37 protein-coding genes are annotated in these 43,960 nt (G+C 69.6%); 21 read left to right on the top strand and 16 right to left on the bottom strand.

From position 1 onward, the window contains the following. The 3 genes from mmpL3 to trmB form a co-directional block, all read right to left on the bottom strand. Nucleotides 1–2,414: trehalose monomycolate exporter MmpL3 (gene mmpL3, locus H7I57_RS22700; protein WP_264026219.1), on the bottom strand; the 2,414-nt coding region annotated here is incomplete at its 3' end. Between the two features lie 62 nt (nt 2,415–2,476). Continuing rightward, nucleotides 2,477–3,217 carry an NYN domain-containing protein gene (locus H7I57_RS22695; RefSeq protein WP_264026225.1) on the bottom strand — a complete coding sequence of 247 codons (741 nt, stop codon included), beginning with the start codon at nt 3,215–3,217 and terminating at the stop codon, nt 2,477–2,479. Nucleotides 3,218–3,265: 48 nt separating this feature from the next. Then, a complete protein-coding gene (gene trmB / locus H7I57_RS22690; RefSeq protein ID WP_264026217.1) occupies nt 3,266–4,078 on the bottom strand; it encodes a tRNA (guanosine(46)-N7)-methyltransferase TrmB in 813 nt (270 codons plus the stop codon). Between the two features lie 228 nt (nt 4,079–4,306). Here trmB and H7I57_RS22685 point away from each other — a divergent pair, with 228 nt between their 5' ends. From H7I57_RS22685 to H7I57_RS22665, 5 genes are all read left to right on the top strand, one after another. Beyond that, nucleotides 4,307–5,227, top strand: a complete 921-nt coding sequence (locus H7I57_RS22685; RefSeq protein WP_264026216.1) for a hypothetical protein — start codon at nt 4,307–4,309, stop codon at nt 5,225–5,227. After that, the gene (locus H7I57_RS22680) at nt 5,224–6,606 is read left to right on the top strand and encodes a hypothetical protein (protein ID WP_264026214.1); all 1,383 of its coding nucleotides are present in this window, start codon (nt 5,224–5,226) and stop codon (nt 6,604–6,606) included. Before H7I57_RS22685 ends, H7I57_RS22680 begins: the two co-directional genes overlap by 4 nt. A 165-nt stretch (nt 6,607–6,771) precedes the next feature. Then, nucleotides 6,772–8,601, top strand: a complete 1,830-nt coding sequence (locus H7I57_RS22675; protein WP_264026212.1) for a phosphoenolpyruvate carboxykinase (GTP) — start codon at nt 6,772–6,774, stop codon at nt 8,599–8,601. A 111-nt stretch (nt 8,602–8,712) separates the two neighbouring features. Beyond that, nucleotides 8,713–10,233, top strand: coding sequence for a fatty-acid--CoA ligase FadD4 (gene fadD4 / locus H7I57_RS22670; protein WP_264026211.1), 1,521 nt, complete (start codon nt 8,713–8,715; stop codon nt 10,231–10,233). Further along, entirely contained in the window at nt 10,230–11,126 is an 897-nt protein-coding gene (locus H7I57_RS22665; protein ID WP_264026210.1) for an enoyl-CoA hydratase/isomerase family protein, read from the top strand. Before fadD4 ends, H7I57_RS22665 begins: the two co-directional genes overlap by 4 nt. Here H7I57_RS22665 and H7I57_RS22660 read toward each other — a convergent pair. Continuing rightward, a complete protein-coding gene (locus H7I57_RS22660; RefSeq protein ID WP_264026209.1) occupies nt 11,104–11,832 on the bottom strand; it encodes a GntR family transcriptional regulator in 729 nt (242 codons plus the stop codon). The genes H7I57_RS22665 and H7I57_RS22660 overlap by 23 nt on opposite strands. 5 nt (nt 11,833–11,837) lie before the next feature. After that, nucleotides 11,838–12,998, bottom strand: a complete 1,161-nt coding sequence (locus H7I57_RS22655; RefSeq protein ID WP_264026208.1) for an acyl-CoA dehydrogenase family protein — start codon at nt 12,996–12,998, stop codon at nt 11,838–11,840. An 86-nt stretch (nt 12,999–13,084) separates the two neighbouring features. On the opposite strand from H7I57_RS22655, the gene H7I57_RS22650 reads away from it, so the two are divergent. The 3 genes from H7I57_RS22650 to H7I57_RS22640 are packed head-to-tail and all read left to right on the top strand — an operon-like array spanning nt 13,085 to nt 16,529. Then, a complete protein-coding gene (locus H7I57_RS22650; RefSeq protein WP_264026224.1) occupies nt 13,085–14,080 on the top strand; it encodes a MaoC family dehydratase in 996 nt (331 codons plus the stop codon). A 20-nt stretch (nt 14,081–14,100) separates the two neighbouring features. Then, nucleotides 14,101–15,237 carry a CoA transferase gene (locus tag H7I57_RS22645; protein WP_264026207.1) on the top strand — a complete coding sequence of 379 codons (1,137 nt, stop codon included), beginning with the start codon at nt 14,101–14,103 and terminating at the stop codon, nt 15,235–15,237. Then, the gene (locus tag H7I57_RS22640; RefSeq protein WP_264026205.1) at nt 15,231–16,529 is read left to right on the top strand and encodes an amidohydrolase family protein; all 1,299 of its coding nucleotides are present in this window, start codon (nt 15,231–15,233) and stop codon (nt 16,527–16,529) included. The genes H7I57_RS22645 and H7I57_RS22640 overlap by 7 nt, the downstream gene beginning before the upstream one ends. A gap of 6 nt (nt 16,530–16,535) precedes the next feature. On the opposite strand, the gene H7I57_RS22635 is transcribed toward H7I57_RS22640, so the two are convergent. After that, nucleotides 16,536–17,387 (bottom strand): alpha/beta hydrolase, encoded by an 852-nt coding sequence (locus H7I57_RS22635; RefSeq protein WP_264026223.1) that lies wholly within the window; start codon nt 17,385–17,387, stop codon nt 16,536–16,538. 111 nt (nt 17,388–17,498) lie between these two features. Further along, on the bottom strand, nt 17,499–19,673 hold the full coding sequence (locus H7I57_RS22630) for an acyl-CoA dehydrogenase family protein (protein WP_264026204.1): 2,175 nt from the start codon (nt 19,671–19,673) through the stop codon (nt 17,499–17,501). Nucleotides 19,674–19,842: 169 nt separating this feature from the next. Between H7I57_RS22630 and H7I57_RS22625 the strand changes: the two genes are divergently transcribed. Together H7I57_RS22625 and H7I57_RS22620 are read left to right on the top strand one after the other, a co-directional pair. After that, nucleotides 19,843–21,075, top strand: coding sequence for an alpha/beta hydrolase (locus H7I57_RS22625; protein WP_264026202.1), 1,233 nt, complete (start codon nt 19,843–19,845; stop codon nt 21,073–21,075). A gap of 23 nt (nt 21,076–21,098) precedes the next feature. Further along, the gene (locus tag H7I57_RS22620; protein ID WP_264026199.1) at nt 21,099–22,529 is read left to right on the top strand and encodes a WS/DGAT/MGAT family O-acyltransferase; all 1,431 of its coding nucleotides are present in this window, start codon (nt 21,099–21,101) and stop codon (nt 22,527–22,529) included. A gap of 23 nt (nt 22,530–22,552) precedes the next feature. Here the strand turns inward: H7I57_RS22620 and H7I57_RS22615 are convergent, their stop codons facing one another. Continuing rightward, the gene (locus tag H7I57_RS22615) at nt 22,553–22,951 is read right to left on the bottom strand and encodes a hypothetical protein (RefSeq protein ID WP_264026198.1); all 399 of its coding nucleotides are present in this window, start codon (nt 22,949–22,951) and stop codon (nt 22,553–22,555) included. 101 nt (nt 22,952–23,052) lie between these two features. On the opposite strand from H7I57_RS22615, the gene H7I57_RS22610 reads away from it, so the two are divergent. After that, nucleotides 23,053–23,592: a TetR/AcrR family transcriptional regulator gene (locus H7I57_RS22610; protein ID WP_264026197.1), complete on the top strand. Its 540-nt coding sequence runs from the start codon at nt 23,053–23,055 to the stop codon at nt 23,590–23,592. On the opposite strand, the gene H7I57_RS22605 is transcribed toward H7I57_RS22610, so the two are convergent. From H7I57_RS22605 to H7I57_RS22595, 3 genes are read right to left on the bottom strand one after another with little or no spacing between them, the layout of a single operon-like run. After that, nucleotides 23,589–24,827 (bottom strand): alpha/beta hydrolase, encoded by a 1,239-nt coding sequence (locus tag H7I57_RS22605; protein WP_264026196.1) that lies wholly within the window; start codon nt 24,825–24,827, stop codon nt 23,589–23,591. The genes H7I57_RS22610 and H7I57_RS22605 overlap by 4 nt on opposite strands. 9 nt (nt 24,828–24,836) lie before the next feature. After that, a complete protein-coding gene (fadD12, locus tag H7I57_RS22600; RefSeq protein ID WP_264026195.1) occupies nt 24,837–26,471 on the bottom strand; it encodes an acyl-CoA ligase FadD12 in 1,635 nt (544 codons plus the stop codon). A gap of 3 nt (nt 26,472–26,474) precedes the next feature. Continuing rightward, a complete protein-coding gene (locus H7I57_RS22595) occupies nt 26,475–27,218 on the bottom strand; it encodes a 1-acyl-sn-glycerol-3-phosphate acyltransferase (RefSeq protein WP_275081584.1) in 744 nt (247 codons plus the stop codon). A 280-nt stretch (nt 27,219–27,498) separates the two neighbouring features. Here H7I57_RS22595 and H7I57_RS22590 point away from each other — a divergent pair, with 280 nt between their 5' ends. The 5 genes from H7I57_RS22590 to H7I57_RS22570 all read left to right on the top strand — a co-directional run bounded on the left by H7I57_RS22590 (nt 27,499) and on the right by H7I57_RS22570 (nt 32,113). Further along, nucleotides 27,499–28,332: an arylamine N-acetyltransferase family protein gene (locus H7I57_RS22590; RefSeq protein WP_264026192.1), complete on the top strand. Its 834-nt coding sequence runs from the start codon at nt 27,499–27,501 to the stop codon at nt 28,330–28,332. A gap of 55 nt (nt 28,333–28,387) precedes the next feature. Then, nucleotides 28,388–29,356 carry a helix-turn-helix domain-containing protein gene (locus tag H7I57_RS22585; protein WP_264026191.1) on the top strand — a complete coding sequence of 323 codons (969 nt, stop codon included), beginning with the start codon at nt 28,388–28,390 and terminating at the stop codon, nt 29,354–29,356. 1 nt (nt 29,357) lies between these two features. Next, entirely contained in the window at nt 29,358–29,879 is a 522-nt protein-coding gene (locus tag H7I57_RS22580) for a dihydrofolate reductase family protein (RefSeq protein WP_264026189.1), read from the top strand. Between the two features lie 68 nt (nt 29,880–29,947). Then, entirely contained in the window at nt 29,948–31,783 is a 1,836-nt protein-coding gene (locus H7I57_RS22575; protein WP_264026187.1) for an acyl-CoA dehydrogenase, read from the top strand. 45 nt (nt 31,784–31,828) lie between these two features. Further along, nucleotides 31,829–32,113, top strand: a complete 285-nt coding sequence (locus H7I57_RS22570; RefSeq protein WP_264026186.1) for a YybH family protein — start codon at nt 31,829–31,831, stop codon at nt 32,111–32,113. Here H7I57_RS22570 and H7I57_RS22565 read toward each other — a convergent pair. Together H7I57_RS22565 and H7I57_RS22560 are read right to left on the bottom strand one after the other, a co-directional pair. Next, complete coding sequence (locus tag H7I57_RS22565) at nt 32,095–33,570, bottom strand: aldehyde dehydrogenase (protein WP_264026185.1); 1,476 nt, start codon at nt 33,568–33,570, stop codon at nt 32,095–32,097. The genes H7I57_RS22570 and H7I57_RS22565 overlap by 19 nt on opposite strands. A gap of 81 nt (nt 33,571–33,651) precedes the next feature. Then, nucleotides 33,652–34,419 carry a class I SAM-dependent methyltransferase gene (locus H7I57_RS22560; RefSeq protein ID WP_264026183.1) on the bottom strand — a complete coding sequence of 256 codons (768 nt, stop codon included), beginning with the start codon at nt 34,417–34,419 and terminating at the stop codon, nt 33,652–33,654. Between the two features lie 35 nt (nt 34,420–34,454). Between H7I57_RS22560 and H7I57_RS22555 the strand changes: the two genes are divergently transcribed. From H7I57_RS22555 to H7I57_RS22540, 4 genes are all read left to right on the top strand, one after another. After that, nucleotides 34,455–35,636, top strand: coding sequence for a glycosyltransferase family 4 protein (locus H7I57_RS22555; RefSeq protein ID WP_264026181.1), 1,182 nt, complete (start codon nt 34,455–34,457; stop codon nt 35,634–35,636). A gap of 98 nt (nt 35,637–35,734) precedes the next feature. Then, a complete protein-coding gene (locus H7I57_RS22550; RefSeq protein WP_264026179.1) occupies nt 35,735–35,959 on the top strand; it encodes a hypothetical protein in 225 nt (74 codons plus the stop codon). Further along, nucleotides 35,956–36,813, top strand: a complete 858-nt coding sequence (locus H7I57_RS22545; RefSeq protein WP_264026177.1) for an oxygenase MpaB family protein — start codon at nt 35,956–35,958, stop codon at nt 36,811–36,813. The genes H7I57_RS22550 and H7I57_RS22545 overlap by 4 nt, the downstream gene beginning before the upstream one ends. Before the next feature lie 9 nt (nt 36,814–36,822). Next, nucleotides 36,823–37,083: a hypothetical protein gene (locus H7I57_RS22540; RefSeq protein WP_264026175.1), complete on the top strand. Its 261-nt coding sequence runs from the start codon at nt 36,823–36,825 to the stop codon at nt 37,081–37,083. On the opposite strand, the gene H7I57_RS22535 is transcribed toward H7I57_RS22540, so the two are convergent. After that, nucleotides 37,050–38,804, bottom strand: coding sequence for an MmpA family trehalose lipid delivery protein (locus H7I57_RS22535; RefSeq protein WP_464489920.1), 1,755 nt, complete (start codon nt 38,802–38,804; stop codon nt 37,050–37,052). The genes H7I57_RS22540 and H7I57_RS22535 overlap by 34 nt on opposite strands. 41 nt (nt 38,805–38,845) lie before the next feature. Continuing rightward, nucleotides 38,846–40,051 (bottom strand): cell envelope lipid trafficking protein PgfA, encoded by a 1,206-nt coding sequence (gene pgfA, locus H7I57_RS22530; RefSeq protein ID WP_264026173.1) that lies wholly within the window; start codon nt 40,049–40,051, stop codon nt 38,846–38,848. Between the two features lie 321 nt (nt 40,052–40,372). Between pgfA and H7I57_RS22525 the strand changes: the two genes are divergently transcribed. Then, nucleotides 40,373–41,494, top strand: a complete 1,122-nt coding sequence (locus H7I57_RS22525; protein ID WP_264026221.1) for an acyltransferase family protein — start codon at nt 40,373–40,375, stop codon at nt 41,492–41,494. 72 nt (nt 41,495–41,566) lie between these two features. On the opposite strand, the gene H7I57_RS22520 is transcribed toward H7I57_RS22525, so the two are convergent. Next, on the bottom strand, nt 41,567–43,960 hold a 2,394-nt coding region (locus H7I57_RS22520; protein ID WP_264026172.1), incomplete at its 5' end, for a discoidin domain-containing protein.

The raw sequence follows: 43,960 nt of genomic DNA, 5'->3' as shown, positions 1-43,960 counted from the left end.
GGGGCCGGGTGGCTGGGATCGTGCGGCGGCAGCGGCCTCGCGGGCACCGCCACCGGCGGACCGCCGGCACCGACCAGGGCCTCGGGGTGGGCGGGCTCCTCGCGGGGCTCCCGCACCGCGGGGCGCCTACGTTCGTCGGGTAGCTCCGTCTCGCCGAGACCCAGGCGCTCCTGCAGGCGTTTCATCCAGCGCGGCGCCCACCAGCAGTCGTCGCCGAGCAGCTTCATGATCGCGGGCACCAGGAACATTCGGACGATCGTCGCGTCCAGCAACAGCGCGAGCAGCAGGCCGAACGCCAGATACTTCATCATCACCAGGTCGGAGAACACGAAGGCCCCCGCGACCACGGCAAGCACCAGGGCCGCACCGGTGATCAGGCGGCCGGTGGTCGCCGTACCGATCCTGATGGCCTCGGCGGTCGACATCCCGCGCTCGCGGGCTTCCACCATCCTGGACACCAGGAACACCTCGTAGTCCGTCGACAGACCCCAGATGACCGCGATGATCAGACCGATCATCGGTGCCATCAGCGGCTGAGGCGTGTAGTTCATCAGGCCGGACCCGTGTCCCTCGACGAACATCCACGTCAGGATGCCCATCGTGGAGCCGAGCGTGAGCGCGCTCATCAGCGCCGCCTTGATCGGCAGCACCACCGACCCGAACGCCAGGAACATCAGGACCGTCGTCGTGGTGATGAGCAGCAGCACCATCAGCGGCAGCTTGTCGAACAGACTGTGGATGCTGTCCTGCTCGAGTGCCGGGGTGCCGCCCACCGACACCGTGATGCCACGGGGTGGCGACAGCGCGCGCAACTCGTCGATCTTCTTGGCCGCGTCGCCGCGGTTCTCCAGACCGTTCTGGATGACCCGCACCGCCGGGTCCTTGGAGGCACCGTCGAGGTAGGGACGTTCCGCCCAGTTCTTTGCGGGATCGGGGCTGACGATGAAACCGGGAATCGCCATCGCCTCGTTGCGGATCTCGGCGATCTGCTGATCGGTGACGGGTTCTCCGTTGTCACTCTCGATGACCATCGTCAGTGGTTCGGTGCGGAAGCCGGGGAAGGTCCGGTCGAACTCCTCTTGCGCCACGCGCACGGAATTGTCCGGGGGAAGGTATTTCTCGCTGATGCCTGCGAGCGAGAGCTGGCCCAGCGGGATGATCAGCAGGATCATCCCGACCAGGATGGGGGCGGCGAAGGCGATCGGCCGCTTCATGACGACGTTGACGAGCCGGCCCCAGAAACCCTGCTCGACCTCGGCGCGGGTCTTGGTCTTCTGGGTCTTGTCGGCCAGCCAGGTGAGGTACACCCGCATCGGCTTCCAGTTGCGGAAGAACGGCACGCGCAGCAGGGTGCGCACACCGAGCGCGTCGACGTTGGGGCCGAGGACTGCGAGCGCGGCGGCCAGCACGGTGACGGACAGGATCGCCGCCAGCATCACCGAGGCGATGATCGCGTAGGTGATGGACTTGAGAAAGCCCTGCGGGAACAGGAGCAGCGGAACCGAGGACGCCACCAGGATGACGGCGGAGAACATCACGGTACGGCCGGAGGTCATCACCGTCCGCCGCACCGCGGTCTCGGTGTCGTAGCCCTCGGCCAGTTCCTCACGGAACCGGCTGACCATGAACAGGCCGTAGTCGACGGCGATGCCCAGGCCCATGAGCGTCACCACCGGCTGGGCGAAGAAGTGCACGGGGACGATCTCGGCGATCAGCCGCATGATTCCCAGTGCACCGGCGATGGTCAGCCCGCCGATGATGGCGGGAAGGGCTGCGGCGATGACGCCGCCGAAGACGAAGAACAGCACGACGGCGACCAGCGGGATGGCGGCGACCTCGGCGCGCCGCTGATCCTCGCCGATGGTGCCGGTCAGCTCGCTCGCCAGCGGCTGCAGGCCGGCCTGCTGGACCTCGATGCCGTCGATGTTGAGGGCGTCCTTGACGGTCTTGCCGTCTTCGCCGACGTTCTTGTTGTAGTTGTTCAGGATCGCGTCGTCGTTGTCGCCCTTGAGCTGGATCGACATGAAGGCGTGCAACTTGTCGTCGTCGGCCATGTTGCTGAGCACTTCGGGGCTCTTGAAGTAGCCGATGGATCGCAGTACCTGGTCGGGGTGGTTCTTCTCGAGCTCGGTGAGGTTGTCCAGAATCTTCTTCTGGAAGGCCGGATCGTCAACCGTCTTGCCGTCGGGCGCGGTGTAGAGCGCGACGATGTGGCCGGAGGTGTCACGGCCATAGGCCTCGTCGGAGACGAGCGAGGCATGGACCGACTGGCTGCCCTCGTCGTAGAACCCGCTCTGTGTGACGTGCTGTCCCAGGCTGATGCCGTAGACGCCGCCGCCCAGGCACAGTGCGACCATGACACCGATCACTATGTATCGGTACTGGTACACCGTTCGACCCCACCAGGCGAACACGTTAGCTCCTAACGATCTTTCACAATCTCTGTCTCCGGCCTGCGCACATCAGACTCTCGGCTTTAGTTTCCTACAACGCGCGAGGCCAGTAGCGAGGACAGCGGCCGGAATGGCTGCAGCCATGCACCCTGCACTGGTAGCGAATCAAGGCCGATTCGCGGTAGCGGTTCCCGGAAGACACCTTCGATGTCCTCCAGGTCGACGAACTCCAAGGTATCCGACGCTAACGCCCAACTGGCATGTTCGCGAAATCCGAGTACCTGGACGGCGATGCCGTCTCTGGCGATGTCCTCCAGAGGCAGTTTGAACGCCTGCCCGTCGGCCGAGGCGACGATCACGCCGGCCAGCCCCTCGCTGCGGCGCAGCGCGATGTGGGCGAGCATGTCGCTGTCGACGTCACTGTCGTCGTCGATCTTCGGCTTCGCGAAGACCGCGAACCCCACGTTTCGCAGCGCCTCCACCCAGGGGCGGACGACGTCCGCGCTGCCCGGCGCGATGTTGGTGAACACCGTGGCCTCGGGCTCCAGCGAGACCTCGCGGCCCGCCTGGTCGAACTCCGCCGACAGGTCTGCGGTGCGGGCCAGCAGCCACCGGCCCAGTGCGTCGAACCGCGGGCGGTGCGAGGCGGTGGGGCGGCCCCCGAGAATCGATCCCAGCCCCATGTCCAGGTTGGGGGCGTCCCAGACGAGCAGCACCCGCGCGGTGGCCGCGCTCTCGGCGGGCGCCGCCGGGGTGACGACGTCGGGGGCCGTGGGCACGTCGGGCAGGTGCGGGATGGCCGGGATGTTCTCGGTCACGCTCATCGCAACCGCCGCCGGCTCTTCGCGCAAGCGCTCATCGCAACCGCCGGCTCATCGCGTTCTCTCCCACAGCAGCTCGGCAACGTCAGTGCCTGCGAGAGCCTTTCGCTCGTACTTCGTCACCGGCCTGGCCACCGACATCGGCAGGTTCTCGGTGTCGAGACCGATCCGGCGCAGCCGCGGCTCCGCGTCACCGACCTCGGCGATCTGTTCGGCGTATCCCTGGTGGTCGGTGGCGGCGTGCAGCACCCCGCCCGGCCGGAGCCGGTCGGCGATCAGCGCCACCGTGTCGGGTTGCAGCAGGCGCCGCTTGTGGTGGCGGGCCTTGGGCCACGGGTCGGGGAAGAACACCCGGACACCGGTCAGCGATCCCGGCCCGAACATGTGGGTGAGCACGTCGACGCCGTCGCCGCGGATCAGCCGGATGTTGGTGACTGGGGCGGACGTCGACTCGGGGTCCGAGGTGCGATCGATGGCGCTCAACAGCTGGGCCAGACCGCGCCGGTAGACCTCGACGGCGACGACGTCGATGTCGGGTTCGGCCTGCGCCATGGCCAGGGTCGACGTGCCGGTTCCGCAGCCGATCTCCAGCACCACCGGCGCGCGGCGGCCGAACCACGATTCGGTGTCGAGCAGCCCGGCGGGGCCGTCGCCCTCGCGGACTTGTCTGCCCAGTTCAGGCCAGAGGCGGTCCCACGTCGCCTGCTGTTTGTCCGAGATGGTGGAGCGCCTGGCGCGGAAGCTGGTGATCCGGGGGAAGACGTGGGGATGCGCGGGCCCTTGGCCGGCTCCCTGCCCAGATCCTGATGCCACGGGGTCGGCGACGTCAGGGCCCGGCACATGCATCCGTCCATCGTCGCTCATCAACGCCCGACTCCCCGCATCGTGTTACAGATTGATACCCAACAGTTGCCTTCCGCCGGTACCTGCGGGTACCCCCTGCATCCACCGCCAAAAAGAGGTGTCCACAGCACCCCCGCGCAGGTGTCACGATTCTCCTAGTGGCTGGGTCTGACCTGGCCCGGGACCGGGGGGCAGCAGATCTTCGCAGACGCACTGGCCGAATTCGCCGCGCAGACCCGGCACCCGGGTGTGACGGCCGTCGCCGAGCGCCTGGGTGCACCACTTGACGTGGGTGTGCTGGGCCGGCCGGGGGTGGGCCGGGCCGCGGTCGCCGCCGGGCTCGCCGGGGCCGGGGTGACCATCGCCGACGACGCCGCGCGGACCGCCGCGCAGGTGCTCGTCATCGCCGAGGCGCTCAAGCCCGAGGAACGGGCCCTAGCGGAGGCGTCGAGCGGCGCCACCATGGTGGTGCTCAACAAGGCCGACCTGGCGGGCGTGGATCCGGGTGGACCGCTGAGCGTTGCCGAGCGGCGGGCAGCCGAATTCACCGCGACGGTCGGGCTGCCGGTCGTGCCGATGATCGCCCCCCTCGCCGCCGTCGAACTGGGCGACGACGAAGTCGCCGCGTTGCGCGCGCTGGTGGCCACCCCTGCCGACATGACGTCGGCGGACGCGTTCGTCGGGTCGGATCATCGGTTGCCTGCGCAGATGCGGGAGCGGCTCCTGGAGAAGCTGGACCGGTTCGGCCTCGCGCACGCGGTGCTCGCGGTCGCAGGCGGCGCGGCGGATGCGGCCGTCGTGCGGCAACTGCGCGCGCTCAGCCAGGTCGAGCGGGTGCTCGAGGTCCTTGCCGCCGTCACGGCACCCGTCCGCTACCGCCGTGTGTGTGCCGCACTGCGCGAGTTGCGCACGCTCGCTGCGCAATCCGGTGACGACCGGATCGACGCGTTCCTGGCTGCCGACGATGCCGTACTCGCGGTGATGACGGCGGCGGTCGACGTGGTGGAGGCTGCGGGCCTCACCGTGGACCGGGCCGACGACGCGGACGCGCACCTGCGCCGAGCCGTGCAGTGGGGACGCCGTGCCCGGGAGCCCGGCGACGTCACCCACCAACGGTGCGCGAAAGACATTGCCCGCGGATCGCTTCGACTGCTCGGGCGGTCCCGGTGAGCGACGTCGTGCTGGTGACCGGTCCGCGGTTGTCCGGCGTCACCGGATTGGTCGGGCAGCTACGGCGACGGATTCCCGGGTGCCGCTTCGTGGAGGCGGGTGAACTCGACGCCGGCGCGGCACCCGCCGTGGTGGTGTTCGTCGTGTCGGCCGTCGCCCCGATGGCGGAATCGGATTACGCGGTCGCGGTCCTCGCTGCGGCGCAGACCGACGCCGTGGTCGCGGTGGTGTCCAAGATCGACGACCACCGCTGCTGGCGCGAGGTACTCGCGGCGAACCGTGACCGACTCGCCGGGTCCGCGCAGAGGTTCCGGGACGTCGCGTGGGTCGGTGCCGCCGCCGCGCCGCTGCTGGGAGATCCGATCATGGACGAGCTGGTCGCGACCCTGGAACGGCTGCTGGCCGACCCGGATCTCACCCGGCGAAACAGATTGCGTGCGTGGGAATCCCGAGTGCAGGCCGACATCGTCCGCCTGGAATCCGAAGCGGCGGTGCATCGGCGGGCACGTGTCGACCTGCTTCGCGACCGGCGCGCGCAGCTGGAGTCGCACCGGTGGCGCTCCCGGCCCGAAGGCGCCGTCGCGCTGCGCGCCCGGATCCAGCAGGCCCGCGTGGCGCTGACGTATTCGGCGCGCAACCGATGTGCGGCGGCGCGAGCGGAGCTGTTGGAGGAGGTCGCGGCGACGACCGGGCGCGGGTTGGGTGACGTCGAGCAGCGGACCCGGCGACGGTGCCGCGACATCGTCGCCGAGATCGATGCGGAGATCACCGCACATGCCTCGGGGATCGCGGCCGAACTCGGGCTACCGCAGCCGCAGGTGTCACCCGCGCCGATGGCCGACCTCCCTGATCCGCCGGAGCGGTCGCGGCGGCTGGAGACGCAGCTCATGACGGTGCTCGGCGCCGGGTTCGGTCTCGGGGTGGCGCTGGTGGTGGCCAGGCTGTTGTCCGGCCTGGCGGCCGAACCCACGCTCGCGGGGCTGGCCGCGGGCGCTGTCGCCGGTGTGGCGGTCACGGTGTGGGTGGTGCGGGTCCGGGGGCTGCTCCACGACCGGGCGGTGCTGGACCGGTGGGTCGGCGAGGCCACCGCCGCGGTCCGCTCCATGGCCGAGGAGCAGGTCGTCACCCGGATGGTGGCCGCCGAGGCCGCGCTGATGTCCGCGCATGCCGCCGTCGACACACGCGGGCCGACGGCGGGTCAGCGCATCGCCGAGATCGACGCCGAACTCCGCGAACACGAGCGGGCCCTGGACCGCGCGGAAGCGGAACGCGACCGCGCGATGCCGTCGTTGCAGCGGGCTCTGGACGACGTTCGCGCGGCATTGCGGCGGGCGGAGACGACGGACTCCGTGGTTACCGGTCGGTATAACACGCGGTGACGGCCATCTGAATCGTTCCTGTGAGTGATTGGACATACTCCTGAATGACCGCGGGTATGTCCCTCACGTTAACCTCGATACACAAGGGACGGCCGCAGCGCTGCCTTACGTTGGGGGCCTGCGTCCTGGTAGACACCTCGCAGGAAGATGCAGGAGACACACAGCATGACCGCAGCGACCATTCCGGGACTCGATTCCGCACCGACCAAGCACGAGGGCCTGCTCGCCTGGGTTCGTGAGGTCGCCGAGCTGACGCAACCGGACCGCGTCGCGTTTGCTGACGGCTCCGAGGAGGAGTACGCCGCGCTGTGTGAGCAGTTGGTGGCGGCCGGCACGTTCCAGAGGCTCAACCCGGAGAAGCAGCCGAACTCGTTCCTGGCGCTCTCCGACCCGTCCGACGTCGCGCGCGTCGAGTCCCGCACCTACATCTGTTCCGAGCGCGAGATCGACGCCGGACCGACGAACAACTGGATGGATCCGGCCGAGATGCGCGGCATCATGACCGGGCTGTACCGCGGCTCGATGCGCGGCCGCACCATGTGGGTCGTCCCGTTCTGCATGGGTCCGCTCGATGCCGAGGACCCCAAGCTGGGTGTGGAGATCACCGACTCGGAGTACGTCGTCGTCTCGATGCGCACCATGACCCGGATGGGTAAGGCGGCGCTGGACAAGATGGGCGACGACGGGTTCTTCGTCAAGGCGCTGCACTCGATCGGCGCACCGCTGGAGCCGGGCCAGCAGGACGTGCCGTGGCCGTGCAACGACACCAAGTACATCACCCACTTCCCGGAGACCCGCGAGATCTGGAGCTACGGTTCCGGTTACGGGGGCAACGCCCTGCTGGGCAAGAAGTGCTACTCGCTGCGCATCGCCTCGGCGATGGCCCACGACGAGGGCTGGCTCGCCGAGCACATGCTGATCCTCAAGCTGATCTCCCCGGAGAACAAGGCCTACTTCATCGCCGCGGCGTTCCCGTCCGCGTGCGGCAAGACCAACCTGGCGATGCTGCAGCCCACCGTCCCCGGCTGGCGCGCCGAGACCGTCGGCGACGACATCGCGTGGATGCGTTTCGGCAAGGACGGCCGTCTCTACGCGACCAACCCCGAGTTCGGGTTCTTCGGTGTGGCGCCCGGCACCAACTGGGACTCCAACCCCAACGCGATGAAGACCATCGCGGGCGGCAACACCGTGTTCACCAACGTCGCCAAGACCGACGACGGCGACGTGTGGTGGGAGGGGCTCGAGGGCGAACCCGACCACCTGATCGACTGGAAGGGCAACGACTGGATCCTGCGGGAGACGGAAACCAAAGCGGCGCACCCGAATTCGCGTTACTGCACGCCGATCTCGCAGTGCCCGACGCTGGCACCGGAATGGGTTGACCCGCAGGGCGTGCCGATCTCGGCGATCCTGTTCGGTGGGCGTCGCAAGACCACCGTCCCGCTGATCACCCAGGCCCGCGACTGGCAGCACGGCGTGTTCATCGGCGCCACCCTCGGCTCCGAGCAGACCGCCGCCGCCGAGGGCAAGGTGGGTACCGTGCGCCGCGACCCGATGGCCATGCTGCCGTTCCTCGGCTACAACGTCGGTGACTACTTCCAGCACTGGATCGACCTCGGCAAGAACGCCGACGATTCCAAACTGCCCGCCATCTTCTTCGTGAACTGGTTCCGCCGCGGTGACGACGGCCGCTTCCTGTGGCCCGGCTTCGGCGAGAACAGCCGGGTCCTGAAGTGGGCGATCGAGCGGATCGAGCACCAGGCCGAGGGCAAGACCACACCGATCGGCATCGTGCCCACCGCCGCCGACATGGACCTGTCCGGCCTGGACGTGGACCCCGCCGACGTCGACGAGGCGCTGGCCGTCAATGTCGACGAGTGGCGCAAGGAACTCCCGCTGATCGAGGAGTGGTTCGAGTTCGTCGGCGAGAAACTGCCGACCGGCATCAAGGACGAGTTCGACGCACTGAAGCATCGGTTGGCCGAGGAGGAGTAGCCGCCTCTCGGCCCTGGTGCGCGGGGAGACCGCGCACGGGGCCCTAACCGCACCCGGCCGCACACCGGCCGCACTTGACACCTGTCAACTTCGGCGAAGTAGAGTCTGACCATGCAGATCCGCGACACCGCCGTTGCCACCCCCGACAAGCCCGCCATCATCATGTACCCGTCAGGGACGGTCGTGACGTTCGGCGAACTGGAAGCCAGGGCGAACCGCCTGGCGCACCTGTTCCGCGCCGCCGGCCTGGTCGAGGGCGACGCCGTCGCGATCCTGATGGAGAACAACGAGCACATCCACGCGGTGATGTGGGCCGCGCGCCGCGCCGGGCTGTACTACGTGCCCATCAACACGCACCTGACCTCCGCCGAAGCGGCCTACATCATCGACAACAGCGCCGCCAAGGCCATCGTGGGCTCGGGCAGGCTCAAGGACACGCTGGCCGGCCTCGGTGCCGAGCTCCCCAACGGCCTGCCCCCGGTCCTGATCATCGCCGACGGGCAGCTCGACGGCTGGCAGAGCTACCCCGAATGCGTTGCCGGCCAGCCCGACACGCCGATCGACGACGAGATCGAAGGCGATCTGCTGCAGTACTCCTCGGGCACCACCGGACGGCCGAAGGGCATCAAACGCGCACTGCCCCACGTGCCGCCGTCGGAGGCGCCGGGAATGATGGCGGCGCTGGTGTCCTTCTGGATGCGCCCCGACGCCGTCTATCTCAGCCCCGCGCCGCTGTACCACACGGCGCCGTCGGTGTGGTCCATGCAGACGCAGGCCGGAGGCATCACGACCGTGGTGATGGAGAAGTTCGACGCCGAGGGAGCGCTGGACGCCATCGCCAAACACCGTGTCACGCATGGCCAGTTCGTTCCGGTGATGTTCACCCGGATGCTGAAACTGCCCGCGGACAACCGCATGTCGTACGACGTGTCGAGCCTCGAGCGGGTGATGCACGCCGCCGCGCCGTGCCCGGTGGACATCAAGAAACAGATGATCGACTGGTGGGGCCCGATCGTCGACGAGTACTACGCATCCTCCGAAGCCCACGGCTCCACGCTGATCACCGCAGAGGAGTGGCTGACGCACCCGGGGTCGGTCGGGCGCCCGTTGGCGGGCGTGCTGCACATACTCGACGAGGACGGCAACGAGCTTCCTCCCGGCCAGGCAGGCGAGATCTACTTCGAGGGCGGCTTCGACTTCGAGTACCTCAACGACCCCGACAAGACGGCGTCGTCGCGCGACCCGCGCGGCTGGAAGACGGTGGGCGACATCGGTTATGTCGACGAGGAGGGGTACCTCTACCTCACCGACCGCAGGCATCACATGATCATCTCCGGCGGCGTGAACATCTATCCGCAGGAGGCCGAGAACATGCTCGTCACGCATCCGCTGGTGATGGACGCGGCGGTCTTCGGCGTTCCCGACGACGAGATGGGCCAGAGCGTCAAAGCCGTGGTGCAGACGGTCGACCCCGCCGACACCACCCCGGAGTTCGCCGGGGAACTGCTGGAGTGGCTTCGGGACCGGTTGGCGCACTACAAGTGTCCCCGGTCGATCTCGTTCGAGGCGCAGCTTCCCCGAACCGACACCGGCAAGCTCTACAAGCACGAGCTGATCAAGAAGTACTCGTGAACGTCGAGCTGGCCGGCGGAGTGCTCGTCGCGCTCGGAACACCCTCCGAGGAAGCGACTTTCACGCTGACCGAGGCGCTCTCCGACGACCGGCGCACGGTCACGGTGGCGTCGGTACCCGACGCAGTGGCCGACCTGACCGCGCGCTGCCTGCGGTGGCCACAGGCGGCGGCGGTCTGCGACGACGTGCTGCGCGCCCTCGACCCGGCGGGCACCACCTTCGCCGGGGTGGTGACCGAGTCGCTGGCGTACTCGACTTTGCAGGCCGGCGGCGAGTTCGCCCGGTGGCTTTCCGAGCGTGGTCCCGCGCGGGTCCCGGAGATCGGGGATCCGGTGGAGGCCCAGCGCGACGGCGACCGCCTGCTGATCCGGTTCAACCGGCCGCAACGGCACAACGCGTTCTCCACCGACGCGCGGGCGGCACTGCTGGAAGCCCTCGAGGTGGCCCGCCTGGACCCGTCGGTCACCGAGCTGGTGCTCTCCGGCAACGGGCCGTCCTTCTGCAGCGGGGGTGACCTGGCCGAGTTCGGCACCTTCGCCGACCCCGCCAGCGCCCACCTCGCCCGCACCCGGCACAGCCCTGCCCTGGTGCTCGACGAGATCACCGCGCGACTGGGCCCCGGGTGCCGCGCCGAGATCCACGGCCAGGTGCAGGGCAGCGGCCTGGAGATGGCCGCGTTCTGCGGCTGGGTGCAGTGTGATCGCGAGGCGGTGCTCGGCCTGCCGGAGCTCGAACTCGGCCTGATCCCGGGCGCCGGGGGGACGGTGAGCATCACCCGCAGGATCGGGCGTTGGCGTACGGCGTATCTGGTGCTCTCGGGGCGGCCGCTCGACGCTGCCACCGCGCTCGAGTGGGGTCTCGTCGACGCAATCAGCCCGACCGGCGCAGCGTGACTCGGTAGGTGTACTGCTCGGGCAGGAAGTGACTGACCGACAGCTCCACCGGACGGCCGTGCTCGTCGGCGTACAGCCGGTCCACCCGCAGCATCGGATGACCCGTCGGGCAGCCCACCGCGGCGGCGACCGGCTCCCCGGCGGCGCCGACCGTGATCGACTGCGCCGCTTCGGCGATCGGCGCATCGAGATGCGGTTCGAGCAGTCCGATCACGGTGTGGGTGCTCGCGGCGCCGGTGGCGAGATCCGGGCAGGACAACACCCTGGTGGCGACGTCGGGCGGGAGGTGGACGGTGGTGTGTCCGAACGCGATTCCGTCGTGCAGCCGCCGGAACACCACCGAGTACACCACGTCTCCGTCGGAGCGCAGCCGGCTCGACGCCTCCACGTCCACGCGGCGGCGCAGACCGTCGAGCACCTCCATCGTGGTGTCGTCGGAGAGACTCATCAGGTCCTCGATCGACCCGAGCTGGCGCAGGTAGCGTCTGCCCCGCTCGGTGGCGTAACTGCCACGGCCCGGCACCCGGACCACCACGCCCTCGGCCACCAGGTCCTGAAACGCCCGGCGCACAGTCTGCCGCGAAACCCCTTGCTGGGCAACGAGTTCTGACTCGGTCGGCAGCCGGGCACCGTCGCGGTAGCGCCCCGCGGCGATCTCGCCGCGCAACCGCTCGCGCAGCAACTGGTATGCCGGCTCCGGGCGCATCGGCCTCAGATCCCGCCCCGGGCCACCAGTTGCGCGGCGATGACGTTGCGCTGGATCTCGTTGGTGCCCTCGCCCACGATCATCAGGGGCGCATCCCTGAAGTAGCGCTCGACGTCGTACTCCGTCGAGTAACCGTAGCCACCGTGGATCCGCACGGCGTTGAGCGCGATCTCCATCGCCACCTCCGAGGCGAACAGCTTGGCCATCCCCGCTTCCATGTCGGCGCGTTCTCCGCTGTCGTAGCGATCGGCCGCGTACAGCGTGAGCTGACGTGCCGCGGTCAGTTTGGTCGCCATGTCGGCCAGGTAGTGGCCGACCGCCTGGTGCTTCCAGATCGGCTGGCCGAAGCTCTCCCGGTCCTGGGCGTAGCGCAGCGCGTCCTCGAGCGCCGCCGTCGCCACCCCGAGGGCCCGCGACGCCACCTGGATGCGGCCGGTCTCGAGGCCCTTCATCATCTGCGCGAACCCCCGGCCCGGGGCTCCGCCCAGGATCGCCGTCGCAGGCACCCGGCAGTCCTCGAAGGCCAGTTCACAACTCTCCACCCCCTTGTAGCCGAGCTTGGGTAGATCCCGGGACACCGACAGCCCGGTGGTGCCCTGCTCGACCAGCACCACCGAGATGCCCCGATGCGGGGGGTCGGCGGCCGGGTCGGTCTTGCACAGCAGCGCGATCAGCCCAGCGCGCCGCGCATTGCTGATCCAGGTCTTCGACCCGTTGATGGTCAGTCCGTCGCCTTCGGACGGCAGCGCCGTGGTGGTCATGTTCTGCAGGTCCGACCCGCCGCCGGGTTCGGTCAGCGCCATCGTCGCGCGGGTCGCCCCGGTCGCCATCTCGGGCAGGTAGCGCTGCTTCTGGTCCTCGGTGCCGAACAGGGTCAGCAGCTTCGCCACCACGGTGTGTCCGCCCATCGCGCCTGCCAGGCTCATCCAGCCGCGCGACAACTCCTGGGTGACCTCGACATAGCACCGGGTCGACACCGGGGTGCCGCCGTACTCCTCGGGGATGGCCAGACCGTAGATGCCGATGCGCTTCATCTGCTCGATCCACGCCTCGGGGTATTCGTTGGCGTGCTCGACGTCGCGGACGGTGGGTTTGACGTCGCGGTCGACGAACGCGCGGACGGTCTCGACCAGGAGTGCCTCTTCTTCGACCAACTGGATGCTCACGGCTCAAATCCTCCTAAATGTACGGCCATATTGACACGATGCTGCGCTCGATGCCAGCATGGCCAGCTGTGACTTTGTACGGCCAAATGGTGGGCGGACCCTTCTTCGACGACCTGCACGTCGGACAGGTGTTCGACGCGGCGCCGTCGGTGACGCTGACCGCGGGCATGGCCGCGGCGCATCAGGCGATCATCGGAGACCGGTTGCGGCTGCCGCTGGACGCCGAACTGTCGGCACTGGTGGCCGGGGCGACGACGTCGTTGGCCCACCCCGCGCTGGTGTGCGACGTGGCCATCGGGCAGTCCACGGTGGTGACGCAACGGGTCAAGGCCAACCTGTTCTATCGCGGACTGACCTTCCACCGCTTCCCGGCCCTCGGCGACGCGCTGTTCACCCGCACCGAGGTGGTCGGCCTGAAGCAGAACTCGGCGAGGCCCGGCCGGGGCCCGACGGGGCTGGCCGCGCTGCGGATGACCACCATCGACGGGGTGGGCCGGCTGGTGCTGGACTTCTACCGCTGCGCGATGTTGCCATTGAGCAATGGCAACATCGAGACCGGGCACAACGACGACCTCGCGGAGATAGGCGCCGAGGCCGCGCCCGCACCCGCGCCCGACCCCACCGCCGGCTGGGACGCCGAGGCGTTCCGGTCCCGGGTGCCGGGCCCCCACTTCGATCCCGCGCTGGTCGGAACCGTCCTGCAGAGCACCGCCGACGTGGTGAGCAGTGCGCCGGAACTGGCCCGGCTGTCGCTGAACATCGCTGCCACCCATCATGATTCACGGGTCGGGGGGCAGCGGCTGGTCTACGGCGGGCACGCGATCGGGCTCGCGCTGGCCCAGGCCACCCGACTGTTGCCCAACCTCGTCACCGTTCTGGGCTGGGACTCCTGCGATCACACCGGACCGGTGCACGAGAACGACACGCTCTACAGCGAACTCAGCGTCGAGGCGGCCGAGCCCCTGCCCGGCGGACGCGGAGGGGTGCTGCACCTGCGGTCGACGGTCTACGCCGCATCGGGCTCAGGGCCCGACGACGACAACCAGGTGCTGGACTGGCGGTTCACCGGCTTGATGTTCTGAACGGCCTCCACAATGGTGGGGTGGGCTCCCCGGACACCGCACTGCGCCTCCCCGCCGCGGTCCTCGCGCAGGCGCGCGGGACCGCGGAGTCGCTGGCGTCGCTCGCGGGGATCGACGGCCGCAACGTCGATGCCCAGCAGTTGATCGGCGGGCGCGCGGCGCTCCTCGGACTCCAGGACCGCGGCCGGGTCTCGGCGGGCGGAGCCACCCGGCTGATGTCCGGGGACGACGGCTGGTGCGCGCTCACCCTGTCGCGGCCGGACGACGTCGACGCCGTGCCTGCCCTGGTCGAGTCCGACAGCGTCGCAGGCGATCCGTGGGCCGCCGTCGAGTGGCGGATACCCGAGGTCGGCGTCGCGGCGTTCGCCGAGCGTGCGCGTCTGCTCGGCCTGCCCATCGGGGTGCTCGGGGAGACCACGGCAGGCCCTCCCCGGGTGCGGCGCACGGGCGGGCGTGCGACGCCGGCTGCCGTGACCGACCTTCTGGTCGTCGACATGTCGTCGATGTGGGCGGGTCCGCTGTGCGGCATGCTGTTGGCGCTGGCCGGAGCGACGGTGGTGAAGGTGGAGAGCGCCACGCGGCCCGACGGCACCCGAGCGGGACCGCTGGCGTTCTTCGACTGGATCAACGGCGGAAAGCTCTCGTACGAAGCGGATTTCGCCCACCCGGGATCCCTGGCGAGGCTGCTGGGCGCCGCCGACGTGGTGATCGAGTCCTCCCGGCCCGCCGCCCTGGAACGCCGCGGGCTCGGACCGGCGGACCATCCCGCCAGGGACGGCAGGATCTGGGTGCGGATCACCGGCCACGGCACCGACGGGGACCGCGCGAACTGGGTTGCCTTCGGCGACGACGCCGCGGTGTCGGGTGGCCTCGTCGGCGGCGCCGCCGACGCGCCGGTTTTCTGCGGGGATGCGATCGCCGACCCGCTGACGGGCCTGCATGCGGCGCTCGCGGTCATGGAATCGCGCGCCCGCGGCGGTGGCGAGCTTGTCGAGCTGTCGATGGCGGCGGTGGCCGCACAGTACGCGCAGCTGCCGCACCAGGACGAGATCATCTGCACCGCAGCACCGTCGGCACGGCCGAGGGCGGCGCGGCTCGGATCCGACAACGCTGCCGTCGACCGCCTGGTGGCCCGACGGCTCGTCACCTCATGCTGATCCGGCGGGCGGTGCTGCTCGACGGCACCCGAGCCGACATCCGCGTCGGAGCGCGGATCGTGGCGGTGGCCGGGCACCTGACGGCCCGCAGCGGCGAGGCGGTGTACGACGCCGCGGGCGGCACCGTGCTTCCCGGACTGCACGACCACCACATGCACGTGCGTGCCGCGGCCGCGGCCCTGCACTCGGTCCGCGTCGGCCCCGGCGAGGTCCGGGGCAGACAGGAACTCGCGCGCATCCTGGCCGGCGCCGACATCGGCGACGACGGCTGGATCCGCGCCGTCGGTTACCACGAAGCCGCCGCCGGGCCGCTGGATCGTCATGTCCTCGACGAGGTGTCACCGACGACCCCGGTGCGCGTCCAGCACCGCAGCGGCGTGCTGTGGACACTGAACACTGCCGGGCTGATCCGGGTGGGGCTCGAAGACCACCCCGACGGTCGGTTGCGCAGCGCGGACGGCACCTGGGCGAAGGCCCTGTCGCGCAGCGAACCCGACCTCACGGCGCTCAGCGCGCGGCTGAGCCGGTACGGGGTCACCGGCGTCACCGACGCCACCCCGGACCTCACGGCCGAGGACGTCGAGAGTCTGCGACACCGGAGCGGCGAACTGCGCCAGAGGGTGCACTGTCTGGCGCCGGGCAAGCGCATCCTGCACGACGACGACCTCGACCTCGACGGGTTGATCCGGTGGATCGACGATCGGCATGCCGCAGACGTTCCGGTTGCGGTGCACTGCGTGACGGCGGCCCAACTCGTGGTCACGCTGGCGGCGCTGCGCTGCGCCGGTCGCCATCCCCACGACCGCATCGAGCACGCCGCGGTGGTGCCCGACGCGAGCGTGGCCGACCTCGCGGCCGGCGCAACGACGGTGGTGACGCAGCCCAACTTCGTCGCCGAGCGCGGCGATCAGTATCTGGTCGACGTGCCCGCCGCCGAGCACCACGAACTGTGGCGGGTGGCCTCGTTGCGGCGGGCGGGGGTTCCCGTCGTGTTGTCGACCGACGCACCCTTCGGCGACGCGGATCCGTGGGCGGCGATGCGTGCGGCGGTGCACCGCCGCACCGCCTCCGGCACGGTTCTGGGTGAGGCCGAACGTGTCTCGGCGCCAGAGGCGTTGGTGATGTTCCTCGGTGAGCCGGGTCGGCCCGCGTCGCGCCGCCGGGTCGAGCCGGGAGCGCCCGGCGACCTGTGCGTGCTGTCGGCACCGCCGACCGAGGCGCTCGGTGAGCTGGACGCCGGCCTGGTGGCCGCGACCGTCATCGCCGGTGAGGTCGTCTTCGAAAGGTGCTGAAAGAGGTCAGGCCGCCGCGGGTGCAAACGCCGTTCTCAGCAGCGCGCACTGACTGGCGAAGAACGACTGCGACACATCGGCTTTCGGCGCGATGCCGTCGAAGCCGTGGAATGCGCCTTCGACCACCATGACCTCGCACGGCACCCCGGCGGCCCGTAACCGCTCACCGTAGGCGAGGTCCTCGTCGTGGAAGAGGTCCAGTGTCCCGACGCCGATCCATGCAGGCGGCAGCCCGGCGAGATCGGTGCGGCGCGCGGGGACGGCGACCTCCGGATCGGCGTCACCCAGGTAGGCGCGCCAGCCGAACTTGTTGCTCGACTGGTTCCACAGCCGGTGTCCCGGGTTGTCGAGGTCGGTGCGTAGCACGGTGCGGTCGTCGATCATCGGATAGACGAGAAGCTGTGCCGCCAAAGGGATCTGGCCACGGTCACGGGTCAGCAGCGCCAGTGCGGCGGCCAGCCCGCCGCCTGCGCTGGCTCCGCCGATCGCGACCCGCGCGGAATCCACAGAGGGCAGCGCGCTCAGCCAGGTCAGCGCCGAGTAGCAGTCCTCGACGGGTGCCGGGTAGGGATGCTCGGGCGCCAGGCGATAGTTCACCGACGCCACGGTGGCGCCGAGTTCGCGGGCGAACCGGCGGCACAGCACGTCGTCCTGGGCGGCGTCACCGATGACGTAACCGCCGCCGTGGATCCACAGCAGCGCCGGTCCCCGACCGGACGCCCCGGTGGGGCGGTACAGCCGCACCCCGACGCCGGACGGCAGCGTGAGCACCTCTGGTGCGTCGGGGCCGTCGGGGTCGTTCCGCCACATCAGGCGGCTCGCCGCCCGGATGAACGGCAGCGTCAGCGGTGTGATCATCTGCTTCGGCAGCAGCCGGGCGCTGCGTCGCAACTCGGGATGGAAGTCCGGGCGGATCCTGCTCTTGGGCACCCGACCAGTATGCGCACCCCGCCCCGGCGGCGGCGCCGATCACCGAAGCAGGGGGTCCCGCGGCAGGCCGAGGATCCGCTCGGCGATCGTGTTGCGGGTGATCTCGGAGGTGCCGCCCGCGATGGTCATCGCGCGGTTGCCCAGGTAACCACGGGTCAGCTGCGGTGTCTGCTCGACCACCGCGGCGGTGCCCGCCAACTCGAAGGCCAGCTCGGTGAGCCGCTGGCCGGACTCGGCGACCAGCAGCTTCGTCACGTTGCCCTCCGGCCCGGGCTCGGCGCCTGCGATGGCCCGGGTGGCCCGGCGCAGGTTGAGCAGCCGCAGCGTGTGGATCTCGGCGATCACCTCGCCGGCACGCAGGGTGTGCATGGCCGCGGCCGGGGAGCTGTCGAGCAGCTTGACCAGATGATCCGGGGTGGTGCCGGTGGGCGCCCCCGAACCTCCGCCGATGGAGACACGCTCGTTGCCCAGCGTCGCGCGGGCCACCAGCCAGCCCTTGTTCACGTCGCCGACGACGTCGGCATCCGGCACGAACACGTCGTCGAAGAACACCTCGTTGAAGTGCGAGTCGCCGGTGAGCCCCCGCAGCGGATTCACCGTCACCCCTTCGGCATTCATGTCGATCGCCATCATCGTGACACCGGCGTGCTTGGCGGCGTCGGGATCGGTGCGCACCGTGGCCAGACCCCACTGGCACAGGTGCGCCAGGCTCGTCCAGACCTTCTGCCCGGTGACCCGCCAGCCGCCGTCCACCTTCTTGGCCGACGTGCGCACGGCCGCCGCGTCCGAACCCGCACCCGGCTCGGAGAACAGCTGGCACCACATCACCTGCCCCCGCAAAACCGGCGCGACCCAGCGCTCCCGCTGCTCGTCGGTTCCCGCCTGGGCGATCGTCAGCGCCACCCAGCCGGTGATCCCCATGTCGGGGCGGTCGACGTCGGCGAACTCCTCCTCGATGACGAGTTGTTCGAGGACCTCGGCGCCGCGCCCCCACGGCTTGGGCCAGTGCGGGACCAGGTACCCGGATTCGACGAGGAAGTCCCGCTGCCGGTCGGCGGGCAGCGACCGGGCGGTGGCCGCCGCCTCGCGCGCCTGGCTGCGGTACTCCTCGGACTCCGGAGGCAGGGAGAAGGACGCGCCGCGAGCCTGGCCGCTGCGCTGTCCCTCGACGACGTCGACGAGCGGGTCGGCGCCGTCGGCCATCAGCGCGGCCAGCATTCGGGCCCGGCGCAGATAGAGGTGGGAGTCGTGCTCCCATGTGAAACCGATGCCGCCGTGCAGCTGAATGTTGTTCTGCGTGTTGAACACCTGTGCCCGGATCGCCAGCGCGGCCGCGACGGCGGCGGGGAAGGAGGCGCTGTCGAGATCATCGGCGCGGGCCGCGTCCCAGGTGGCCGCGGTGGCGACCTCGGCGTTGACGAGCATGTTGGCGGCGTGGTGCTTGACCGCCTGGAAGGTGCCGATGGTGCGGCCGAACTGTTCGCGCACCTTGGCGTACTCGACCGCCATCTCCAGCGCCGCCCAGCTGACGCCGACGGCCTCGGCCGACGCCAGGATCCGGAACACCGTCCGTGCGTTGCGGGCGGCGCCGCGCAGCACGCGGTCAGCGGGCACGGCGACGTCACGCAACGTCACCGATCCGACGCTGCGGGTGGTGTCCAGTGCGTCCAGTGCGGCGACCGTGACCCCGTCGGCTCCCGCGTCGACGACCACGACGTCCTCACCGGCGACCAGCACCAGGATGTCGGCGTCCGGCGCACCCAGCACCACGGAGCACTCACCGGTGACCGTCAGGTCGGAGCCCACCGAGGCGGACCCCGACACGCCGAGCGCGGCGACGGTCTGGCCGGCGGCCAATCCGGGTAACAGGTCGGCGCGGACGGAGTCGGGGGCGCAGCGGTCGATGACCACCGCCGCCGAGACGCTGGGCAGGAACGGCCCGGGGCTCAGCTGGCGCCCCTGGGACTCGAGCACCACGGCGAGCTCGGCGAGGCCGAAGCCCGACCCGCCCGCATCCTCGGCGATCGCCAGCCCCGTCCAGCCGAGTTCGGTTGCCGCCGACCACAGTTCGGAGGGATGCGTGGACCCGCCGTCGAGCGTCGCTCTGGCCTTGGCCGGCGTGCCCAACCGGGTGAGCTGCCCCGCCGCGGCCGCGGCGAGGTCCTGGTGTTCGTCGGTGATGGCAAGGCTGGAGGCGCTGGCGGTCTTACTCACGGTGGAGGGCCCTCTTCTTCGAGTTGACGGTCGTCAATCGAAGTTAGCGTGCTCCGCGGGTGCCGCAGAAATTGTGACCGAGGTCACAATTTGGCGACGAATCGACGCGAGTAGACAACTTCATCCAGATTGTCCGTTTGGGTTCGCCGCATCGGGGTACGCTCGCGAAATGACGGATCGACCGGACATCCGGTACCCCGGCCCGACCTTCTCCACCCGCCTGCAATGGTTGCTGAAAGCCGGTCCGTCCGACCACTTGCTGGCGATGAGCGTCGCATCGGCTTCGCTGCCCGTGATCGGGAAACACCTTGAGCCCCTTGGCGTGTTGACCGCGGCAGGCATCTGGGGAGCCCGGCACGCACCGGATTTCCTCGGTGCGGCGGCGCGGTCGCTGTTCACGGCCAAGGACGCCGGTGAGGCAGAGGTCAAGCGCCAGGAGCGGGAGTGCACGATCGCGGTCACCGAGGCCGCGCTGCGCGGGGTCGTCTCGGCCAAGGATCTCGACCTGGAATGGCCGCAGCCCGAGCGCACGCCCCCCTTCTGGAAGATGCGGGAGCACCGCAAGCACGTGCACCGCACGTCGGTCCAGTACGGGCCGCGGCCCACCCAGCTCATGGACGTGTGGCGTCGCGACGACCTGACCGACCACTCGGCTCCGGTGCTGCTGTTCGTGCCCGGTGGGGCGTGGGTGCACGGCAGTCGGTTCCTGCAGGGCTACGCGTTGATGTCCCATCTCGCCGAGAAGGGCTGGGTGTGTCTGTCCATCGACTACCGGGTCGCGCCGCACAACCCGTGGCCCGCGCACATCATGGACGTCAAGGCGGCCATCGCCTGGGCCAGGGCCAATGTCGACAAGTTCGGCGGTGATCGCAACTTCGTGACGATCGCGGGCACGTCGGCCGGCGGCCACCTGGCTGCGCTCGCGGGCCTGACGGCCAACGATCCCGATCTGCAGGGGGAGCTGCCGGAAGGGTCGGACACGTCGGTGGACGCCGTCGTCGGGATCTACGGACGCTACGACTGGGAGGACAAGTCGACCGTCGAGCGGGTCCGGTTCGTCGACTTCCTCGAGCGTGTCGTCGTGCGGCGCAAGCTCGCCAAGCACCCCGACGTGTTCCGCAAGGCCTCCCCGATCGCGCGGGTGCACTCCGAGGCGCCGCCGTTCCTGGTCGTGCACGGCACCGGCGACAGCGTCATCCCGGTCGCCCAGGCACGCAGCTTCGTCGACCGGCTCAAGAGCGTGTCCCGCTCGGTGGTGAGTTACGTCGAACTGCCCGGGGCAGGCCATGGCTTCGACATGATGGACGGGGCCCGGACAGGTGCCGCATCGACGGCAATCGGCTTGTTCCTCAACCACATTCATCGAAACAGAAGCCTCATCGGCGCCAAAGAGGTTATATAGCCTCCCGGGCAGGAGGTAATTGGGTGAAGAGGCTTCGCGGGTGGGATGCTGTGCTGCTGTACAGCGAAACCCCCAACGTTCACATGCACACGCTCAAGCTGGCCGTGATCCAACTCGACGACCTCCTCAAACAGGGGGGTGAGGCGAAGTTCGGGGTCGAAGAGCTGCGCAAGGTCATCCACAGCAGGCTCTACAAGCTCGACCCGTTCCGCTACGAGCTGATCGACATCCCGTTCAAGTTCCACCACCCGATGTGGCGGGAGAACGCCGAGGTCGACCTCGAGTACCACGTCCGGTCCTGTCGTGTCGACGCGCCCGGCGGGCGCCGTCAACTCGACGAGGCGGTGGGCAGGATCGCCAGCACTCCGCTGGATCGCAGCCGCCCGCTGTGGGAGATGTACCTGATCGAAGGACTTGCCGACGGCCGCATCGCCGTTCTCGGCAAGATCCATCACGCGCTGGCCGACGGTGTCGCCTCGGCGAACCTGCTGGCCCGCGGGATGGACCTGCAGGACGGTCCCACCGTGGAACGGGATTCCTATGCCACCGATCCGGCGCCGTCCAAGGGTGAACTGGTGCGCTCGGCCTTCGCCGACCATCTCCGTCAGATCGGCAAGTTCCCGTCGGTGGTGCGCTACACCGCGCAGGGCGTGCGCCGGGTTCGCAACAGCCCTCACAAACTGTCACCGGAGCTGACCAGGCCTTTCACCCCGCCACCGTCGTTCATGAACCACATGGTGGATGCCACGCGACGGTTCGCGACCGCCACGCTGTCGCTCGACGACGTCAAGCAGACCGGCAAGCACCTGGGTGTCACGATCAACGACATGGTGCTGTCGCTGTCGGCAGGGGCGCTGCGGCAGCTGTTGTTGAAGTACGACGGTCGCGCGGATCATCCGTTGCTGGCCTCGGTTCCGGTCAGCTTCGACTTCTCCAGGGACCGCATCTCCGGCAACTACTTCACGGGTGTGCTGGTCAGCCTGCCGGTGGACGTCGAGGATCCTCTCGGCCGGGTCCGCGCGGCTCACGACGCCGCCGAGATCGGCAAGGAGAGCAACAACCTCATCGGTCCCGAACTGGTGAGTCGATGGTCGGCGTACTTCCCGCCGGCCCCCGCGGAGGCGATGTTCCGGTGGCTGTCGAACAAGGACGGCCAGAACAAGGTGATGAACCTGCCGATCTCCAACGTGCCCGGCCCGCGGGAGCGCGCCAGGGTCGGCGGCGCGCTGGTGACGGAGATCTACTCGGTCGGTCCGTTGACCGCGGGCAGCGGGCTCAACATCACGGTCTGGAGCTACGTCGACCAGCTGAACATCTCGGTGCTCTCGGACGGCAGGACGCTCGAGGATCCGCACGAGTTGACCGATGCGATGGTCCACGCGTTCGTCGAGATCCGCGCCGCGGCAGGGCTTCCCGAGGAGCTGACGGTCGTCGAGACCGCTATGGCGCCGTAGCGGTCCCGCCGACCGCCGCGTCGTCAGGCCGCGTGGGCGAGTCGCCTGCCGGATCCGTCCCGCGCGCCGTCCGAACTGTCGGCGGCGCGGACCACGGGTGTGGCAGCGGCGGCGTGCGTGGTGCCTTGACCGCGATACCTCAGGACGTAGCGTTCGGCGGCCGAGCGGTCGGTGTTCCCGCGGATCGGGTCGAGGCCGAGAACGACGTCGTCGGTGGGGTCGGCGGCGGCCATCTGGCGACGGCGCAGTGCGAAGCACAACGCGGCCCCGGCATAGCTGACGACCATCGCCACCCCGAAGACGGCGGCCTGGGCGAATCCGAAGCCGAGCGCCGCGACGAAGAGGCCGAGAAAGACGAAGCCGATCAGAGTCAGGACATAGCCCACCGCGGGCAGTGGGACACGGGAAAGCACTTTGCGCATGACATCCTCCTATGTGAACTACGCTACGGGTAGCGTAGCGCTACGTCTAGTGTAGCGTACTCTGCGGTGGAATGCTCCTGAGCACCCGAAACGAGGGGGATATGGCCGGTAGTGACGCTGCGGCACGCGTCGACGAGGTGGGCACGCGGATACTCGAGGCGGCCCTGCAGATCCTGCGGGCGCGTGGTCCGCGGGCGGTGACGATGCAGGCCGTCGTCGAGGCCACGGGTATCGCGAAGACCACCATCTACCGGCGCCACCCGAACCGCCGCGCCCTGCTCACGGCGGCCCTCGAGGGCCTGGTGATGCGACCCGCGATCCCGCCGGAGTCAAGCCGCGAGCAGCGGCTCCGCTGGGTGGTCTCGCAGTCCGTCGACGTCATCGCCAACGGGATCGGCGTCGGCGGGTTCGCCGCCCTGCTGACCGATGAAGACCCCGACTTCAGCGAGGCGTTCCGGGCGATCCTGGGAGCTCACCGGGGACAGGCCATCGAGGTGCTCGGCGGCGACAGCGGTGACGGTGACACGGTCATCGACATGATCGTCGGGGGTTACGTCGCCGAACTGGCCCGCACCGGCACCGTCGACAGAGGCTGGCCGGACCGCACGCTGGCGGTGCTGAACCGGGGAGTCGTGACCTAGCCGGCGGAGTTGCGCTGGGCCCGCACCCAGAACAGGAACGTCTCGATCGCCTGTGCGGTGTAGTGCGCCCGCGGCGAGCCGTAGTAGAAGTCGAACGCGTGCTGGGCGTGCGGGATCTCGGCATAAACCACCGGCGACGTCGACACCTCCCGCAGCGCTTCGGCGAACTCCCGGCCCTCGGGGACCGGGATGATCGAATCGTCTTGTCCGTGCAGGATGAAGAACGGCGGGGCGTCGGCACGTAGCCGGTAACTCGGCGAGGCGTCGACATACACCTGGCGGTTGGCCAGGATCGGCAACTTGACGACGAACTTCTGCAGGAACCCGAGGAACTCCCTGCGCCCGTTGCCTTGTGCGGATACCCAGTCGTATCGCCCATAGACGGGAACGGCGGCCACCACCGAGGTGTCGGCATCCTCGAAACCCGGTTGGAACTGCGGGTCGTCGGCGGTCAGTGCGGCCAGCGCCGACAGATGCCCACCCGCCGAACCGCCGCTGATCGCCACGAAGTCGGGGTCGCCGCCGTACTCGGCGATGTGTTCCTTGATCCAGGCCAGTGCCCGTTTGACGTCGACCATGTGATCCGGCCAGGTGTTGCGCGGGCTGACCCGGTAGTCGATCGACACGCACACCCACCCGTGGTCGGCGAGGTGGCTCAGCAGCGGGTAGGCCTGGGGCCTGCGCATCCCGATGGACCAGGCGCCACCCGGAACCTGAAGGAGGACAGGCGCTTTCCCGTCGCGGGGGAGGTCGGCGCGCCGCCAGATGTCGGCCATGTTGACCTTGCCGTGCGGGCCGTACTGGACGGTGCCCGCCCTCTCGACGTAGCGGCGCCGGACCAGATCGTTGGGGGGCACGCCGATGACGCGCCGCCGATTGGACCTCGCCTTATCGGCGATCTGCTGGTAGTGCGCGCCGAGCGCGTCCCGCAGCGGCTGCTCGAAATGCGGTTGCGATGTCACGTTGCGGTGATGGATCAAACCGAGCAGGCCCCACGCGATGACGGTGAGCAGCAAGGCGATCCGCCCCCGAGCCCCCCTGAAGTCGCCGCGGATGCCGCGGCGCACCGCGTCGATCATCGAGCCGGCCAGATACAGCTGCGACATCTCCGAGGTCGGCCAGCCGAACGCGAAAACCGGGATGGTGGGGTAGCCCTCGCGGGCCAGCGGGCGCACGCCGTTGGCGGCGTTCGCCAACTCCGCAACGGCGCGCAGCAGCGGTCGTCGTTTAGCCATTGCTACGTTCTAAGCCTTCCCCGACCGGTCCTGTAACTCCTTGCGGGAGATCTTGCCGGTGATGCTTCGAGGGAGCTCGTCGAGAATCGTGATCTCCCTGGGCACTTTGTAGTTCGCGAGATTCTCTCGGACGTGTTGCTTGAGCGTCTCGGGGGTAACCGCGGCGCCGGCTTTCAAAACCACGAACGCCGCCAGCCGCTGTCCGTACTGTTCGTCGTCCACGCCGATGACCGACGCCTCGGCGACCTCGGGGTGGGCGGCCAGCGTGTTCTCCACCTCGATCGGGTAGACGTTCTCACCGCCGGAGACGATCATCTCGTCGTCGCGGCCGACCACGAACAGCCGTCCGGCCTCGTCGACATAACCGACGTCGCCCGACGACATGAAGCCCTCGTGGAAATCCTTGGAGTGCCCGGAGGTGTAACCGTCGAACTGGGTGGAGTTGCGCACGTAGATGCTTCCGACCCCGCCGGTGGGCACCTCGGTCATGTCGCTGTCGAGGATGCGGATCTCGGTGCCCTCGGCGGGTCGTCCCGCGGTGTCGGGCGCGGCGCGCAGATCACGCGGTGTCGCGGTCGCGATCATGCCGGCCTCGGTGGCGTTGTAGTTGTTGTAGATGACGTCGCCGAAGCGGTCCATGAAGGCGATCACGACGTCGGGACGCATCCGCGATCCCGAAGCCGACGCGAAACGCAGCGAGCGGCCGCTGTACTTGTCGAGGACCGCCTCTGGCAGGTCCATGATGCGGTCGAACATCACCGGCACGACGCACAGCCCGGTGGCGCGGTGCCGATCGACGAGGTCCAGCGTGGCTTCCGGGTCGAACTTGCGTCGCGTGATGACCGTGCAGGCCATCGACGCCGCGAACGCGAGCTGCGAGAACCCCCAGGCGTGGAACATCGGCGCGACGATCACCACGGGCTGCTCCGCACGCCACGGGGTCCGGTCGAGGATGGCCTTGAGCACGCTGGGGTCGCCCCCGGAGTGGGTGGCGCCCTTCGGGGTGCCGGTGGTGCCCGACGTCAGCAGGATCACCCGGCTCTTCGCTGCGGCCCGCCGCGGCTCCTGCCCCTCGTGCTCGGTGATCATCTGCTCGACGGTCAACGACGCTGCGGGGGTATCGGTCCAGGCGACGATGCGGGTGGTGTCCGGGCGCTCGGCCAGCGCCCGGTCCACCGTCTCGGTGAACTCCTCGTCGTAGACGACCGCGACCGACTTGCCCGCGCCCTCGCGCTCAAGCACCTCGGCCAGGGCGGGCCCGGCGAACGAGGTGTTCAGCAGCAGCACCTCCGCGCCGATCCGGTTGGCGGCGATCAGTGCGTCGACGAAGCCGCGGTGATTGCGCGCCATCAGCCCGATGACCTCGGGCTGGCCTCCGGGCAGCGCCTGCAGCGCCGCGGCGAACGCGTCGGCGCGCCGGTCGATCTGGCGCCACGTCAGGATGCCGAGCTCGTCGACCAGGCCCGCCCGGTCGCCGCAGCGCTGCGCGGCGGCGGCGAACCCGGAGGTGATCGCCATGTTCTCGCGCTGCATCGCCGCGCCGATGCGCAGGTACTTGTCGGGGCGCATCGGCGCGATGATGCCCGCGCGCACCATCGTGGACAGCAGGCCCAGCGGCTTGGTGATGGGGTCGGTGATGCCCATGCGTCAGCCCAGCACCGGGAGGCGGCGCTCCTTGGCCAGCTCGTCGAGGGCCCGCTGCATCACCCGCCGGACGTGGGCGTCGACCTCGTCGATGTCGGGGTCCTCGCCGAACTCCTCGACGATGTGGATCGGTTCGAGTGCCTTCATCGTGATCTTGGCGGGCAGGGGCACGTTCACCGGCAGGACGACCGACAGGCCGAACGGGAAACCGAACGAGACGGGGACGATCTTGGCCCGGAACATCCGGGCGATGGGGCCGAGGGCCTTGGCGACGTCGGTGCCCCGGGTGAGGAACAGCTGGCTCTCCTGGCCGCCGATCCCGACCGTCGGCACGATGGGAACACCCGCGTTGAGGGCGGCGCGCACGTAACCGGTGCGGCCGTCGAAGTCGATCTTGTTGGCGCTCAGCGACGGCCGGTAGACGTCGTAGTCGCCGCCGGGAAAGACGACGACGACGCCCCCGGAGCGCAGCGCCTCGTCGGCGTTGCGGTGGTTGGCGGGGATGAACCCGGTCTTCTTGAAGAACGCCCCCGTCGGCCCGACCATCAGCATGTCGTGGCTGAGCGTGTACACCGGCCGGTCGTAGCCGAACTCGTCGTAGAAGCCGCTGGCGAAGACGGGCACGTCCATCGGGAACAGACCCCCGGAATGGTTGGCCACCACCAGCGCACCGCCTGCGGGGAACGTCTCGAGCCCGCGCACCTCGGAGCGGTGCCAGCCCTTGAGGAACGGCTTGAGAAGAGTCATCACCCGCTCGGTGAGGACCGGGTCCCACTTCGTGACCTCGGACGTCTCGATATCTGTCGAGCTCACGGCGGCCCCCTGGAAGACTGAAGTCGGATTGGAACGTGTTCTAGTTTTTCGAGTGTACCCAGTGCTCACCTCGGGTAACCCGGCCAAGGCGTGCATCAGGGCCGTGACCGAAGACTTCAGGACCGGCGGTGTCCCGTCAAGGTCGAACGCCGCACCCGCCCGGAACGAGACCGGAACTTGACGTGAAGTGCAGTTGAGGTCGCACGATGTCGGCATGGGCACCGACCTCAGAGCCTATTTCTCCCGTATCGGCTACCGCGGACGGGCCGAGCCGACCCTCGACACCGTGCGCCAGATCGTGGCCGCGCACAACGGGTCCATCCCGTTCGAGAACCTCGACCCGCTGATGGGCGTCCCGGTCGCCGATCTGTCGGTCGAGGCGCTCACCGACAAGCTCGTGCACCGGCGCCGCGGCGGCTACTGCTACGAGCACAACGGCCTGCTGGGCTATGTGCTCGAGGAACTGGGTCTCGATGTGCAGCGACTGGCGGGCCGAGTGGTCTGGATGCGGGAGGACGACGACGCGCTGCCCGCGCAGACCCACCAGGTGTTGTCGGTGCGGATGCCCGGGTCGGCCGACGACCCGTACCTCGTCGACGTCGGCTTCGGCGGCCAGACCCTGACCTCACCGATCCGGCTGGCCGCAGGCCCGGTGCAGCCGACCCGCCACGAGCCCTACCGACTGCTCGAGCACGCCGAAGGTTATGAGTTGCAGGCCGAGATCCGCGGTGCCTGGCAGCCGCTGTACCTGCTCAGCGCGCGGCCGCAGCCGCGCATCGACCTCGAGGTCGGCAGCTGGTACGTCTCGACGCACCCCGAGTCGGTGTTCGTCGTCGGGTTGTCGGCCGCGCTGGTGACCGACGACGAGCGGTGGAACCTGCGGGGCCGTAATCTCGCGATCCACCGCCCCGGCGGCACGGAGAGAATCCGCCTCGACACCGCCGCCCAGGTGCTCGAGGTGCTGGCCGACCGGTTCGGCATCGACCTGGCGGATCTCGGTAACCGTCTCGAGGTCGAGGCCCGGATCGCCCGGGTGCTCGACAGCTGACTACAGCAGGAAATGTCATGTCCCGCGCGCCGGCGGGCGACGATACTCGGACACCGTGACCGATCCACCGGGCGACCCGCTCCTCGCGCAAGCGCTCGTCGGCCGCCGCGACCGGCTCCGTGAGCTTCTCGACGCGGTCACCGACGCATCCAACAGCGACGTTGGTGACATGGCCCGCAGCAGCTACGCCTCCGAGTTCCACTTCTCCCGCGAGGTCCGCAGGCTGACCGGCGAGTCCCCGGCGGCGTTGCGCCGCCGCGTCATGCTGGAGCGGGCGGCTTGGCGCCTTCAGCGCGGCGAAGCCGTGTCCGCGGTGGCCGCCGACGAGGGCTGGTCTTCGGCCGAGGTGTTCTCCCGGGCGTTCCGCCGCACCTACGGAGTGCCGCCGTCACAGGCCGCGGACGTGCACTTCCGCCTGTCCGCCCCCAACGGTCTGCACTTCCACCCGCCCCAGTCGCTGTGGCTGGACAGTTCCCCGACCGTCGCGCACCCGGCCGACGCGGATGCCCCCGACGTCACGCAGCTGATGGTCGTCCACGACGTCGACGACACCGCCCACCTGCTCGACCGGGCGGCGCAGCTGACCCCGCAGCAGTGGGTCGCCGAGGTCGCACCGGGGCAGACGGTGCTCGAGTGGGACGGACCCGAACCCAGCGTGGGCGCGGTGCTCGGCGCCCTCGTGTGGAACAAGGAGGTCTGGCTGGCGACGATCGCGGCCGAGGACTTCCCGCCGCGCTCGTCCACCCAACCGCAGTTCGTCGACGCCAGGGGGCTCGCCGCTCATCACGACGACATCGCGAAGCGTTGGCGCGCAATGATTTCCGAGTACACGGTGGCGGGACGGCTGGGTGACACCGTCATCGACGCGCTGTGCGACCCGCCGGAGTCCTTCCAGCTGTACGGGATCGTCGCGCACGTGCTCACTTACTCCGCGCACCGCCGCGAGTTGGCGCGCGGCATGCTCGCCGGCCACGGCGTGGACACCAGGCTCGGAGACCCACTGGCCTGGATGAGAGGACCCTGACATGGCATGCGTGTACTACACCGCGTCCAGCCTGGACGGCTACATCGTCGATGACCACGGCAGCCTGGACTGGCTGATCTCCCGCGACATCGACTCCGCCGGGCCGTTCTCCATCGAGGGCTTCATGGAGACCGTCGGCGCCCTGGTGATGGGAGCCGACACCTACGAGTGGATCGTGAAGAACCAGCCCGGCGAGTGGATGTACTCCCAGCCGTCGTGGGTGCTGACGCACCGACCGGAGATCATCGCCGCGGGGCACCCCGTGCAGACGTTCTCCGGCGACGTCGCCGACCTGTACCCCACGGCGGTGTCGGCCGCCGGGGGTAAGGACGTGTGGCTGGTCGGCGGTGGTGACGTCGCCGCCCAGTTCGCGACGGCCGGGCTGATCGACGAGATGATCGTGTCCTACGCTCCGTGTTCGCTCGGGGCGGGTTCCCGCGTGCTGCCGATCCGGTCGGAATGGGCACTGGTCGACACCGCGCGCAACGCCGACTTCGTCTGCGCGCGCTGGCGCAGAGCCTGACGGGCCCGCTCCCGGCGTCGTAGTCTGGCAGCGAACTCGCGACGGCGGCGAAGACCGGAGGGCGCAGCATGGGCCACTACAAGAGCAACGTTCGCGATCTCGAGTTCAACCTGTTCGAGATGCTCGCGCTGGAGAAGGTGCTCGCCACGGGTGCGTTCGGCGACCTCGACGGTGAGTCGGTGCGCCAGATGCTCGACGAGGCCGCCAAGATGGCCGAAGGGCCGCTGGCCGAGGCGTTCGCCGAAACCGATCGCCACCCGCCGACGTTCGACCCGGCGGCCCACACGGTCAGCATTCCCGAACCCTTCAAGAAGGCGTTCCGGGCCTGGTACGACGGGGACTGGTTCCGCGTCGGCATGGCCGCGAACATCGGCGGGGTGCCCGCGCCTTCGACGGTGGAGTGGGCGATCAACGAGTTCGCGCTCGGCGCTCAGCCGGCCGCCTTCATCTACTCGGCCGGCCCGAAGATGGCCGACATCGTCAACGCGATCGGCAACGAGCAGCAACGGCACTGGGCGTCGCTGATGATCGAGCGCAACTGGGGCGCGACGATGGTGCTCACCGAACCGGACGCCGGTTCCGACGTGGGTGCGGGCCGCACCAAGGCGATCCCGCAACCCGACGGCACCTGGCATCTCGACGGCGTCAAGCGGTTCATCACCAACGGCGACACCGACGACCTCTTCGAGAACATCCTGCACGTGGTGCTGGCCAGACCGGAGGGCGCTGGGCCCGGCACGAAGGGCCTCAGCCTGTTCGTGGTGCCGAAGTTCCACTTCGACCCGCAGACCGGTGAGCCCGGTGAACGCAACGGGGTGTTCGTCACCGGCCTGGAGCACAAGATGGGGCTCAAGGCGTCGGCGACGTGTGAACTCACGTTCGGCCAGCACGGCACCCCGGCGGTCGGGTGGCTGGTCAACGACACCCATGAGGGCATTGCGCAGATGTTCAAGGTGATCGAGTACGCCCGGATGATGGTGGGCACCAAGGCCATCGCGACCCTGTCGACCGGCTATCTGAACGCGCTGGACTACGCGAAGATCCGCGTCCAGGGCGCGGACATGACCCAGATGACCGACAAGGCCGCCCCCCGCGTGACGATCATCCACCACCCGGATGTGCGTCGGGCGCTACTCACGCAGAAGGCCTACGCCGAGGGTCTGCGCGCGCTGTACCTCTACACCGCGGCGCACCAGGACGCGGTCGCCGCCGACATCGTCTCCGGCGCCGACGCCGCGATGGCGGGCCGCGTCAACGACCTGCTGCTGCCGATCGTCAAGGGTGTGGGTTCCGAACGGGCCTATCAGTGCCTGACGGAGTCGCTGCAGACCCTCGGCGGATCGGGCTTCCTGCAGGACTACCCGATCGAGCAGTACATCCGCGACGCCAAGATCGACTCGCTCTACGAAGGCACCACGGCCATCCAGGCGCAGGACTTCTTCTTCCGCAAGATCGCCAGGGACCAGGGCGGTGCGCTGATGCACGTGGTGTCGCACATCCGCCGGTTCCTCGACGACGGCTCGGCACACCCGGAACTGGCCGAGGGCCGCGCGCTGCTGGCGACCGCTGTCGCCGACGTTCAGGCGATGGTGTCCGCGATGACCCAGTTCCTGGTCGATTCGCAGCAGAACTCCCGAGAGCTGTACCGGCTCGGGCTGGAATCGGTGCCGTTCCTGTTGGCGGTCGGGGACCTGCTGCTGGGCTGGCTGCTGCTGCAGCAGGCCGAGGTCGCCCTGACCGCCCTGGACCGCGACGTCAGTCAGCGCGACCGCGACTTCTACACCGGCAAGGTCGCGACGGCGAAGTTCTTCGCCAAGAACGTGCTGCCACGGCTGACCGCGGACAACGCGATCCTGCAGGCGGTCGACCTCACCGCGATGGAGCTGTCCGAAGCCGGCTTCTGACCGGGTCGGCGATGAGTGCCGCCGTCGGCGGAGGTCGTAACCGACATGACTGACGAAACCGAGATCCGCGGGATCATCGAGCGGTGGGTCGCGGCGATCCGGGCCCGCGATCTGGAGGGCGTGCTCGCCGCCCACACCGACGACATCGTGATGTTCGACGTCCCGAAGCCCTACGACGGGGTTCGCGGCATGGCCGCCTACCGCGCCAGCTGGCCGCCGTTCTTCGACTCCCCGGGCGCGCCGAAAGTACGTTTTCTGACGGAAATCGGTGGAAATCCGTCAGAAACCGTACGCTCGCCGTGCATCGGGCGTCAGGTCGCCGGTGTATAGCCGAACGGCAGCAGGATGCTCTTGGCCTCGGTGTACGCCTCGATGCCCTCGGGGCCGTTCTCCCGGCCGATGCCGGAGTTCTTGAAGCCGCCGAACGGGGCGCCGGGATCGAACGCGTACATGTTGACCGCGTAGGTGCCGGTGCGGATCTTGCGCGCGATCTGAAGGGCCTTGTCGTTGTCGGTCGTGTAGACGCTGCCGGCCAGCCCGTAGACCGAGTCGTTGGCGATGCGCACCGCGTCGTCCTCGTCCTCGTAGGGGATCACCGCCAGGACGGGTCCGAAGATCTCTTCCTGGGCGATGGTCATCGAGTTGTCGACGTCGGCGAACACCGTCGGCTGGACGAACCAGCCGCCGTCGAGCCCGTCGGGGCGGCCACCGCCGGTGACGACGCGGGCGCCCTCGTCGACGCCCTTCTTGATGTAGCCCTCGACGCGCTCGCGCTGCTTCTCGGAGATCAGCGGGCCGATCATCGCGGCCGGATCGTCGGGCAGCCCGATCGGCATATTTCGGACAGCTTCCCCGAGTTTTTCCACGACCTCGTCGTATCGCGACCGGGGCGCCAGGATCCGGGTCTGCCCGACGCAGGCCTGGCCGCAGTTCATCAGGCCGGAGAACACCAGCATCGGCAGCGTGGAATCGAGGTCGGCGTCTTCGAGGATGATGGCCGCCGACTTACCGCCCAGCTCCAGCGTGCACGGCTTGAGCCGCTCGGCGGCGAGCTTGCCGATCTCCTTGCCGACCCCCGAGCTGCCGGTGAACGTGAACTTGTCCAACTCCGGGTTGGCCGTCAGCGCGCGGCCGGTCTCCGGGCCGCCGGGCACGATCGAGAGCACGCCCTCGGGCAGCCCGGCCTCGGCGAACATCTCGGCCATCGCGAAAACCGAAAGCGGTGTCTCGGCGGCCGGCTTGAGCACGACCGTGCAGCCCGCCAGCAGCGCGGGACCGAGCTTGTTCGCGGCCAGGAAGAACGGCACGTTCCACGCCGTGACGGCGCCGACGACCCCGATCGGCTCCTTGACCACGAGGGTCTGGCCGTAGATGCCGTCGCGGATCTCCTGCCAGGTGAACTTGTCCGCGGCACCGACGTAGTAGTTGAACGACGACATCGCGGCGCCGTACTGCATCATGTCGACGATCGTCGGGGGCTGGCCGGTCTCGGCGGCCAACAGGAACTTCAGCTCGTCGCCGCGCTCCTCCATGAGCTTCACGGCGCGGCCGAGGATCTCGGCGCGCTCGGCCGGCGACATCTGCGGCCACGGTCCCTCGTCGAACGCCTTGCGGGCGGCCGCGCAGGCGGCGTTGACGTCCGCCTCGGACGCCAGCGGCACCTTGCCGACCAGTTCGCCGGTGGCGGGGGAGTGCACCTCGATCACATCCGAGGTGGCCGGCTCGACCCACTTGCCGCCGATGAACAACTTGTCCCACTCGGTCTTGAAGGCAGTGCTCTGGGTCATATCGCTCCTCGCGTCCGCAGTGTCATGGCCGTCACATTACCCACCGATGGACCAAACGAGAACCTGTTGCAGTTCAGCCCCTCACGACGGCCGCAACACCAACACCAGATTGCTCACCGTGAACTCACGGAGCAGTGGCACCCGGACCGTCCCCCATGCCCATCGGGGGTGGTAGCGGGGAAATGCGGCGACCAGAGCGCCGGTGCCCGCCGCCCACCTCAGACCGTCCCGAGCATTCACCGCGAACAACGACGATCCGTAGTCGTTCTTCGGTCGGTGGCCGTGCTTGCGCGCGTATCGGTCCGCGGCCCGGCGGCCGCCGAGATAGTGCGTCAACCCCATCTCGTGCCCGCCGAACGGGCCGAGCCACACGGTGTAGGAAAGGATCGCCAGCCCGCCCGGCCTGGTGACCCGCAGCATCTCGTCGCCCAGCCGCCAGGGTTCGGCGACGTGCTCGGCGACGTTGGACGACAGGCAGATGTCGACGCAGCCGTCGGCGAACGGCAACGCGGTGCCCGACGCCCTCACGAACACCCCCGCGGGGCGGTGCAGCCGCGGTGCTGCGGCGTGCATCTCGCGAGGGTCGGGTTCGACGCCGATGTAGTGCAGTCCGGCGTCGGTGAAGGCCGACGCGAAATAGCCGGGGCCGCCGCCGACGTCCAGCACCGTCAGGCCGGTCGCGGGGGAACCGTCCACCGACGTCCACAGGTCGGCCACCATCGCGACCGTGTCGGCGGCGAGCGCGCCGTAGAACCGGTCCGGGTCGCTCTGCTCGAAACGGAACTGTGACAGCAGGCGCAGCGAACGCGACAGCGTCGCCCGCCGTGCCAGAAGGTCCGTTGCCGCCATCTCGGCCACCCTAGGACGCGGCTACTCTGAACCCGATGTCCGACCACCCCGATCCGTCGACCCACCGGCCGCTGCGTTCGGTGCTGCTGCTGTGCTGGCGCGACACCGGTCATCCCCAGGGCGGCGGCAGTGAGACCTACCTGCAGCGCATCGGCGCGCAACTCGCAGCGTCCGGCGTGCGCGTCACGCTGCGCACCGCCCACTATCCCGGCGCCGCCCGCCGCGAAACCGTCGACGGGGTCCAGATCCAGCGCGCTGGCGGACGCTACTCGGTGTACGTGCGGGCCGGGCTGGCGATGGCGGCGGCGATGCTCGGTCTCGGTCCGCTGCGCCACGTGCGTCCCGACGTCGTCGTCGACACGCAGAACGGGCTGCCCTTTCTGTCCCGGCTGGTGTACGGCCGGCGCACGGTCGTCCTGGTGCACCACTGCCACCGTGAACAGTGGCCGGTGGCCGGACGGGTGATGAGCCGCATCGGGTGGTTCGTCGAGTCGCGACTGTCGCCGCGCATCCACCGGGGCAACCAGTACGTCACGGTGTCGCTGCCTTCCGCACGGGACCTCGCGCTGCTCGGCGTGAGGGCCGACCACGTCGCCGTCGTCCGCAACGGCGTCGACCCGGCGCCCGAGGACACGTTGACCGTGCCGCGGTCGGCGACGCCACGGGTCGTGGTGCTGTCCCGGCTGGTGCCGCACAAGCAGATCGAGGACGCGCTCGGCGCGATCGCCCATCTGCGACAGCGGATACCGAACCTGCACCTGGACGTTCTCGGAGGCGGCTGGTGGGCGCAGCGCCTCGTCGACCACGCCGAGGGCCTGGGGATCTCCGATGCGGTGACGTTCCACGGCCACGTCGACGACGTCACCAAACACGATGTGCTGCAACGCAGCTGGGTGCACATGCTGCCGTCCCGCAAAGAGGGATGGGGCTTGGCGGTCGTCGAGGCCGCACAACACGGGGTGCCCACCATCGGTTACCGGTCTTCGGGCGGACTGTCGGACTCCGTCGTGGACGGGGTCACCGGCCTGCTCGTCGACGACTACCACGGTCTGGTCGACGGCCTCGACCGCCTGCTGTGCGACGAGGTCCTGCGCGACCAACTCGGCGTGAAGGCGCAGGTGCGCAGCGGCGAGTTCTCCTGGCAGCAGAGTGCGGATGCGATGCGGATCGTGCTCGAGTCGGCGCACGCCGGAAACATGATCCGCGGCGTGATCTGAGCAGCGTTCACAACACCACTACCGAAACCTGCGATCACGTGCCTGCTCGTCGGTACGAATAGCAGACACCGTCGAGTATCGGCATTAACATAACCGCCATGCTCAGCGACCTGCGCCGGGTTCTGGACTACGAGATGACGCTCGCCGAATGGATCGGCGCCGCGCTGCTGGCCGCGGTGCCCTACCTGGTGGTCGGCGTCGTCTGGTCGTTGACCCACACCGCCGATCTCGCCGGCCTCGGCGCACCCGAGAAAGCGGCCGCGTTCGTCTGGGCTGTCGTGTCGTGGCCCGTGCTGCTGGTCGCCGACGTGTGCACGCCATGACCGACAACCGAATCCGCATCACCCGCCGCACCGCGCGCTGGAGCGACGAACCGGTGACGGCCGCCGACGCCATGGACTTCTGGTCGTTCGCCGCGGGCGCGGCCAACGTGATCATGCAGTTGTCGCGTCCCGGCGTGGGCCACGGCGTCGTCGAGAGCAAGGTCGACTCCGGCGCCCTGATGAAGCATCCGTGGAAGCGGGCCCGCACGACGTTCCAATACCTGGCCGTCGCCGTCATCGGAACCGATGACGACCGGGCCGCCTTCCGGGAAGCGGTCAACGGAGCGCACCGGCAGGTGAAGTCCGGCCCGGACAGTCCGGTGCAGTACAACGCATTCGACCGGGACCTGCAGATGTGGGTGGCGGCCTGCCTGTTCGTGGGCATCGAGGACACCTACCAATTGCTGCGCGGCGAGATGACCCCGGAGCAGTCCGAGCAGTTCTACACCTCGGCGTGGCCGCTGGGAACCACGCTGCAGGTCAGCGAGGACCAGTGGCCCCCGACCCGGGCGCAGTTCGACGACTACTGGGACACCGCCTGCGAACAGGTGGCCGTCGACGACGTCGTGCGGGCCTACCTGCTCGACCTGATCAACCTGCGGATGATCAATCCGCTTCTGGGACTGCCGTTCCGGCCGCTGCTGAAGTTCCTCACCGCGGGCTTTCTGGCGCCGGTCTTTCGTGACACGCTCGGCCTCACGTGGGGTCCGGCCCGGCAATGGTGGTTCGAGCACCTGTTCCTCTTCGTCGCCTTCGTGAACCGGTTCCTGCCGGGCTTCGTCCGGCAGGGCGGCAGCTACGTGCTGCTCGCCGATGTCCGGATGCGTGTCCGGCGGCAACGCAGGCTGGTCTGAGGGGGAGACATGTCCGGTGTCCGGGAAGCCACGCGCCGCGTGTTGAGCAGACGCGTCAGTGTCGCCGACGTCCTCGAGACGGGCCTGTGGCTCGCGATCCCCTACGTGACCATCGGTGTCGCGTGGGCGTTCTTCCACGTCGAGGACGTGCGCCACCTCGAAGACCTGCTGCAGACGCGGCTGCCCGCCGGGGGCGGTATCGGCGCCTACCTGTTCGTCGCCGGCCTGTGGCCCTTCTACCTCGTGCTTCCGGCAGTCTGCGCCGCCTGACCGGGCCGCCTGCGCAGCGCGAACAGCAGCATCCCGGCGAGGCCGAGGCCCAGCAGGCCCAGCCACACCGCGTGAGCGGCGACCATGACGGCGCGGTGAGGTGAGGGCGGCGTGTCCCCACCCACGGCGTACACCGTCAGGTCGGCGTCGCGGTAGGCCACCGGCAGCGCCAGAGTCGGGGCCCCGTCTTCTCCGTGTGCCCCGCCTTCTCCCCGTTCGATGACCACCCAGCCCACTCCCGCGGCGGCGAGCCGTTCCCTGTCGGCCCCGGCGACCAGCAGTCGCTGCACCTCGCGCGCCCGGGCGCCCTCACCGGGCACCGTGCGCCCGCCGATCGTCAGGTCCCCGGTGCTCAGCACGTCGGCGCGGACCCATCGAGGCAGCGGGTCGAGGACCGGGGCGTCCCCCGCCCACCCGAAGCTACGCATGCTGTCGACGGGCAACACCGCGACCGGGCGGGGATCGGCATTGATGACGGCGGCCGCGGCCGCCCATCCCGCCGGGTACCGCACCGGTGACACCTGGCCGCCGACACCCCACGCCAGATCGGGCAGTGTCGCCACCAGCGCCGCGCAGCACACCGTCGCGGTCACCGCTGCCGGGACGCGCGGTCGCAGCACCACGACGGCGGCCGCCCCGGCCAGCGCGTAGCCGGGCACCGCCAGCGCCACCCACTTCTGGCCGTCCCGCAGCACGCCCAGCCCGGGCATCGCCCCGATCACCGCCTCCAACGCCGCGAGACCCGGACCCGTCGCCACCACCGCGGGCGCCACGACAGCGACCGCCGCGACGACGAGCAACGGCACCGCGACCCTGCGGCGAATCAGCCACGGCACCCCCACCGCGACCACGGCCAGCAACACGAGCGCCGACGCCAGCGCGAAAGGTGTTGTCCGCGAGGCGGGCACCGCCTCGGCGTTCCAGATGCCGCCGAGGCTCGCCAGGCCGCCCAGGGTGCCCAGTCCCGGCTCCGCCCGCGCCGCGAACGCGGGCACCCCCGATTCGTCGGCCGTGGCCAGCCACCCGCTCGCCACGACGGAGGCGACGAGCCAGGGCAGCGCGGCCACCGCCGCCGTACCCAGGCTCAGCGCCGCGCAGAACCCGCGCGACCGCCCGTCACCCGGAGCCACGGCGCATGCCAGCGCGATCGCTGCGGCCAGCAACAGGCCCGTCGGCGTCAGTCCCGCGAGCGCGATCCAGAACAGCAGCGCCGCCACCTTCCCGCCGGAATTGCGTTCCAGCCGGTGTCCACTCGCACTTTCGCTGCTGGAATGCAATTCCGGCGGAGATCCGGAGCGCAGCGCCAGCACCGTCGCCGCCACCCAGGGCAGGCAGCCGTAGCCCACCAGCAGGCTCCAGTGACCTTGCAGAAGCCGCTCTGCGACATAGGGATTCCAGATCGCGATGGTGACGGCGACACACTGGCCGGCGATCCCGGCCTCGGGCACCACGGTGGCCGCCAGCTGGGCGGCTCCCCAGCCCGCCAGCCACAGCCCGAGGATCAGCAGGGTCTTGACCACCACGCCGCCGTCCAGCACCGCCGAGGCCAGTGCCACCGCGAAGTCCTGCGGCAGCGCCCTGGGCGCGGCCTGCGACAAGCCGAGCGCGGTGTCGGACAGATACGACCGCGGCGTGGACACCGCGTCCCGCAGCAGCAGATACCCGGGCGCGAGCAGCGGCGCCGTCACCGCCAGCGTCAGCACCAACGCGTACGCCGGCACCGCCAACGAGCGCGCCCGCGGGGGCGAAAGGAAACGGGCGATCAGACCGGTTTGTCGGGCGGCAGATCGGACGGCCGCTGCGCGGGGAGTTTCTCGGTCTTGGCTTCCGCACCCGGTACCGGCTCGCCCTCGTCACCCCGGCCGCCGAAGAACCGCTGACCGGTGTCGTCGAGACCGGGATCGATGAGCATCGACTCCGCCCGCAGGCTGAACGATCCGAGCAGCGCGCCACCGACGAGGGCGATCAACCCGAGCGCGGTGAAGGTGATCGGCAGGATCCGGCTCCACAACGACACCCGGTCGCGCTCGTCCTGGGCGGCGGCCACCTGGGATTCGACGGACTCCTCGTTGGTGGTGACGGTGTAGTCGGCGAACGTCACCTCGGGACGCAGCGCCTCCCGGGCGTAGTAGTGATAGGCGCGGTCGGACTGTTTGACGATGGTGCCCGACACCGGGTCGACCCAGAACGTGCGCTGGGCGGCGTAATAGCGGGTCATCGTGATCGGTTCCTCGGGGTCGCCCTCGAGGCCCCACAGCGCCGCGCGCGCCGTCGCCTGGGCGTCGGCGTCGTCGTCGTACAGCGATGCGTACTTCACCGGCTCGACCAGTTCACCGTCGGAGTCGAAGCCGACGTTCTGGGTGAACTTGAAGGCGGTCAGCCCGTTGACGTCTTCCTCGCCGGAGTAGTTGGCGTCGTAGGCCTTCTGGGCGATCGGATCGAAGAACGGATAGGTCTTCTTCTCGGTGTCGAAGGGGAAGCGGTACGCCAGCCCCTCGTGCGGGAGCGCGATGTTGGTCGGCGGGTCCTCGTCCTCGATCGCCCGCGGCTTCTGGACGGCGCCACCGGGGTTGCTCTCGCTGGACACCGCGAGTGCGGTCTTACGGTCGAGCGTGACGGTGTCCACCATCGCCAGCAACAGACCGTTGTCCTGCTGCTCATCGCTGCGCTTGACCGTGCTGCCGACCTGCAGGGTCACCACGTCGGCGTTCGACGGCGACTCCACGGTGATCTCCTGCTGCATCACCAGCGGCACATCCTCGTCGACGACGAACCGCTGGCTGTTCAGCGATGCGGGCTCGAACGCGGTGCCGGTGCCCTCGCTGATCAGCGTGGCGTCGATGTTCAGCGGGATCTTGGTGATCTTGCCCGTCGTGTACGTGGACAACAGCAAGGCGGCAATGAGCAGCGCGGCGCCGAGGCCCATGATTCCGCACGCGGCGATCCGCAGCGCAACTGCGCGGTTCAATACCGGTCTCCCTTCGCGCGCCGTCACCGGCCCCTACCTCGGTCTGATGGGCTGCCGGTGGAGACACAAAACCCGTTCGACCCTAACAGCACAAGCTAAGGCCGTCGCTTACTACAACCCGTTCGCGAACCTGTCGTCACGTCGACGTCATCCCACGGGTCTGCGCGGTCGGCAGTACTCGTTTTGGCCCCGGTCGTTTTCATCCCGGCCGGCCCGACGGGCACACTGTTCGTCGTGACCGCATCCGTGACGGCCCACACCGCAGGGCGCGACGCAGGCGCCGTCGGCGGGACGCGCGGGTTCCTGCCCGCCGTCGAGGGCATGCGCGCGTGCGCGGCCATCGGAGTGGTCGTCACCCACGTCGCCTTCCAGACCGGGAACACGGGCGGGTTCTCGGGCCGGCTGCTCGGCCGCTTCGATCTGGCGGTGGCCGTGTTCTTCGCCCTTTCGGGTTTCCTGCTGTGGCGCGGACACGCCGCCGCGGCGCGGGGTCTGCGGTCTCGGCCGTCGACCGGGCACTATCTGCGGTCGCGCATCGTGCGCATCATGCCCGGCTACCTCGTCGCCGTCGTGGTGATCCTGACGCTGCTGCCGGACTCCGAGGCGGACCTCACGGTGTGGCTGGCGAACCTGACGCTGACACAGATCTACGTGCCGTTCACCCTCACCGGGGGGCTGACGCAGATGTGGAGCCTGTCGGTGGAGGTCGCGTTCTACATCGCGTTGCCGTTTCTGGCGCTGCTGGTGCGGCGGGTTCCGGTGGGAGCGCGGATCGGTGTCATCGCCGCCGCGGCGGTGGCGAGCCTGGGCTGGGGGCTGATGTGGCGGCTGATCCCCGTCGAGCCGCCGTTCGGTGTCAACCCGCTGAACTGGCCGCCGGCGTTCCTGTCGTGGTTCGCCGCGGGCATGCTGCTCGCTGAACTGACCGTCAGCCCGATCGGATGGGTGCACCGCCTGGCGCGGCGGCGCGTGCTGATGGCGGTTGTCGCGCTGGCGGCCTTCCTGGTCGCGGCCTCACCGGCGGCCGGTCCGGAGGGCCTCACCCCGGGTACCGTCGACCAGTTCATCGTCAAGACCGCGATGGGTGCGATCGTGGCCGGGGCGCTGCTCGCTCCGCTGGTTCTCGACCGCCCCGACACGGCGCACCGGTTCCTGGGCAGCGACATCATGGTGACGCTGGGACGTTGGTCCTACGGCCTGTTCGTCTGGCACCTGGCCGCGCTGGCGATGGTGTTCCCGGTGATCGGCGAGTTCGCGTTCAACGGCCACATGCCCGTCGTGCTGGTGCTGACGGTGGTGTTCGGCTTCGCGATCGCCGCGGTCAGCTACGCGCTGGTGGAATCGCCGTGCCGAAATGCCCTGCGCCGCTGGGAGAGACGTGTCGACCCGACGCCTCTCGATTCGTCGGTCAGCGACGAGACCGAGCCAGCCGTCGCGCGCTAGCCTCAGCGTCGAAATTGCATTCCGGCAGACCGGTACTCGAATTCTCCCTGCTGGAATGCAATTTCGGCGGGGTCAGTCATCCTGCACATCCGGGGCGCGGTCCGCCTGTGGAATTGCCGACACCGTCACCGCCACGACCGACAACAGGGCCAGGAACTGAACTCCCGCCGCGTGACCCACATAACCGTCGACGGAACGCCACGGGTTCTGGCTGAGCACCGCCCCTGCCAGGATCAGGCCGGCCGCGGCGGTGCTGAGAGTCAGTGTGTGCCAGAGCGTTTCGCGTCCGCGCAGCAGATACCGTATGCCGAGCGCCGCTCCGGCCACCGCCACCCCCGCCAATCCCGAGATGACGGCCGCCGCCGCGATCAGCGCCGCGCCGCGGACGGCAGGAGGCGGCCGCCACGGCGGCGCGGCCGGGAACGGCGAGAGACGGCGCCGGGGCGGCAGGAAGGCCAGCGCTACCAGGAGGGGCAGCAGGGCGAGGCCGCCGATCAGCCCGGCCCGGTAGGTCGCGTTGGACGGGAAACTCAGCGTGACGCCTCCCTCGGCGCCAGCAGGCAGCACCCAGCCCTGCTGCCAGCCGTTGACCGTGGCGGAGGTCAGGGTGGCACCGTCGGCGCTGCGGGCGGTCCACCCGGGGTTGGCGCTCTCGGGCACCACCAGCACCCGGGCCGTGTCCGACGCGGGCACGTCGATCTCGCGGCGGTCGCTCGTCCACTGGCCGATGAGGACGGAATCCGTTGTGGCCGAGCCCAGTCGGCCCGCCGCAGGCGCAGCCAGCTGGACACCGTCGACGACGAACGCCGGACCCGGGCTGATCAGCAACTCCTGCTGCCCTGCCGGAAGCGTGATCGGCTCACTGCGGCACGGACGTGCCTGGACGGGTGCGTTGTCGAGCAGCGCCCCCACGGTGGTGGTCACCGATGTCTGCACGAACAGTCCGGCGACACCGATGACCGGGCCGCGCCCGCACGGCAGGCTGATGGTCCGTGCGCGGTTGGCGTCCGCATCGGCGGCGGCGATCGGTTCGCCGCGCTCGTCGAGCGCCACGATCTCCGCCAGCCCCGGCGGCTTGAGCTGGTCGAAACCGAGTGCGGTGCGGTCGATCACGTCATGCCAGTCCAGCAGCGACACCGTGATCGAGTCGGTGACGCGGGGTTTGAGGTTCAATGTCTCGGTGCCCTCGGTGAGGCGCCGCACCTCTGGCCCGTCACCCAGGTCGGCAGCGATCATCGTCGGATGTGCCGGCAGCGCAGACGAACTGGGCGTCACCCGCAACGCCGCCACGTTCTGCGGGGTGGGCAGCTTCAGCACCAGGGTGGGTGGAGTGCGTGGCTGTGCGACGCGCTGCGGTGCCGTCCACGCGGTGCCCGGGTCGCCGTCGGTGGCGGCATAGGCCGAACCCAGGACATCGATCGGGTCGGAATCGCCCGTGGCCCTGATGGTGTCGGGGGCGGCGATGAGGTCGGCGAGGTTCGGTCCCTGGCGGGCGCGCACCCACACGGTCGGTGTCACGGTGGTCTGTTCGGGTACCGTCAACGTCCGGCTCAGGTTGACCGGTTCCTCGGAGGCCAGCGCCATCGCCGCCGCGCACCGGACCCCGGTGGGACTCTCGGCGCAACCGGAACGGCCAAGCAGTTCGGATCCCAGATCCCATTGGGCGACAACCGAACCCGGCGGTGGTGCGGGTACCTCCACGGTGTGGCGGAGGTTGACAGGGAAGGCGAATCCGTTGGCGTCGTACTGGGTGACGGTGAAATCGGTGATGCCGAACTGCACGCCGGGAGAGCCGTCGTCGGTGCCCACTGCGGTGATCCGCACCCACGGCGACTCCCCGTACGGCAGCGCCACCGTCACGGGCTTGCCGGCTTCCTCGAACCGCACCGTGACGGTGCCGTTGACGGTGGCGACCTCGAGCCGGCGGACCTGGGCGCCGACGGCCGTGGCGCTCGGGGTGATCGTCAGGGTGGCGTTGGTCACCGGACGGTCGAAATCGACCTGGAGCCACTGGCCGATCGCGTTCTGCAGGGCGTTGGACACCCAACTTGTCGAGGCGTCCCCGTCGATCGCCGCAGGCGGCGCGGAGGCGGGTGAGACGTTGGGCAAGGCCGTGGAGTCCGACGCCGAACTGGACACCGAGATGCGGCCACCGCTCCACTGTCCGTAGATCGGGTCGGTATCGCCGGCGGGATAGTCGGGCACCCGGTTGAACGTGTTGCGCGGATCCCCGGCGGCGCGGACCGCCGAGGAGTGATCGTCGACCCGGCCGTAGTCGGTCTCGCGCGCAAGCGGGGTGTCGGTCACGGTGACGACCGGTGCGGGCAGGCCGGCCGCCAGCGCGTCGGGGGTGAGCAGCGCCGGCCCCAGCGGCGGCCGGCCGGACAGCCGCCTGCGCTCGTCGAGCCGGAGCAGCGACTCGGGCCCGCCGTCCACCCGGGCCATAGCATCGGCGTCGACGAGGTA

The organism is Mycolicibacterium pyrenivorans (assembly GCF_025821625.1).
GTDB lineage: Bacteria > Actinomycetota > Actinomycetes > Mycobacteriales > Mycobacteriaceae > Mycobacterium > Mycobacterium pyrenivorans.
This window is presented reverse-complemented; position numbering and strand designations above follow the sequence as displayed.

Bases quoted from the DNA above. Each gene is read 5' to 3' on its own strand.
- H7I57_RS22695 (WP_264026225.1), bottom strand. From the start codon at position 3,217: ATGAGCGTGACCGAGAACATCCCGGCCATCCCGCACCTGCCCGACGTG.
- trmB (WP_264026217.1), bottom strand. From the start codon at position 4,078: ATGAGCGACGATGGACGGATGCATGTGCCGGGCCCTGACGTCGCCGAC.
- H7I57_RS22675 (WP_264026212.1), top strand. From the start codon at position 6,772: ATGACCGCAGCGACCATTCCGGGACTCGATTCCGCACCGACCAAGCAC.
- fadD4 (WP_264026211.1), top strand. From the start codon at position 8,713: ATGCAGATCCGCGACACCGCCGTTGCCACCCCCGACAAGCCCGCCATC.
- H7I57_RS22660 (WP_264026209.1), bottom strand. From the start codon at position 11,832: ATGCGCCCGGAGCCGGCATACCAGTTGCTGCGCGAGCGGTTGCGCGGC.
- H7I57_RS22650 (WP_264026224.1), top strand. From the start codon at position 13,085: ATGGTGGGCGGACCCTTCTTCGACGACCTGCACGTCGGACAGGTGTTC.
- H7I57_RS22640 (WP_264026205.1), top strand. From the start codon at position 15,231: ATGCTGATCCGGCGGGCGGTGCTGCTCGACGGCACCCGAGCCGACATC.
- H7I57_RS22635 (WP_264026223.1), bottom strand. From the start codon at position 17,387: ATGATCACACCGCTGACGCTGCCGTTCATCCGGGCGGCGAGCCGCCTG.
- H7I57_RS22625 (WP_264026202.1), top strand. From the start codon at position 19,843: ATGACGGATCGACCGGACATCCGGTACCCCGGCCCGACCTTCTCCACC.
- H7I57_RS22615 (WP_264026198.1), bottom strand. From the start codon at position 22,951: ATGCGCAAAGTGCTTTCCCGTGTCCCACTGCCCGCGGTGGGCTATGTC.
- H7I57_RS22610 (WP_264026197.1), top strand. From the start codon at position 23,053: ATGGCCGGTAGTGACGCTGCGGCACGCGTCGACGAGGTGGGCACGCGG.
- H7I57_RS22605 (WP_264026196.1), bottom strand. From the start codon at position 24,827: ATGGCTAAACGACGACCGCTGCTGCGCGCCGTTGCGGAGTTGGCGAAC.
- fadD12 (WP_264026195.1), bottom strand. From the start codon at position 26,471: ATGGGCATCACCGACCCCATCACCAAGCCGCTGGGCCTGCTGTCCACG.
- H7I57_RS22595 (WP_275081584.1), bottom strand. From the start codon at position 27,218: ATGACTCTTCTCAAGCCGTTCCTCAAGGGCTGGCACCGCTCCGAGGTG.
- H7I57_RS22590 (WP_264026192.1), top strand. From the start codon at position 27,499: ATGGGCACCGACCTCAGAGCCTATTTCTCCCGTATCGGCTACCGCGGA.
- H7I57_RS22580 (WP_264026189.1), top strand. From the start codon at position 29,358: ATGGCATGCGTGTACTACACCGCGTCCAGCCTGGACGGCTACATCGTC.
- H7I57_RS22575 (WP_264026187.1), top strand. From the start codon at position 29,948: ATGGGCCACTACAAGAGCAACGTTCGCGATCTCGAGTTCAACCTGTTC.
- H7I57_RS22570 (WP_264026186.1), top strand. From the start codon at position 31,829: ATGACTGACGAAACCGAGATCCGCGGGATCATCGAGCGGTGGGTCGCG.
- H7I57_RS22565 (WP_264026185.1), bottom strand. From the start codon at position 33,570: ATGACCCAGAGCACTGCCTTCAAGACCGAGTGGGACAAGTTGTTCATC.
- H7I57_RS22560 (WP_264026183.1), bottom strand. From the start codon at position 34,419: ATGGCGGCAACGGACCTTCTGGCACGGCGGGCGACGCTGTCGCGTTCG.
- H7I57_RS22555 (WP_264026181.1), top strand. From the start codon at position 34,455: ATGTCCGACCACCCCGATCCGTCGACCCACCGGCCGCTGCGTTCGGTG.
- H7I57_RS22550 (WP_264026179.1), top strand. From the start codon at position 35,735: ATGCTCAGCGACCTGCGCCGGGTTCTGGACTACGAGATGACGCTCGCC.
- H7I57_RS22545 (WP_264026177.1), top strand. From the start codon at position 35,956: ATGACCGACAACCGAATCCGCATCACCCGCCGCACCGCGCGCTGGAGC.
- H7I57_RS22540 (WP_264026175.1), top strand. From the start codon at position 36,823: ATGTCCGGTGTCCGGGAAGCCACGCGCCGCGTGTTGAGCAGACGCGTC.
- H7I57_RS22525 (WP_264026221.1), top strand. From the start codon at position 40,373: ATGCGCGCGTGCGCGGCCATCGGAGTGGTCGTCACCCACGTCGCCTTC.